This is a genomic window from Streptococcus thalassemiae (assembly GCF_903645285.1).
GTDB classification, from domain to species: Bacteria; Bacillota; Bacilli; order Lactobacillales; family Streptococcaceae; genus Streptococcus; species Streptococcus thalassemiae.
Genome location: NZ_CAHJXN010000003.1, coordinates 432,672 through 490,342, shown reverse-complemented (window position 1 = coordinate 490,342; position 57,671 = coordinate 432,672). Strand labels below are relative to the sequence as shown.

The following is a 57,671-nucleotide window of genomic DNA, read 5'->3' as shown; positions in this document are numbered from 1 at the left end:
AAGGGAATGCCATCGAAGAACGTAAGATTCAGCGCCTCTTCCGTAATGGCAATGTCACTTGTCTTATCAAGAAATCTAATGACTTTGGTGCTGGTGGAGTCTGTGTGGCTATCGGTGAATTAGCAGACGGTCTTGAAATTGATCTTAACAAGGTGCCTCTTAAATACCAGGGCTTGAATGGTACCGAAATTGCCATCTCTGAATCACAAGAACGGATGGCGGTTGTGGTGCGTCTTGAAGACGTAGATGCCTTCGTTGCGGAATGTAACAAAGAAAATATTGATGCTGTTGTAGTTGCAACAGTGACGGAAAAACCAAATCTTGTCATGCACTGGAATGGCGAAACGATTGTAGACTTGGAACGCCGTTTCCTTGATACCAATGGTGTACGAGTGGTTGTCGATGCCAAGGTTGTAGACAAGGATGTCAAACTCCCAGAAGAGCGTACAACAAGCGCTGACACACTTGAAGCAGATACCCTTGCGGTCCTGTCTGATTTGAACCATGCGAGTCAAAAAGGCTTGCAGACCATCTTTGACTGTTCTGTCGGTCGTTCAACGGTTAATCACCCACTTGGTGGTCGCTATCAACTCACACCAACTGAGGCATCTGTACAGAAATTGCCAGTCCAACACGGTGTGACTCATACTGCGTCTGTCATGGCTCAAGGGTTTAATCCTTATATTGCAGAATGGTCTCCATACCACGGTGCTGCTTATGCGGTTATTGAAGCAACTGCTCGTTTGGTGGCTGTGGGTGCCAACTGGTCTAAGGCTCGTTTCTCTTACCAAGAGTATTTCGAGCGTATGGATAAACAAGCTGAGCGTTTTGGTCAGCCAGTAGCAGCTCTCCTAGGCTCTATCGAAGCACAAATTCAGCTTGGTTTGCCATCTATCGGTGGTAAGGACTCCATGTCTGGTACCTTTGAAGAATTGACAGTGCCACCAACCTTGGTAGCCTTTGGTGTGACAACAGCAGATAGCCGTAAGGTGCTTTCTCCTGAGTTCAAAACTGCTGGGGAAAACATCTACTACATCCCAGGTCAAGCCCTTGCTGCAGAGATTGATTTTGACTTAATTAAGAAAAACTTTACTCAGTTTGAAGCCCTTCAAAAGGCTCACAAAGTAACATCTGCATCGGCTGTCAAATACGGCGGTGTGGTTGAAAGTTTGGCTCTTTCTACCTTTGGGAACCATATCGGTGCAGAGGTAACCTTGCCTGAACTTGAGACATCTTTGACAGCTCAATTGGGCGGATTTGTCTTCACATCTCCTGAAGAAATCGCTGGAGTAGAGAAGATTGGACAAACAAGTACAGACTTTACACTCCTTGTCAACGGTGTGAAGCTAGATGGACACAAACTTGACAGTGCCTTCCAAGGAAAATTGGAAGAAGTTTACCCAACAGAATTTGCTCAAGCCAAAGAACTGGCTGAAGTACCATCTGTTGCATCAGATGTTGTGATTAAAGCCAAAGAAAAGGTTGAAAAACCTGTGGTTTATATCCCAGTCTTCCCAGGAACCAACTCGGAATATGACTCAGCCAAGGCATTTGAGAAAGAAGGTGCAGAGGTCAACTTGGTGCCATTTGTGACCTTGAATGAAGAAGCCATTGTCAAGTCAGTTGAAACCATGGTTGACAACATCGGCAAGGCTAACATTCTCTTCTTTGCAGGTGGTTTCTCAGCTGCGGACGAGCCAGATGGTTCAGCTAAGTTTATCGTCAACATCCTTCTCAATGAAAAAGTCCGTGTGGCTATTGATAGCTTTATCGCCCGTGGTGGCTTGATTATTGGTATCTGTAATGGATTCCAGGCTTTGGTCAAATCAGGTCTTCTTCCATACGGGAACTTTGAAGATGCCAAAAGTACTAGCCCAACCCTCTTCTACAATGATGCCAACCAACACGTGGCTAAGATGGTGGAAACTCGGATTGCCAATACCAACTCACCATGGTTAGCTGGAGTGGAAGTTGGTGAGATTCATGCCATTCCTGTTTCGCACGGTGAAGGGAAGTTTGTCGTGACAGCTGAGGAATTCGCAGAGCTCCGTGACAATGGTCAAATCTTTAGCCAATACGTTGACTTTGACGGTAAACCAAGTATGGATTCTAAGTACAATCCGAATGGTTCTATCCATGCCATCGAAGGAATTACCAGCAAGAACGGCCAAATCATTGGTAAAATGGGACACTCAGAACGTTATGAAGACGGTCTTTTCCAAAATATCCCAGGAAATAAAGACCAGCACCTGTTCGCGTCAGCGGTTAAATACTTTACTGGAAAATAAGACTTGCAGATTTTCTAATAGATAGTATCAGTAATGTAAAAGTCATGTAGATTTAGCTCTTGGTGCTACACAAATAAAAATTAGGTATATAAAATGACATACGAAGTAAAATCTCTTAATGAAGAATGTGGTGTTTTCGGTATCTGGGGACATCCAGATGCTGCTAAATTGACCTATTTTGGTCTCCATAGTCTTCAGCACCGTGGTCAGGAGGGGGCAGGAATCCTCTCTAATGACCAAGGGAAACTAAAGCGCCATCGTGACATGGGCCTTTTATCAGAAGTATTCAGAAATCCTGCTAATTTGGATAAATTGACAGGAACTGGTGCGATTGGACATGTACGTTATGCGACTGCTGGCGAAGCTTCTGTAGATAACATCCAGCCCTTCCTCTTCCGTTTTCACGATATGCAGTTTGGTCTGGCTCATAATGGGAATCTGACCAATGCTGCCTCTCTCAAGAAAGAATTGGAGGAAAGAGGTGCGATTTTCAGTGCGACTTCGGACTCGGAAATCTTGGCTCATCTCATTCGTCGCAGTCATAATCCTAGCCTGATGGGCAAAATCAAGGAAGCGCTCAGCCTTGTCAAAGGTGGCTTTGCTTATATCTTGCTGTTTGAAGATAAGCTGATTGCGGCTCTTGACCCCAATGGATTCCGACCGCTTTCAATCGGGAAAATGGCTAATGGAGCAGTAGTCGTTTCCTCTGAAACTTGTGCTTTTGAGGTCATTGGTGCAGAATGGATTCGTGATTTGAAGCCAGGTGAGATTGTCATCATTGATGACAAGGGCATCCAGTATGATAGCTATACAGACGATACTCAGCTAGCAATCTGTTCTATGGAGTATATCTACTTTGCCCGCCCTGATTCTAATATCCACGGTGTCAATGTCCATACGGCACGGAAACGTATGGGTGCCCAATTGGCGCGTGAATTCAAGCATGAGGCGGATATTGTAGTTGGTGTACCCAATTCTTCCCTCAGCGCGGCTATGGGATTTGCAGAAGAATCTGGTTTGCCAAATGAAATGGGTCTTATCAAGAACCAATACACCCAACGTACCTTTATCCAACCGACTCAAGAATTGCGGGAGCAAGGGGTGCGGATGAAACTGTCTGCTGTTTCTGGCGTTGTCAAAGGCAAGCGTGTGGTTATGATTGATGACTCTATTGTACGTGGGACGACCTCTCGTCGTATCGTCCAGCTTTTAAAGGAAGCAGGGGCGACTGAGGTTCACGTTGCTATTGGAAGCCCAGCGCTAGCTTATCCATGCTTCTACGGGATTGATATCCAGACTCGTCAGGAACTGATTGCGGCCAATCATACGGTTGAAGAAACTCGTCAAATCATTGGAGCTGACAGCCTGACCTATCTTTCTGTTGAAGGTTTGATTGATTCGATTGGGATTGAAACAGATGCACCAAATGGTGGTCTCTGTGTCGCTTACTTTGACGGTGACTACCCAACGCCTCTCTACGACTATGAAGAAGACTATCGTAGAAGTTTGGAAGAAAAGACCAGTTTTTACAAATAGACAATAGATCCTCCATTAAAGAAAAGGAAAAATAAAATGACAAATAAAAATGCTTATGCCCAGTCGGGTGTGGATGTTGAAGCGGGTTATGAAGTTGTTGAACGGATTAAAAAGCACGTGGCTCGTACGGAGCGTGCAGGTGTCATGGGAACTCTGGGTGGCTTTGGTGGTATGTTTGACCTTTCAAAGACAGGGGTTAAAGAACCCGTCTTGATTTCAGGGACTGACGGTGTCGGAACCAAGCTCATGCTGGCTATCAAGTACGACAAGCACGATACCATTGGTCAGGACTGTGTGGCCATGTGTGTCAACGACATCATTGCTGCGGGTGCGGAGCCCCTCTATTTTCTCGACTATGTGGCGACAGGCAAGAATGAACCAGCTAAACTAGAACAAGTAGTTGCTGGTGTGGCAGAAGGTTGTGTGCAGGCAGGCGCTGCCCTCATTGGTGGGGAAACGGCTGAAATGCCTGGCATGTACGGCGAAGATGACTATGACTTGGCTGGTTTTGCGGTCGGTGTGGCTGAAAAATCTCAAATCATTGACGGTTCAAAGGTGGCAGAAGGAGATATTCTTCTCGGACTTGCTTCAAGTGGGATTCACTCCAATGGTTACTCTCTTGTTCGTCGTGTCTTTGCGGATTACACAGGTGAGGAAATCTTGCCAGAATTGGAAGGCAAGCAACTCAAGGACGTTCTTCTTGAGCCGACTCGTATCTATGTCAAGGCTGTTTTGCCACTCATCAAGGAAGAGTTGGTCAACGGCATTGCCCACATCACTGGTGGTGGCTTTATCGAAAATGTCCCTCGTATGTTTGCGGATGACCTAGCTGCTGAGATTGATGAAAGCAAAGTTCCAGTGCTTCCAATTTTCAAAGCCCTTGAAAAATACGGTGAAATCAAGCATGAGGAAATGTTTGAAATTTTCAATATGGGTGTGGGACTTATGCTAGCAGTCAGCCCTGAAAATGTAAGTCGTGTCAAGGAATTGTTGAATGAACCAGTCTATGAAATTGGTCGTATCGTCAAGAAAGAAAACGAAAGTGTCATCATCAAATGAAAAAAATAGCGGTTTTTGCCTCAGGTAATGGCTCAAATTTTCAGGTGATTGCCGAAGAGTTTCCAGTGGAGTTTGTCTTTTCAGACCATCGTGACGCCTATGTGCTCGAGCGTGCAGACAAGCTCGGAGTTCTATCCTATGCTTTTGAACTCAAGGAGTTTGAGAGCAAGGCAGACTACGAAGCAGCCCTTGTCGAACTCTTGGAAGAACATCAGATTGACTTGGTTTGTCTAGCAGGCTACATGAAAATCGTAGGGCCGACTTTATTAGCAGCTTATGAGGGCCGAATTATCAACATTCATCCAGCCTACCTGCCAGAATTTCCAGGAGCTCATGGGATTGAGGATGCTTGGAATGCTGACGTGGATCAGTCTGGCGTGACCATTCACTGGGTAGATTCTGGTGTGGATACTGGGAAGATTATCCAACAAGTCCGTGTGCCACGGTTAGCTGATGATACCATAGCCAGCTTTGAAGAACGTATTCATGAAGCGGAGTACAAGTTGTATCCAGAAGTAGTGAAGGCTCTATTTACAGATTGACTTTTTGTTGATTTATATGATATCTTTGATTTTAAATTGGAGTCAGCGATTGTTGAAGACGGCTTCAAACGGAGGTATTTGTAATGTTAGAATCTAAAAAAACAACTCGATATGTATTTTATGTCTATCTGATGTTATTAACTTGGGGAATCTTATTTAAGTTTGAAACTAATCCTGAATTTATAGCATTTTTCTTAGCTCCAAGGTATATCAATTGGATTCCATTTTCAGAACCACTAATAGTAGATGGAAAAATTGTTTTTGCTGAAATGTTATTTAATCTGATTTCCTTTATTCCATTAGGTGTTTGTTTCCCTCTGATAAAAACTAATTTATCTAGTTTAAAAATAGTCGGGACAGGTTTCTTGATTAGTTTATTGTTTGAGTGCTTACAGTATATTTTAGCAATAGGTATAACAGATATAACGGATTTGGCTTTAAATACGCTAGGTGTTTGTGTAGGCTTGCTGATTTATCAAATGTTTATAAGAGTGTTCAAATCACAGACTAGAAAATGGGTCAATATCTTAGGTATGCTTAGCCTTGGTTTTGCTTATTTTGTTTTACTGTTACTGCATTTAATCGGTGTTTAACTAATGATTAAAAAGGAGAATATAATGACTAAACGCGCCTTAATCAGCGTCTCAGACAAAGCGGGCATTGTTGAATTTGCCCAAGAACTTAAAAAACTTGGTTGGGACATCATCTCAACAGGTGGCACCAAAGTTGCCCTTGACAATGCTGGGGTAGAAACTGTTGCGATTGATGATGTGACCGGTTTTCCAGAAATGATGGACGGTCGTGTCAAGACCCTTCATCCAAATATCCACGGGGGACTCCTCGCTCGTCGTGACTTGGATAGTCACCTGGAAGCGGCCAAAGATAATCAAATTGAGCTCATTGACCTTGTAGTGGTCAATCTCTATCCCTTTAAAGAAACGATTCTCAAACCAGACGTAACTTACGCTGATGCTGTGGAGAATATCGATATTGGTGGGCCATCTATGCTTCGTTCAGCAGCGAAGAACCACGCTAGCGTAACGGTTGCGGTAGATCCAGCTGACTACGCTGTGGTTCTTGACGAATTGGTAGCAAATGGAGAAACAAGTTACGAAACGCGTCAACGTTTAGCAGCAAAAGTTTTCCGACACACGGCGGCTTATGATGCCTTGATTGCAGAGTATTTTACAGCTCAGGTCGGCGAAAGCAAGCCTGAAAAGTTGACCTTGACCTATGACCTCAAACAAGCTATGCGCTATGGGGAAAATCCTCAACAGGATGCTGATTTCTACCAAAAAGCCTTGCCGACAGATTACTCCATTGCTTCAGCCAAACAGCTTAACGGTAAGGAATTGTCCTTCAACAATATCCGTGATGCTGACGCTGCCATTCGTATTATCCGTGACTTCAAAGACCGTCCAACCGTTGTGGCTCTCAAACACATGAACCCATGTGGAATCGGTCAGGCTGATGACATCGAGACTGCTTGGGACTACGCTTATGAGTCTGACCCAGTGTCTATCTTTGGTGGTATCGTTGTTCTTAACCGTGAGGTGGATGCTGCGACAGCTGAGAAGATGCACGGTATTTTCCTTGAAATCATCATCGCACCAAGCTATACGGATGAAGCGCTAACCATTTTGACCAACAAAAAGAAAAACTTGCGTATCCTTGCCTTGCCATTTGACGCTCAAGAGGCCAGTGAAGTGGAAGCAGAATACACAGGTGTGGTTGGCGGGCTCCTTGTTCAAAATCAAGATGTGGTCAAAGAAAGCCCAGCTGACTGGCAAGTGGTGACCAAACGCCAACCAACTGAGACAGAAGCAACTGCTCTTGAGTTCGCTTGGAAGGCTATCAAGTACGTCAAATCAAACGGAATCATTGTAACCAACGATCACATGACACTGGGTGTTGGTCCAGGTCAGACTAACCGTGTGGCTTCTGTTCGCATCGCTATTGACCAAGCTAAAGACCGTCTTGACGGCGCTGTGCTTGCTTCGGATGCCTTCTTCCCATTTGCGGATAATGTGGAAGAAATCGCCAAAGCAGGTATCAAGGCTATCATCCAGCCAGGTGGATCGGTCCGTGATCAGGAATCCATCGAAGCTGCTGACAAATACGGCTTGACTATGGTCTTCACAGACGTGAGACATTTTAGACATTGAGAATGTTAAAGGGAAGAAAACAGTTTCTTTCCTTTTTTGCGTAAAAATGCGGAGTGAAATAAGATTAAAACGAACGTTTGTGGTATAATATTAGTAAATAATTCGCAAAAGAGGTTGAGGAATGAAGCTGTTAGTTGTCGGTTCGGGTGGTCGTGAACATGCGATTGCTAAGAAGTTGCTTGAGTCAAAAGAGGTAGAAAAGGTTTTTGTTGCTCCTGGGAATGATGGGATGACTCTGGATGGTTTGGAATTGGTAAATATCTCTATTTCCGAACATTCTAAATTGATTGACTTCGCAAAGGCCAACGATATTGCTTGGACCTTTATCGGTCCAGATGATGCCCTTGCTGCTGGTATCGTGGATGATTTCAATGCGGCAGGACTCAAAGCTTTTGGTCCGACTAAGACTGCGGCTGAACTTGAGTGGTCTAAGGATTTTGCCAAGGAAATCATGGTCAAATATGGCGTTCCGACAGCAACCTATGGCACATTCTCGGACTTTGAGGAAGCCAAGGCCTATATCGAAAAGCAGGGGGCTCCTATCGTTGTCAAGGCGGATGGCTTGGCGCTTGGGAAGGGTGTCGTCGTTGCTGAGACGGTTGAGCAAGCGGTCGAAGCCACTCATGAGATGCTATTGGACAATAAATTCGGTAATTCAGGTGCGCGTGTGGTCATCGAGGAATTCCTCGACGGAGAAGAATTCTCTCTCTTTGCCTTTGTCAATGGGGACAAGTTCTACGTTATGCCAACGGCTCAGGATCACAAACGTGCCTATGATGGCGACAAGGGCCCTAACACGGGCGGTATGGGTGCCTATGCGCCAGTTCCCCACTTACCACAGAGCGTGATTGATACAGCAGTAGAGACTATTGTCAAGCCAGTTCTCGAAGGGATGTTTAAAGAAGGTCGTCCGTATCTTGGTGTCCTTTACGCAGGGCTTATCCTGACAGCAGATGGACCTAAGGTTATCGAGTTTAACGCTCGTTTTGGAGATCCTGAAACTCAGATTATTCTACCTCGATTAACCTCTGATTTTGCCCAAAATATCACCGATATTCTGGATGGCAAGGAGCCAAATATCACTTGGACGGACAAGGGTGTGACTCTGGGTGTGGTTGTCGCATCAAACGGTTACCCACTGGCTTATGAGAAGGGCGTCAAGCTTCCAGCCAAAACCGCTGGCGACATCATCACCTACTATGCAGGGGCTAAGTTTGCGGAAAATAGCAGAGCACTGCTCTCAAACGGTGGCCGTGTCTATATGCTCGTCACCACAGCCGACACCGTCAAAGAAACCCAAGACATTATCTATCAAGAACTCACTCAACAAAAAACAGAAGGCCTCTTTTACCGAACAGATATCGGAAGCAAGGCTATTCGATAAAGATATAAGAAAAAGCGACGAAGTCGCCAAGTACGATAATGGTCGCTGTGGTGAAAGAACGATTGAATGACAATCCAATCGTTCAGGGAAATTGGAAGACCTTGGGCTTCCGATTTAGGCATGAGACACCTTTGGTGGCTGCTGCCGTCCCTCACAACCTAAGGTGATTGTTGAAAAAGAGGAAAAAGGAGAAGAAATGAAACCCGTAATTTCCATTATCATGGGCTCAAAATCCGACTGGGCAACTATGCAAAAAACAGCAGAAGTCCTAGACCGCTTCGGTATAGCATATGAAAAGAAAGTTGTCTCTGCCCACCGTACGCCAGACCTCATGTTCAGACATGCCGAAGAAGCACGTAGTCGTGGCATCAAGGTCATTATCGCAGGTGCTGGAGGCGCAGCTCATTTGCCAGGAATGGTAGCTGCCAAAACAACCCTTCCAGTCATTGGTGTACCAGTCAAATCGCGTGCCCTTAGTGGTGTGGACTCGCTCTATTCTATCGTTCAGATGCCGGGTGGGGTACCTGTTGCGACAATGGCTATCGGTGAAGCCGGTGCGACAAATGCGGCCCTCTTCGCCCTCCGTCTTCTTTCAGTAGAGGATCAAGCTATCGCGACGGCTTTGGCAGATTTTGCAGAAGAACAAGGAAAAATCGCAGAGGAGTCTACAAATGAGCTCATCTAAAACAATTGGAATTATCGGTGGCGGTCAGCTGGGTCAGATGATGGCCATTTCTGCTATCTACATGGGGCACAAGGTTATCGCGCTGGATCCTGCGACGGATTGCCCGGTCTCTCGCGTGGCGGAAATCATTGTGGCTCCTTATAGTGATGTGGATGCCCTCCGTCAGTTGACTGAGCGTTGCGATGTCCTCACCTATGAGTTTGAAAATGTCGATGCTGACGGTTTGGATACTGTTATCAAGGATGGTCAGCTCCCTCAAGGGACAGACCTACTCCGCATTTCGCAAAATCGTATTTTTGAAAAGGACTTCCTTTCAAACAAGGCAAAAGTCACTGTGGCACCTTACAAGGTTGTGACTTCTAGCCAAGACTTAGCAGATATCGATTTATCGAAAAACTATGTCCTCAAGACTGCGACAGGTGGTTACGATGGGCATGGGCAAAAGGTCATTCGCTCAGAAGCAGACTTTGAAGAAGCCTATGCGTTAGCTGACTCAGCAGCCTGCGTTTTAGAGGAATTCGTCAATTTTGACCTTGAGATTTCTGTCATCGTATCAGGAAATGGCAAGGATGTGACAGTCTTCCCAGTTCAGGAAAATATCCACCGCAACAACATTCTTTCAAAGACTATCGTCCCAGCTCGCATTTCAGAAAGTCTAGCAGCCAAAGCAAAAACCATGGCAGTGAGAATCGCTGAGCAACTCAATTTGTCTGGAACCCTTTGCGTGGAAATGTTTGCGACAGCTGATGACATCATTGTCAATGAGATTGCCCCACGACCACATAACTCTGGGCACTACTCGATTGAAGCCTGCGACTTCTCCCAGTTTGACACTCATATTCTGGGAGTTCTGGGAGCACCATTGCCAGCTATCAAACTACATACACCAGCAGTCATGCTCAACGTTCTCGGTCAACACGTTGAGGCTGCTGAAAAATATGTCACAGAAAATCCAAGCGCTCACCTCCACATGTATGGTAAAATAGAAGCGAAGCACAACCGTAAGATGGGACACGTGACTTTGTTTAGTGATGAGCCGGATGAGATTGAGGAGTTTGGGAAAGGGATTGATTTTTAGGACAAGTCTATGATACAAATTATCGTTAATGCATTTATTGAAAAAGATAAGACTGGAGCAGTTGTTGAAGTCTTGTTTGCTAGTGCTGACCAGAATAAGGTACAAGCGAAATATGCAGAGCTAGTTGCACAATACCCTGAAAACTATTTAGCTATCTATGATCTACCGATGGATACGGATTTGAGTACACTAGATCATTACCCATCTGTGTTTATTGGAAAAGAGGAGTTTGAGTAGGAGAACTATATATAAAATTTGGAGGTTTTTGGAGATTCTATGCAAATACTGAGTGCAATAATAAATAACCAGTGGGTAATAACTGTACTAGGTGGTCTATTGATTACACTTATATCAACAATTAGTAGTTATATTTGGACTTCAAGAGTATCACAAAAGAACTTAAAAAAGTGTCAAGAAGAAATATTGTCCATATTAGAAAAAGTTCTTACCAATGATACAGAATTGACAGAAGAATTATTACAATCAATAGTCAATTCACTTATTCGAAAGAATAATATTTCCATTAAAAGATTTTTTTCGAATTCAGAGTTAATTGAGGACGTCTTAGTTAGACTCTACATGATTGATTATATCCCAATAGTAGAAAAAAATGAGCTAATTAGAAAATTACTAACTTTACGCTGTAATTTAAATATCTCTGGAGAAGAAAGTCGAGAATTAGAGAATGTTGATGTAAGTTCGACTAGAAAAAATATGAGGTTAAGAACATTTTTAGTAATGTATTGTATTGTACTTCTTTGGTTAATCATATTATTTTATGCATTCAGAGAAATTAGAGGGATATTGTTTTTTGGTGACAAATTCCTGATGATACAGATGCTAATAGCAGTACTGTTAACGGTTGTAATATTTACATATCTTTTAATTTTAATGAGAACTATGAAGTTTAGGGAAAGAGGAGAGTGATAATTTAGAATAATTTTTTTATAAGAGTTATGAGATAGAAGCAATGAAAAGAGTGTTTGATTGTTTGAATTTGAGCTACAAGCATCTGTTCTCCTGTATAAAACAAAAAGAAAGGAAAAGAAAACATGATTGATAGATATAGCCGCCCTGAGATGGCGAATATTTGGAGTGAAGAAAATAAATACCGTGCTTGGCTTGAGGTGGAAATCTTGGCTGACGAGGCATGGGCTGAGTTGGGGGAAATCCCTAAGGAAGATGTGGCTTTGATTCGCGAGAAGGCGGACTTTGACATCGACCGTATTTTGGAGATTGAGCAGGAAACTCGTCACGATGTGGTGGCTTTCACGCGTGCGGTCTCTGAGACTCTTGGTGAAGAGCGCAAGTGGGTCCACTATGGTTTGACGTCTACCGACGTGGTGGATACGGCCTACGGTTACCTTTACAAGCAGGCCAACGACATCATCCGTCGTGACCTCGAAAACTTCACCAACATCATCGCTGATAAGGCTAAGGAGCACAAGTTCACCATCATGATGGGTCGTACCCACGGTGTGCATGCTGAGCCGACGACTTTTGGTCTTAAATTGGCGACTTGGTACAGCGAAATGAAGCGCAATATCGAGCGTTTCGAGCATGCGGCTGCTGGTGTGGAAGCTGGTAAGATTTCTGGTGCGGTTGGTAACTTTGCCAACATCCCACCATTTGTGGAGCAATACGTCTGCGACAAATTGGGTATCCGTGCTCAAGAAATCTCTACACAGGTCCTTCCTCGTGACCTTCACGCTGAGTACTTTGCAGTCCTTGCTAGCATCGCGACTTCCATCGAGCGTATGGCGACTGAGATTCGTGGTCTACAAAAATCAGAACAACGCGAAGTGGAAGAGTTCTTTGCTAAGGGGCAAAAAGGGTCTTCAGCAATGCCTCACAAACGCAACCCAATCGGTTCTGAAAATATGACTGGGCTTGCGCGTGTTATCCGTGGCCACATGATTACAGCTTATGAAAACGTCGCTCTCTGGCATGAACGCGACATTTCCCACTCATCAGCTGAGCGTATCATCACACCTGATACGACCATCTTGATTGATTACATGCTCAACCGTTTTGGAAATATTGTCAAGAATTTGACAGTCTTCCCAGAAAATATGATCCGCAACATGAACTCTACGTTTGGTCTTATCTTTAGCCAACGTGCCATGTTGACCTTGATTGAAAAAGGGATGACCCGTGAGCAAGCCTATGACTTGGTACAACCAAAAACAGCCTACTCTTGGGATAATCAAGTGGACTTCAAACCACTTCTTGAGGCAGACCCAGAAGTAACTTCACGCCTCACACAAGAAGAAATCGACGAGATCTTCAACCCTCTTTACTACACCAAACGAGTGGATGATATCTTTGAACGTCTTGGATTAGGATAATTAGAATAAAAATCGAAGTTCTATTACTCTATTTACTGGAGTAGCAGAACTTCGATTTTTCTTTTTTATTAAAGTGCTTTTGCAAAAAATAACCAATATTTTATAATATGTTGAATATAGAATAGTATACTGTGACTTCTAAAATATTACTAGAAATTCCTTTAAATTTCCTAATCGATTTGTCCATATTCTATTTCAATCTACTATGTCATATAATAAGCATAGAAAAAGCCCAAGCGATTAGGCTCAGACTTTCTTCTTAGTGATCACGGTCACATGAGATGAATTTAATCTTGTAATAATCAGATCGTTTGTAAGTTTCACTGTATCCTAAAACTTGACCAGTTGATTCGAGTTTGGTGATTTTAGTTTGTAAGACAGTAGGGAATTGTTCATCGACTCCGAGGACTGAAGCCGCATGTTCTGGAGTTGGAAAGACTATTTCATTGATTTCTTCAAAGTGTTCATCATTCATATGAATGTGGTAGTCTAACTTGAAACGGTTATAGATGGAACTATAGTATTCAAGGTTTGGATAATTTGCGTTGATATATTGTTCTGGGATGTAGGATGTATGGTAGATATAAACGACACCGTTTGATTCGCGGACACGTTCAATCTTGTAGTAGAATTGATCGCCGCGTAGACCCAATTTTTCCAAGTAAGCGAGTTTGTTTCCGCGTTCAATTGAAAGAACAGTTACCTTATCATCTTTAGCATTAAAGAGTTCAATATCTGAAAACTCTACAAGCTTGTGTTTGCGTGCACGTGAAACGAAGGTTCCTTTTCCTTGTTGGCGGACAATATATCCATCTTTAGCAAGGTCGTTTAAGGCGCGGACAACTGTGATAGAACTGACATCGTACATTGAAATGAGCTCTGCTTCAGTGTAAAATTTATCTCCACTGCTAAACTGCCCAGAGATGATTTTATTTTTTAATTCGTCTTTTATGTATTGATATTTGGGAATTGCCATATTTTTACCTCTATTTTCCTTCTCCACAGAAAATTTTACCATAAAAGCGAAAAAAATAGTAGTCTTTTGAATAAAAAATTAGAAAAATAGTTTGAAAAATTAAGCTACATAGGCATTGCACGTATTTTATAAATGTATTTTATACAAAATTATTTTAGGTTATCTATTCCGAATTGAAAGAGCGTTTGAAATGGGTCTGAAAATGTTTGAAACTAATTGAACGTGTGTATAATAGTAAAATTCTAGCAAATATTCCGACAATTTCTATTGACAATTCAAACAGATTGGTTTATAATTACTATAACAACAAATGAAAGCGTAAACTTTCGCGGTCAGAAGGTAGTTTTATGACACGATTTGAGATACGAGATGATTTCTATCTTGATGGAAAATCATTTAAGATTTTATCTGGCGCCATTCATTATTTTAGGGTTCCTCCAGAAGATTGGTATCATTCGCTCTATAACTTGAAGGCTCTTGGCTTTAATACGGTAGAGACTTATGTGGCTTGGAATTTACACGAGCCTCGTGAGGGCGAGTTTCACTTTGAAGGGGCTCTGGATTTAGAGCGATTTCTCCAGACGGCACAGGATTTAGGTCTCTACGCTATCGTTCGTCCGTCACCCTTTATCTGTGCGGAATGGGAATTCGGTGGTTTACCAGCTTGGCTTTTAACCAAAGATATGAGGATTCGTTCCTCAGATCCTGCTTATATTGAAGCTGTCGGTCGCTACTATGACCAGCTCTTGTCACGATTGGTTCCACATTTGTTGGACAATGGTGGCAATATCCTTATGATGCAGGTTGAAAATGAGTATGGTTCTTATGGCGAGGATAAGGCTTACCTGAGAGTCATTCGACAGCTGATGGAAGAGCGTGGCGTAACCTGTCCCCTCTTTACATCAGATGGTCCATGGCGAGCTACTTTGAAAGCTGGAACCTTAATCGAAGATGACCTCTTTGTAACAGGAAACTTTGGTTCTAAGGCACCTTACAACTTTTCACAGATGCAGGAATTCTTTGATGAGCATGGTAAGAAATGGCCACTCATGTGTATGGAATTTTGGGATGGTTGGTTCAATCGCTGGAAAGAACCGATTATCACACGGGATCCAAAAGAATTGGCAGATGCAGTTCGAGAAGTTTTGGAACAAGGCTCTATCAATCTTTACATGTTCCACGGTGGTACAAACTTTGGCTTCATGAATGGTTGCTCGGCTCGAGGGACTTTGGACCTGCCACAAGTTACGTCTTATGATTACGATGCCCTTCTGGATGAAGAAGGAAATCCAACTGCTAAATATCTGGCAGTCAAGAAGATGATGGCGACACATTTCCCAGAGTATCCACAGTTGGAACCACTCTACAAAGAGAGTATGGAGTTGGATGCTATTCCACTAGTTGAAAAAGTTTCCTTGTTTGAAACCTTGGATAGCTTGTCAAGTCCGATAGAAAGTCTCTATCCTAAAAAGATGGAGGAGTTGGGACAAAGCTATGGTTACTTACTCTATCGAACAGAAACAAACTGGGATGCAGAAGAAGAAAGACTTCGTATCATTGATGGTCGAGATAGGGCCCAGCTTTATGTCGATGGTCAGTGGGTTAAAACCCAATACCAGACAGAGATTGGGGAAGATATTTTTTATCAAGGTGAAAAGAAAGCGCTATCTATGATAGATATCTTGGTAGAAAATATGGGGCGTGTCAACTATGGTCACAAGTTCTTAGCGGATACGCAACGTAAGGGAATTCGGACAGGGGTTTGTAAGGATTTGCACTTCTTACTAAACTGGAAACACTATCCACTCCCACTAGACAATCCTGAGAAAATTGATTTTTCAAAAGGATGGACTCAAGGACAACCAGCCTTTTACGCTTATGACTTTATAGTCCAAGAGCCAAAAGATACTTACCTAGACTTGTCTGAGTTTGGTAAGGGAGTTGCCTTTGTCAATGGGCAGAATCTAGGACGTTTTTGGAACGTTGGCCCGACCCTCTCGCTTTATATCCCTCATAGCTATCTCAAGGAAGGTGCCAATCGTATCATCATCTTTGAAACAGAGGGCCAATATAAAGAAGAGATTCATTTAACTCGTAAACCTACACTAAAACACATAAAGGGGGAAAACTTATGACAATTGTAGGATGCCGTATCGATGGACGTTTGATCCACGGACAAGTAGCCAATCTTTGGGCTGGAAAACTAAATGTTTCACGTATTATGGTTGTAGATGACGAAGTTGTCAACAACGACGTTGAAAAGAGTGGTTTGAAACTTGCGACACCACCAGGTGTAAAATTGAGTATTTTGCCAATTGAAAAAGCGGCAGCCAATATTCTTGCTGGAAAATACGATAGCCAACGTCTCTTTATCGTGGCTCGTAAACCAGACCGCTTCCTTGGTTTGGTTGAAGCAGGTGTACCACTTGAAACCCTTAATGTTGGGAATATGTCTCAAACACCAGAAACTCGTTCCATCACACGTTCTATCAACGTAGTAGACAAGGATGTGGAAGATTTCCACAAACTGGCAGAAAAAGGTGTTAAACTTACTGCTCAAATGGTTCCAAATGATCCAATTTCAGACTTTTTGAGCTTATTAAAATAGGAAAAAAATTTTTAGGAGGTCATTGTTATGATACAATGGTGGCAAATTTTACTTCTCACTTTGTACTCAGCTTATCAAATCTGTGATGAGTTGACGATCGTTTCATCTGCAGGTTCCCCTGTATTTGCTGGTTTCATTACTGGTTTAATCATGGGAGATGTGACTACTGGTTTGCTTATCGGTGGTAACTTGCAACTGTTCGTTCTTGGGGTTGGTACCTTCGGTGGTGCTTCTCGTATCGACGCAACTTCTGGTGCGGTTCTTGCGACAGCCTTCTCTGTTTCACAAGGAATTGATGCACCGCTTGCAATTACTACAATCGCTGTACCAGTAGCAGCTCTCTTGACTTACTTCGACGTTCTTGGACGTATGACTACTACCTTCTTCGCTCACCGTGTGGATGCTGCCATCGAACGCTTTGACTATAAAGGTATTGAACGCAACTACTTGCTTGGTGCGATTCCTTGGGCTCTATCTCGTGCCCTTCCAGTCTTCTTTGCCCTTGCTTTTGGTGGTGAATTTGTACAAGGCGTAGTAGACTTCGTTACAGAATACCAATGGGTTGCAGATGGTTTGACACTTGCAGGACGTATGCTTCCAGGTCTTGGATTTGCAATCTTGCTTCGTTACCTTCCAGTTAAACGTAACCTTCACTACCTTGCTATGGGATTTGGTTTGACAGCTATGTTGACTGTTCTTTACTCATATGTAACAGGTCTTGGTGGCGCTGTTGCTGGTATCGTAGGTACTCTTCCTGCTGAAGTTGCTGAAAAAATTGGTTTCGTGAACAACTTCAAAGGTTTGTCTATGATTGGTATTTCTATCGTAGGTATTTTCCTTGCAGTGCTTCACTTTAAAAATAGCCAAAAAGTAGCTGTAGCAGCACCTTCTACACCATCAGAAAGTGGGGAAATCGAAGATGACGAATTCTAATTACAAACTTACAAAAGAAGATTTTAATCAAATCAACAAACGTAGCTTGTTTACTTTCCAATTAGGTTGGAACTACGAACGTATGCAAGCTTCTGGTTACCTTTACATGATCTTGCCTCAATTGCGTAAAATGTATGGGGATGGAACTCCTGAATTGAAAGAAATGATGAAAGTTCATACTCAATTCTTCAATACTTCACCATTCTTCCATACCATTATCGCTGGTTTTGACCTTGCCATGGAAGAAAAAGATGGTGTGGGTTCAAAAGACGCCGTTAACGGTATCAAGACAGGTTTGATGGGACCATTTGCTCCTCTTGGAGATACAATCTTTGGTTCACTTGTACCTGCTATCATGGGGTCAGTCGCAGCAACTATGGCTATCGCTGGCCAACCTTGGGGTATCTTCCTTTGGATTGCAGTTGCAGTAGCCTATGACATCTTCCGTTGGAAACAGTTGGAATTTGCCTACAAAGAAGGGGTTAACCTCATCAACAACATGCAAAGTACCTTGACAGCTTTGATTGACGCTGCATCTGTACTTGGTGTCTTCATGATGGGTGCTCTTGTAGCAACAGTAATTAACTTTGAAATTTCTTACAAATGGGCAATCGGTGAGAAGATGATTGACTTCCAAGACATCTTGAACCAAATCTTCCCACGCTTGCTTCCAGCAATCTTTACTGCCTTTATCTTCTGGTTGCTTGGTAAGAAAGGTATGAACTCTACTAAAGCTATCGGTATTATTATCGTACTTGCTTTGGCTCTTTCTGCCTTTGGTAAATTTGTACTTGGAATGTAATTCCTTATGACCAAATCATTAATTTTGGTGAGCCATGGTCGCTTCTGTGAGGAGCTTAAAGGTAGCACAGAAATGATTATGGGCCCACAAGACAACATTTACACAGTAGCTCTTCTTCCAGAAGATGGACCAGAAGAATTTACTGCAAAATTTGAAGCTGCTATTGAAGGATTGGATGATTTCCTAGTCTTTGCGGATCTTCTCGGTGGAACACCATGTAACGTGATAAGCCGTTTGATTATGGAAGGTCGTGACATCGAACTTTATGCAGGGATGAATCTCCCAATGGTGATTGAATTTATCAATGCGAGCTTGACAGGCGCAGATGCGGACTATAAGAACCGTGCTGCAGAAAGCATTGTGAAAGTCAATGACCTGTTAGCTGGCTTCGATGATGACGAAGATGAATAATACTCTTCGAAAATCTCTTTAAACCATACTAGTGTCGCCTTGCCGTAGGTATGGTTACTGACTTCGTCAGTTCTATTCACAACCTCAAAACAGTGTTTTGAGCTGACTTTGTCAGTCTTATCCGGCAACCTCAAAGCAGTGCTTTGAGCAGCCTGCGGCTAGTTTCCTAGTTTGCTCTTTGATTTTCATTGAGTATACGATGTGACAACGTGAAAATCGTCAGAACAACTTATATAGAATATACATGGGAATGGGGCTTACTCCCATTCCCATATTTGATAGAAAAAGAGGAACTCAATGCTACATTATACAAAAGAAGACTTGATTGAATTGGGTGCAGAAATCACGACACGTGAAATCTACCAACAGCCTGATGTATGGAAAGAAGTTTTTGAATCTTATCAAGAAAAACGTGAAGAAATTGCAGCCTTCCTACAAGGGATTGCGGATAAACATGACTATATCAAGGTTATTTTGACAGGTGCTGGGACTTCTGCTTATGTGGGAGATACCTTGGTGCCTTACTTTAAGGAAGTCTATGACGAACGCAAATGGAATTTCAATGCTATTGCGACAACAGATATCGTTGCCAATCCAGAAACTTATTTGAAAAAAGATGTGGCGACTGTCCTTGTATCTTTCGCTCGTAGTGGAAATTCACCTGAAAGTGTGGCAACTGTTGATTTGGCCAAAGCCTTGGTGGATGAGCTTTATCAAGTGACGATTACTTGCGCAGCAGATGGTAAATTGGCTCTTCAAGCTCATGGAGATGACCGCAATCTCTTGCTTTTGCAACCAGCTGCCTCTAATGATGCTGGATTTGCCATGACTTCTAGCTTTACATCTATGATGTTGACAGCACTCTTGGTCTTTGATCCTACAGAATTTGCTGTGAAAGCTGAACGTTTTGAAGTTGTATCTAGTCTTGCTCGTAAAGTTTTAGATAATGCAGAAGATGTCAAAGAGCTTGTTGACCTCGACTTTAATCGTGTCATCTATCTAGGCGCTGGTCCTTTCTTTGGACTTGCTCATGAAGCTCAGTTGAAGATTTTGGAACTAACTGCTGGTCAAGTTGCGACTATGTATGAAAGCCCAGTCGGGTTCCGTCACGGTCCAAAATCTCTTATCAACGAAGATACAGTTGTCTTGGTCTTTGGTACAACGACAGACTACACTCGTAAGTACGACTTGGACTTGGTTCGTGAAGTTGCTGGTGACCAGATTGCTCGCCGTGTTGTGCTTTTGAGTGATCAAGCCTTTGGTCTTGAAAATGTCAAAGAAGTGACCCTTGGTTGTGGCGGTGTCTTGAATGATATTTACCGTGTCTTCCCTTACATCGTGTATGCCCAACTCTTTGCCCTATTGACTTCACTCAAGGTAGAAAATAAACCTGATACACCGTCTCCTACAGGTACCGTAAACCGTGTGGTACAAGGTGTTATCATCCACGAATATCAAAAGTAAGACAGTGTTTATGAATTCTTGACAAGAGGATTTGTAAATCATACAAGTAAACCATAGATTGTCAAGGCGCTTTCTATGGTTTGTTTGCTTGAGAGAAATAGTAAAAGGAGAACAAAATGAAAGCATACACAGAGCGTGTATTTGGAAATGTTGAGGGACAAGATGTCTTGGCCTATCAATTTGAAACTGACGGTGGCTACCAGCTTGAAGTCATGACCTATGGTGCGACCATCTTGCGCTATGTCACGCCTGACAAGGCTGGAAATTTTGCCAATGTTATCTTGGGATTTGATGACTTTGATAGTTATGTAGGCAATAGTCCTAAACATGGGGCTAGCGTAGGTCCTGTGGCAGGTCGTATCGCAGGTGCGACATTTGAACTCAATGGTCAGACTTATAATCTTGAAGTCAACAATGCTAGTAACTGTAACCACAGTGGTTCAACAGGTTGGGATTCAAGCTTGTTTGAACTAGCTGAAGTGAGCGACCATGGCTTGACCCTTTACACAGAGCGTACAGATGGGACAGGAGGATTTCCTGGCAATCTCAAGATTTGGATCAGCTATCACTTGGAAGAAACTGGTGCCTACGAAATCAGCTACAAGGTAACAACTGATCAAGATACCTTGGTCAATCCAACCAACCACAGCTATTTCAACTTGTCTGGTGATTTCACGCAGACAGTTGACCGCCATGTCTTCCAATTAAACACAGAGGGGATTTACCCAATCGCTCCCGACGGTGTTCCTGCAAAAACTCCAGATGCTACTCGTGATGTGGTCAAACACATCTACAATGGTGCCTTGTTGAAAGACATCTTTGCAGAAGAAGATGAGCAAATCCAGTTGGTATCAGGTTTAGATCATCCATTTGCTCTCCCTGTAGGTCATGACAATGCTGGTTTCCTTTATGACCAAAACTCAGGTCGCTTCCTGCTCTTCAAGACAGAGGCTCCTTGCTTTGTAGTCTACACAGCAAATTTTGTGGATGAGAGTGTCATCATAGGAGGTCAGCCAATGGTACAGCACAATGGGATTGCCCTTGAAGCGCAAGCTTTACCAGATGCCATTCACAGTAACCTCAAAGACCAAGTCATCCTTAAAGCTGGTCAAACCTTCACAAGTAAGACACGTTATGAACTTGTTGTGAAATAAAGAATCATTGCGCCTACTTTTGGGATTTAGGAATAGGTAAGCAAAGACAAATAGTAGGAAAATATGATATAATTAAACGTTGAAAGGTATCTGTTAAGATAATATTCAAACTACAATAAGGAGTAAGAAAGAAATGAAGAAAATTGTATTTGCTAGTGCCTTGGCCTTGACCTTGGCAGGAGCAGTTTTGACAAATGATGTTTTTGCGAACGACAGACTGGTTGCAACACAATCTGCTGATGGCAATGTATTGACCTCAGAGGTGCTAAAACCTTCTAGTGGCAATGTTTTGGTTGGAATCAAGGGAGAATTTTTGCCTCCTCATCAACAATCTATTTTAGATGCTATCAATAAAATTCGTAAAGAAGCAGCGGATGAAGGTTTGGTAGATAAGTATGTTCCTGTCAAATGGTCAGTTGACCATGAGAAAACGGCTTTTGTACGCGCTGCTGAGGTATCTGTTGCGCTGAAGGCTGAACGTCTTTCAAGTAAAAACAACTGGACTGCCTTTCCATCTGGTAATAGCCTAAGTGGAGAAGCTTTAGATTTGAATCCTGAGGGATTTCTAAAAGCCATTGAAAATTGGCATGCTGAAAAGGCGAACTATGTGGCGAAAAAGAAAGATAAAACATCAAAAGAATTTTCATCTTATTATGAGAACTTGATTAACCCTAAATTTACCCATGTGGGTCTTGCTGCTTTTAAAAATGCAGCTAATCCTCAGAAAGCAGCAACCGTTGCTTTGGCTCTAGGAACTACGACTTCTTCAGAGGAATTGGCTGGTGGATATGGTTCTGCTGTTCAGTACACAGAAGTGACTGCTTCAAACCTTTCAACAGTTAAAAGTAAAGCTATAGTTGTAGAAACACCGCTGAAAGATTTCAGAAAATCCACATCTGATCAGTCTGGCTGGGTGCAGTCTAATGGCAAGTGGTATTTTTATGAGTCTGGTGATGTGAAGACAGGCTGGTTGAAAACAGGTGGTCAATGGTACTACTTGAATGATCTAGGTGTCATGCAGACTGGATTTGTAGAAGTTGATGGATCGGTGTATTATCTAAGTAACTCAGGTGCTATGTTTACAGGCTGGGGAACAGATGGTAGCAGATGGTTCTACTTTGATGGCTCAGGAGCTATGAAAACAGGCTGGTACAAGGAAAATGGTACTTGGTATTACCTTGATGAAGAAGGGATCATGAAGACGGGTTGGTTTAAAGTAGGTCAACACTGGTACTATGCAAATGGTTCAGGCGCTTTGGCTGTTAACACAACAACACCAGATGGTTACCGTGTCAATGCTAATGGTGAATGGGTAAGCTAGGATGAACATGCCGACTGAGAGGTAAGTTATCCGTCTCACTAGCAACAAGAATGAACGATAAGAAAGAGGTTGATGGCGAACATTGACCTCTTTTTTGGAGTGTCTCGAGTCAGTTGCTACTTACTGAAAATAAGAACGAGTCATCATCCATCGCAAATATGCAAGACTATTCCTAATTCAGAAATCAACCTTTTGATATATGGTAATGTGAGTTTTATCTGCAATCGAAAAGCAAATACACACCTTGTCTTTGAAGTCAAGTGAGTATAAAAGAGAAACTCTAAGGGAGAGAATGTAAAGAAATACAAAAGTTTTCAAAACGATTTTCATAAAAACTTTGATAAAACAAATAAAATTCCGAACGAAAATGTAACACAATTGTAATATAAAACACTTGACAAGTATTTACGGGGGGGGGTATACTTAATATAGTATAGTCTGAAAATGATTATCAGAAAAGAGGTAAATTTAGATGAATAAGAAAAAAATGATTTTAACAAGTCTAGCCAGTGTCGCTATCTTAGGAGCTGGTTTTGTTGCGTCTCAGCCTACTTTTGTAAGAGCAGAAGACGCTCCCGTAGCTAACCAGTCTCAAGCTAAGAAAGACTACGATGCAGCAATGAAAAAATCTGAAGCTGCTAAGAAAGACTACGATGCAGCAATGAAAAAATCTGAAGCTGCTAAGAAAGACTACGATGCAGCAATGAAAAAATCTGAAGCTGCTAAGAAAGAATACGAAGACGCTAAAAAAGTTTTAGCTGAAGCAGAAGCTGATCAGAAAAAATATGAAGACGATCAGAAGAAAACTGAAGAGAAAGCAGAGAAAGCAAAAGCAGCTTCTGAAGAGATAGCTAAGGCAACAGAGGAAGTTCAAAAAGCGGTCCTAGATTATCTAAATGCTATCAGAAATCACGACGAAAATGGGAAAAAATCCGCAGAAGAAGCTGAGAAAAAAGCTAAGGAACACGAAACTGCTGCGAAGGAGAAATTTAATACTATTCAAACAACAATAGTAGTTCCTGAACCAGATAAGTTAGCTGAAACTAAGAAAAAAGCAGAAGAGGCTGAAAAAAATAAACCAGAACTTACTAAGAAAGTAGAAGAAGCTAAAGCAAAAGCAGAAGAAGCTAAAAAAGCAGAAGAAGTAGCTAAGAAAAAATCTGATGAGGCAGCTCAAGAAGAAGAAGTAGCGAAGAAAAAAGTAGAGGCAGAGAAGAAAGAAGCCGAAGCCAAAGAAGAATTAAAAAACTTTTTGAATAAAGTAGAAGAAGCTACTATAGCGGAAATCAATAATAGTGATAAAATCAAGCCTGAAGATAAGCCTAAAGCTATTGAAAAAGCAAAAGAAGCTATCGGGAAAGAATATGTTTTAAAGGCTATTGAGAATGGCGAGTTATCAGCTACTGATCTTCTAGCTGATGTTAATAAAGCTGCTGAAGCGCCTGTATTAACAGAAGAGGACGAAAAGAAAGATAATCTCCCTAATAGCACAAGGCAAGATGGTAAATCTCTAACAGACTTACCTAAAGATATTCAAGATGGAATTAAAAAAGGGGAAGAAAATGATGCTGCACGTCCAGCGTCAGAAAAAGCACAAGATCGTGCTGATGATTTAGGTGATGCTGTAGCTAAACAACAAAAGGAAGTTGATGCTTTAAATAAAGAGACAGCAAGTAAACAACAAATTGCTGTAGCAGTAAAAGCTGCTCTTGAAAAAGCGAAGGAGACTCTGAAAGCTACTGAAGAAGCTAATGCAGATCCCGCTATCATTGAGGGAGCTAAAGCTGCTGTTGAAAAATTATCTCAAGCCGAGATGAAAGCAAATTCTGATTTTCAAGAAGCTGGTAGGAGTTTAGAGCAAGAGGTGTCAATTTTAAATGAATTGATAGACTTGTATAATAAAGCTCTTGAAGAGGTTAAAGAAGAAAAAGCAAAAGAAAAAACAGATGATCAAAGAGCTGAAGAAGACTACGCTCGTAAATCAGAAGAAGCATATAACCGCTTGACTCAACAGCAACCTCCAAAAACTGAAAAACCAGCTGAAACTCCAGCAAAACCAGAGAAACCAGCTGAACCAGCTCCAGCTCCATCCTCAGATCAACCAGCACAACCTTCTGTTCCTGCAAGACCATCTAATCCGACATATGTCCCTTCATACTCATCATATGTTCCATCATCCAGCTCATATTCTGTAGTGGCACCAGCTAAACCAGCCGCTCCAAAAACAGGCTGGAAACAAGAAAATGGTATGTGGTACTTCTACAATACGGATGGTTCAATGGCGACAGGTTGGCTACAAGACAACGGTTCATGGTACTACCTCAATGCTAATGGAGCTATGGTAACAGGTTGGCTCCAAAACAATGGCTCATGGTACTACCTCAACGCTAATGGAGCTATGGTAACAGGTTGGCTACAATACAATGGTTCATGGTACTACCTCAACGCTAATGGCGCTATGGCGACAGGTTGGGCTAAAGTCAACGGCTCATGGTATTACCTAAATGCTAACGGTTCAATGGCAACAGGTTGGCTTAAAGATGGAGATACATGGTACTATCTTGAAGTATCAGGTGCTATGAAAGCAAGCCAATGGTTCAAAGTATCAGACAAATGGTACTATGTTGACGGTTCAGGTGCCCTTGCAGTCAATACAACTGTAGATGGCTATAGAGTCAATGCCAATGGTGAATGGGTAAACTAAACCTAATATAACTAGTTAATACTTACTTCCTATGAGTATCCTTTAAAGTATTCCCTACAAATACCATATCCTTTCAGTAGATACTATACTCTTGTAGGAAGTTTAGATTAAAAAATAACTCTGTAATCTCTAGCCGGATTTATGGCGCTAGAGACTACGGAGTTTTTTGATTGGTAAAGAATGGTGGTACTCAAGAGATTCTTAGTTTGCTATTTGATTTGAAAATTACAAATTCTTTCTCTTCTTGGCATTCTTGGTCAGGGAAACCTGGTAAGTATCTTGTTCTTTAGTGAGGTAATGGATGACTTGAAAATCATCGGTTTGAGCCTTGAAATCCACTTCGTAGACAGTGGTGACTTGTTCTCCATCATTGCTGGTATCAATGGAGATGAGGTCTAACTCGGTACAGAATTGTGCCAGTCCAGATTGGATAGTTTGAAGTTGATTTTCTTGGTTGGCGATTGTGATAGTTAATAGTCTGCGACGTTGGTGGTTGCTCTTGCTTTGTTGTTTCTCTAAAAGAAGCCATACCGCTAAGATAAAGACGGTGAAGAGAACAGCTAAGGCTAGATAGCCTGTCCCTGCCGCCAGCCCGATAATCATGGCAAGAAAGATAGCAATTAGTTCCCGTGAGCCACTCGTTGCTGAACGGAAACGAATGAGGCTAAAGGTTCCTGCAACAGCGATAGAGGTTCCTAAGTTGCCATTTACCAGAAAGATGACCAAGGTCATTAAGCAGGGGAGTAGGGTCAAACTAACAGCAAATTCCCGTGTATAGAGGGTACGGTGTTTGTAAGCCCAGGTCAGCGCCAAACCTAAAATCAGGCTGACCAAGAGAGCTAGAAAGAGCTGGATAGGATTGGCAGTGGCAGTTGTATCGTTGAAGATAGAGTTGAAAAGATTAGACATAAGTAGTACCTACACTTTCTGTGCTTGGTCGTGGGCTATAGTCCAGCCCCTGAGACTTGTGGTAGGCGCAGCTGTATTTTGAAAATTTCTGCTCTACCAGTCCATATTGGTCTAGAATATCTTGTAGCCATTGGGGTTTTCTACCCGGAGCTTTGATTTCCATGATGACAATGTCCTCGTTTAGTAGAGGGAAACCGTCCTTTCCTGAGAATAAACTGACATTCTCATCACGATAGGTTAGATTTTGGTCAATGGTGACACGAATTTTATTGTAGGGAAATCCGCTAATTTCTTTCTTTTCCTTGAGAGAAAAGCGGTCGTAGTAGATATACATACGAGGGATGATGGCTTGCTGATATTCCTCTTGGAGTTGCTGGATTTTTTCAATCATCATTTGGTCCTTGATGCTGCTATCCAGCTGTCCTTTAGTCATAAACTGGGTGATAGACTGGGGAGTCGACAAGAGACGATATTTTCGTCCGACACCAGTTCTGTCCTTGGATTTGATTTCTAAAAATACCTGACTATCAGGCTGGACTTGACTGAGATAGGTTCGCATCCGAATCTTTTCTTTACGCTTAGTACCTTGGCTATCATCCTGAATCATATCAAATTGCTCTGTATCAAAGTAGATATTAGAAATGGTTGATGTTGGATAGTCGTCCTCGACGAGGTATGTTTTTAAGTCTTCTATTAAATCAGCCAAGTCAGTCTTGGCAACGACATATTTGGTTTCAATTCGTTTAAAGCTTGTTTCAATTGGTTTCATAAATCCTGTCTCCTTTATCAAACTGTTTCAGCACTCTATCTTATTAGAAGATATATGTGTCTGGGCAAGTTGAACTTGCTTGTGACTAGTCTATGGAACTTTCCTAAAACTTTTGTTAAAGATACCTTAACTGAAACTGAACTTAAGAAAAACTTTCAGAAAAAGTTCAGATTTTTTTCAGATTTCCCCTGTAAACTAAGCTCAAGCTAAATGAAGGCGAGGAAAAAAGTATGAAATCAAAAAAATGGACTCTAATCTTAACCAGTTTAACAGCTTTGACCTTGATGACAGCTTGTGGGCAGTCAACGACCAAGTCAAGTACAACTGCAGCGGCAGATACTACTGCCATCACAACTTCAACTAAAAACAGTCAATCTTCTTACTTTACAGAAAAGGACTACGACACTTCTTATGATGAAAATACAGCCTCTAAGATTGAATTGTCGGGCTCATCTGCAAGTGTCTCTGGAGACGGTGTGACAGTTTCTGGCTCAACAGTGACTATCTCAAAAGCAGGTACCTATGTCATTTCTGGTCAGTCTGACGGAGTGCAAATTAAAATTGCAGCTGATAAGTCTGATGATGTGAAACTTGTCCTAAAAGGCGCGACCATGACCAATACAGATGCGGCTATTTCGGCTACAAGCGCAGGTCATGTCTACCTCACTCTAGCAGAGGGAACCACCAACAGTCTCTCTGACTCAAGCTCTAACAGTGATGAAAAGGCAAATGCAGCTCTCTTTTCTAAGGTTGATTTGACCATCAATGGCTCAGGAACTCTCAATGTAGATGGCAAGAAAAGCAATGCTATCAAGGCTAACGACACCCTCCACATCACAGGTGGAACCTTTAACATCACATCGGTAGGCGATGCCTTTAATGTCAATGATGAACTTAACATCACTGGTACGACCATGACGATCGATGCCAAGGAAGATGGTGTCAAAGTTGACAATGATGACGATATGACTGTGGGAAATATGTATTTGGCGAACAATACCATAACAGTCACAGCAGGCGATGACGGCATTCACGCTTCTGGCAACCTAGTGATTGATAGTGGTACTTACACAGTCAAGAATGCGACTGAAGGAATTGAAGGGAAAGCCATTACGATCAATGGTGGAGATATCAATGTCTACTCGACAGATGATGGAGTCAATGCAGCCAATAAAAATGCCCAGCAAAGTGACATTTACTTTACTATGACAGGTGGCAATCTAACTGTAGAAGTTGGTCAAGGGGACACAGATCCGATTGACTCAAACGGGAATATCACGGTCACAGGCGGAACCATTAAATTGATAGGACAATCAGGCTTTGACTTTGATGGAACAGCAACCTATACAGGTGGGGATATTTACATCAACGGCGAAAAACAAACAGATATTGTCAATTCTATGCCTGGAGGCGGAGGTCCGAATAGAGGTCCTCAAGGCGGCGGTCCAGCCCCTGGCGGACGAGGATAAAGAAAAACGAGGCTGGGCAAGAAGTCTTTGAAATCAGAAAAACGCATAGTATCAGGTCTTGAGAAACCTTGGTACTATGCGTTTTATTGTGGGGAGATTTACTTCATTTTCTCCTGAAGTCGACTTTTTGCCCAACCTCGTTTTGTCCTGCTATTTGAGTTGTTCTACTTGACTCCAAGTAAAAAAGGAGTATAATGTTGTAATAAATAAAGTTACAATAAAAAAGAACAAAGGAGAAATAGATGACCTACGCATACAATAGTAAGATTTATTTGGCAGAGGCTGTTTTAAATGTTAAGGACTTGGCAAGTCAGACTGCCTTCTATCATCAGATTCTAGGCTTGGAAATCCTTTCTCAGACAGAATCTGAAAGTATTTTAGGAGCTGGTGGAAAGGCTTTGGTTCATTTACTGAAAACAGACAGACTAGAGGAGGGGCAAGATCACTATGGTCTCTATCACCTAGCTATCCTTTTACCAAGTCGTGAGGATTTGGCAAATCTGTTTAAGCATATAGCAGAGCTGCAAATTCAGCTAGTCGGCGGGGCGGATCATGGCTACAGTGAAGCAATCTATCTGGAAGATTTAGAAGGGAATGGGATTGAAATTTATTGGGATAAGCCTGTAGAGGAATGGGATATTAGTGAGGATGGGCGCATTGTCGGAGTGACCGAAGCCTTATCTGCTCAAGAAATATATGAGATGGGACGTAAAGTAGAACCTTTTGAGATAGCCTCTACTACGCGCATGGGGCATATCCATCTTTCTGTCAGGGATAGTCGAAAATCCAGCCAGTTTTATCAAAAAGTGTTAGGACTAGAGGATAAATTTAGTCTACCTAGCGCTAGTTGGATTGCGTCTGGGGATTATCATCATCATTTAGCGGTCAACGAGTGGGGAGGAAAAAGGCTAACCAGACGTGAACAAGGTTTACCCGGCTTGGCCTACTATGTCATTGAAGTCGCAAGCAAAGAAGAACTTCTAGCAATTGCCGAAAGAGGACAGGAAGTTGAGGCGCCTATCAAGTGGCTGACATCAACTCAGTTAGAAGTGACAGACCCAGATGGAATCGTGACGCGTATTCGCTTAGCTAGATAGGATGTGATAAAGACTAGCATCTAATACTCAATGAAAATCAAAGAGCAAACTAGGAAACTAGCCGCAGGTTGCTCAAAACACTGTTTTGAGGTTGTAGATAAGACTGACGAAGTCAGCTCAAAACACCGTTTTGAGGTTGCAGATAGAACTGACGAAGTCAGTAACATATATACGGCAAAGCGACGTTGACGCGGTTTGAAGAGATTTTCGAAGAGTATAAATTGTAGAAAGTGCTCCTTATCCTAGTCAGATATGTAGAAATTTTGATATGATAGTAAGGAATAAGGAGAAGAATGCAATGACCAGTGAATACCAGAAAATGATAGCAGGAGAGGTTTACCGTCCATCAAACCCAGAATTGCGAGCCTTGGCTGAGGCTTCTCGCCAAAAACAAGCTGCCTTTAACAAGGAAGAAGACCCCTTAAAGGGAGCTGAAATCATTAAGGCTTGGTTTGGTTCAACTGGGCAAAATCTATATGTCAATCCACGTCTGGTGGTCGATTATGGAGTCAATATCCATCTAGGGGAAAATTTTTATTCTAACTGGAACTTGACCATGCTGGATGTTTGTCCGATTCGTATTGGAGACAATGCCATGATTGGTCCTAATTGTCAGTTCCTGACTCCACTTCATCCGCTGGATCCACATGAGCGAAATTCAGGTATTGAGTACGGTAAGCCTATCACAATCGGAGATAATTTCTGGGCTGGTGGTGGCGTCATTGTCCTGCCTGGAGTCACACTGGGAAATAACGTCGTTGCAGGAGCAGGGGCAGTAATCACCAAGTCCTTTGGGGACAATGTTGTGTTAGGTGGCAATCCTGCGCGCGTGATTAAGGAGATACCTGTGGAATAGAAGTAAAAAGGAACAGCGGGTGTTGTTTCTTTTCTGTTATTCCCTTGTTCTTCAATAATGGAGAAAAAGGGAGTGGAGATAAAAACTTCTTCTACATTTTTACCCGGTTCACATTCACCTACTCTATATCTTAGCAAGTCTGCTTCATTAAGCAATTGCAAAGCATCTTGTAATTGGGATGTTTTTTGATACAAGAAGTATTAGTGTAGGAGAGAGTTTTTGTGGATGACTAGATGATGTCAATGATTTTTCTATTTATTTTCAGTCAGAGATGGTACAATAGCAAGATTGCAAACACTAGACTGCGCAGGCAGGAGGTGATCTTATGTGCGTTTTCATCGAACTTGTCTTGCTACCTATTCTTGCTGGTACACTAGCGAATGTCTTATCGGAGTGGCTTATCCGATTTGTAGCAAGCAAATGCGACAAGAAAAAGAAATAGCCTGAGCGCCTTGAGCAAGCGAAAAAAACACCACTGGCGACAACCGGTGGTGTTTTCTTATATGCTTATTTCATCGAACTTTTAAGCAAATCCATTGTACCATTAAAAAGAGTCTCTGTCAAAAATATTGTTATTGTATTGTTTTTATTCTCAGTTCATCAGCCCCTCCTTGACACTCCGTCAATTTTTGATACAATAGTACAAAATTAGAGGAGGTGGGCTATGATTCAGAAACATGCGATTCCCATTTTAGAGTTTGATGATAATCCTCAGGCGGTTATCATGCCCAATCACGAGGGGCTGGATTTGCACCTGCCAAAGAAGTGTGTTTATGCTTTTTTAGGTGAGGAGATTGACCGCTATGCGAGGGAAGTAGGGGCCAACTGTGTCGGTGAATTTGTTTCTGCCACCAAGACCTATCCAGTCTATGTCGTGAACTACAAAGGCGAGGAGATCTGTCTGGCTCAGGCACCTGTCGGCTCCGCTCCAGCAGCCCAGTTTATGGATTGGTTGATTGGCTATGGTGTGGAGCAGATTATTTCCACAGGTACCTGTGGTGTCTTAGCCGATATAGAGGAAAATGCCTTTCTAGTCCCTGTTCGCGCTCTGCGAGATGAAGGAGCCAGTTACCACTATGTGGCACCTTCTCGTTATATGGAAATGCAGCCAGAGGCTATTGCTGCTATTGAGCAAGTTTTGGAAACCAGAGAGATTCCTTATGAAGAAGTCATGACCTGGACCACAGACGGTTTTTACCGAGAAACGGCTGAAAAGGTGGCTTATCGTAAGGAAGAAGGCTGTGCTGTTGTAGAGATGGAGTGTGCTGCGCTTGCGGCAGTAGCTCAATTGCGTGGGATTCTCTGGGGTGAATTGTTGTTCACAGCAGATTCCCTAGCTGACTTGGATGAGTACGATAGTCGTGACTGGGGCTCGGAAGCTTTTGATAAGGCGCTAGAACTCTGCCTTGAAATAGCCTTTCAGATCTAACTCCTCTCCTTCTTTTTATGGTACAATGGATGTATGTTATTTAAATTATTTGTGAAAAAACTTGAAAGGGCTTTGGGCGGGCTTTCGCCAGCCCGTCGTATTTTTTTGAGTTTTGCCTTGGTCATTTTACTAGGCTCTCTTCTTTTGAGCTTGCCTTTTGTCCAAGTGCCTAGCTCTCGAGCGACTTATTTTGACCATCTCTTTACAACTGTATCCATGGTCTGTGTGACAGGTCTTTTTACCCAGCCTGTCGCTTCGACCTACAATATTTGGGGTCAGCTCATTTGTATGTTCTTGATTCAGATTGGTGGTCTGGGGCTCATGACCTTTATTGGGGTTTTCTATATCCAGAGCAAGCAAAAGCTTAGTCTTCGTAGCCGTGCAACTATTCAGGATAGTTTTAGTTATGGAGAGACTCGATCTTTGAGAAAGTTTGTCTATTCTATTTTTCTCACGACTTTTTTGGTTGAGGGTTTGGGAGCTCTATTCCTCAGTTTTCGTTTTGTTCCTCAACTTGGCTGGGGGCGCGGTCTCTTTAGTGCTATTTTTCTAGCTATATCCGCCTTCTGTAATGCAGGTTTTGATAATTTTGGAAGTACGAGCTTGATTGCTTTTCAGACTGATCCCTTGGTCAATCTGGTCATCGCAGGCTTGATTATCACAGGTGGTCTTGGATTTATGGTCTGGTTTGACCTTGCTACGCATATAGGGAAAAAGAAAAAAGGGCGCCTGCATTTTCACACCAAACTGGTTTTATTACTGACGGTGGGGCTACTAGCTTTTGGGACGGTGAGCAGTCTCGTTCTTGAATGGAACAATGCAGGGACGATTGGCAATCTCCCTGTTGCAGATAAGGTCTTGGTCAGCTTTTTCCAAACTGTCAGCATGAGAACGGCTGGTTTTGGGACAATTGATTACAGCATGGCTCGTCCTGTTACCTTATTGATTTATATCTTGCAGATGTTTCTAGGTGGGGCTCCAGGAGGAACAGCTGGGGGGCTCAAGATTACCACATTTTTTGTCCTCTTGGTTTTTGCACGAAGTGAGCTTCTAGGCTTACCTCATGCCAATGTCGCTCGACGGACGATTGCGCCACGAACGGTTCAAAAATCCTTTAGTGTCTTTATTATCTTTTTGATGACCTTCTTGCTGGGCTTGATTTTACTAGGGATCACAGCTAAGGGAAATCCTCCCTTTATCCACCTCATATTTGAAACCATTTCTGCTCTTGGGACAGTCGGAGTGACGGCAAATTTAACTCCAGATTTAGGGAAATTAGCTCTAAGTGTGATTATGGTTCTCATGTTTATCGGACGAATTGGTCCCTTAACCCTGCTGGTCAGTCTAGCAGATTACCATCCAGAAAAGAAAGATATGATTCACTATATGAAAGCAGATATTAGTATTGGTTAAGAAAGGAAAGAGCATGTCAGATCGTACGATTGGAATTTTAGGCTTGGGAATTTTTGGGAGCAGTGTCCTAGCTGCCCTAGCCAAGCAGGATATGAATATTATCGCTATTGATGACCACGCAGAGCGCATCAATCAGTTTGAGCCAGTTTTGGCGCGTGGAGTGATTGGCGACATCACAGATGAAGAATTATTGAGATCAGCAGGGATTGATACCTGCGATACCGTTGTAGTCGCAACAGGTGAAAATCTGGAGTCGAGTGTGCTTGCGGTTATGCACTGTAAGAGTTTGGGGGTACCGACTGTTATTGCCAAGGTCAAAAGCCATACAGCTAAGAAAGTGCTGGAAAAGATTGGAGCTGACTCGGTTATCTCGCCAGAGTATGAAATGGGGCAGTCTCTAGCACAGACCATTCTTTTCCATAATAGTGTTGATGTCTTTCAGTTGGATAAAAATGTCTCTATTGTGGAGATGAAAATTCCTCAGTCTTGGGCAGGTCAAAGTTTGAGTGAATTAGACCTCCGTGGCAAATACAATCTGAATATTTTGGGTTTCCGAGAGCAGGAAAATTCCCCATTGGATGTTGAATTTGGACCAGATGACCTTTTGAAGGCAGATACCTATATTTTGGCGGTCATCAATAACCAGTATTTGGATACCCTAGCAGCATTGAATTCGTAAAAGAGGGAGCTTCCCTCTTTTTTGATGCCCAAGATGGCAAATAGAGACAGAAGCCTTATATTCTAGTAAAAGTTCTTCAAAGGCTGGACTTTATGGTAAAATAGAAAGAAGTGACAAGAGAGAGTAATACTCAATGAAAATCAAAGATCAAACTAGGAAACTAGCCGTAGGTTGCTCAAAACAGTGTTTTGAGGTTGCAGATAGGGTTGACGCGGTTTGAAGAGATTTTCGAAGAGTATAAGAAAAAATCAGTCCCCTAAAGGAGCAGATTATGAAGTTATTGTCTATCGCCATTCCTAGCTATAATGCTGCAGCCTATCTTCATTACTGTGTGGAGTCGCTAGTGATTGGTGGTGAGCAAGTTGAGATTTTGATTATCAATGACGGGTCTCAGGACCAGACTCAGGAAATCGCTGAGCGTTTAGCCAGAAAGTATCCTAGCATCGTTAGAGCCATTTATCAGGAAAATAAAGGCCATGGCGGTGCGGTCAATCGTGGCTTGGCAGAGGCTTCTGGGCGTTATTTTAAAGTAGTTGACAGTGATGACTGGGTGGATCCTCGTGCTTACCTAAAGATTCTTGAAACCTTGCAGGAACTAGAGAGCGAGGGTCAAGAGGTAGATGCCTTTGTGACTAATTTTGTCTATGAAAAGGAAGGTCAGTCTCGTAAGAAGAGTATGAGTTATGAGTCAGTCTTGCCTGTTCAGCAGATTTTTGGCTGGGACCAGGTCGGAAATTTCTCAAAAGGCCAGTATATCATGATGCACTCGCTGATTTATCGGACAGATTTGTTGCGTGCTAGCCAGTTCCAATTGCCTGAACATACTTTTTATGTCGATAATCTTTTTGTCTTTACCCCCCTTCAGCAGGTCAAGACCATGTACTATCTGCCTGTCGATTTCTATCGTTATTTGATTGGGCGTGAGGACCAGTCTGTCAATGAGCAAGTGATGATTAAGCGCATTGACCAGCAACTGAAAGTCAATCGACTCTTGGTAGACCAGCTTGATTTATCCCAAGTAAGCCACCCCAAAATGCGAGAATATCTGTTGAATCACATTGAAATCACGACGGTGATTTCCAGTGCCTTGCTCAACCGAGCAGGCACAGCAGAGCATCTTGCCAAAAAACGGGAGCTGTGGACCTATATTCAGCAGGAAAATCCAGAGGTCTTTCAGGCTATTCGCAAAACCATGCTCAGCCGTTTGACCAAACATTCGGTCTTGCCAGCCCGCAAACTTTCCAATGTCGTCTATCAAATCACCAAATCTGTTTATGGATTTAATTGATATAAGTATTTTATAAGAGGGATTTAAGAAAAATTTTAACTTTTTCTTAGTCCTTTTTAATTTTAGGAGATTATACTAGAGTCATCAAATAAAGAAAAACTCTAAGGAGAATCCTATGAAATTCAATCCAAATCAAAGATATACTCGTTGGTCTATTCGCCGTCTTAGTGTCGGTGTTGCCTCAGTTGTTGTGGCTAGTGGCTTCTTTGTCCTAGTTGGTCAGCCAAGTTCTGTACGTGCCGATGGGCTCAATCCAACCCCTGCTCAAGTCTTACCTGAAGGGGAATCAGTAACGAAAGAGGGTGACTTAGCAGAAACTCAGGGAGACACCGTTCTTGCTGAAGCGAAACCTGAGGTCGTTGCTGGAAATACGAATTCACTTCCGACACCTACAGAAGGAACTGAAGTGAGCGAGGAAACAAGCCCTTCTCGTCTGGATACACTTTTTGAAAAAGGTGAAGAAGCTCAAGAAAATCCAGAGCTAACAGATGTCTTAAAAGGAGCTGTAGATACAGCTGATGCGGATGGGAAACAAGCAAGCCCAGAAGATATTAAAAAAGCTGTCGATGAGGATGTTAAAGACAGTATCGATGTCCCAGCTGGCTACCTAGAACAAGCCAAAGCTTCCGGTCCTTTCTTGGCTGGTGTAAACAAACCGCTTAAATATGAACTTTTCGCAGGCGATGGTATGTTGACTCGTCTCTTGCTAAAAGCATCCGACAAGGCTCCATGGTCAGATAACGGTGTAGCTCAAAACGCGAAAATTCCACCAGTGAAAAATTTACCTGATGGCAAGTATTACTATCAAGTATCTTTGAATGGTAACACTACAGGTAAGCAAGATCAGGATTTATTAGATACACTGCGTACGAATGGTACAAATACCTATGAAGCTACCCTGACTGTCTATGAAGCAGTCGGAGATAAACCTGATTTGAATAAGGTTGTCAAGACACGTAATGTTAATATTACCTTGAACGGTCTTGTAACAAGAAGCGATGTTAAATCTGCAGTTGAAAACAACGTTAAAGACAGTATCGATGTTCCTGCAGCCTACTTAGAAAAAGCTGAAGGAAAAGGTCCATTCACAGCCGGTGTAAACCAAGTAATTCCTTATGAACTATTCGCTGGTGATGGTATGTTGACTCGTCTATTACTAAAAGCTTCTGATAAGGCTCCATGGTCTGATAATGGTACAGCTAAAAATCCTGCTTTATCTCCATTAGGAGAAAATGTGAAAACAAAAGGTCAATATTTCTATGAAGTAGACTTAAATGGCAATACTGTTGGTAAACAAGGTCAAGATTTAATTGATCAGCTTCGTGCTAATGGTACTCAAACTTATAAAGCTACTGTTAAAGTTTACGGAAATAAAGACGGTAAAGCTGATTTGACTAATCTAGTTGCTACTAAAAATGTAGACATCAACATCAATGGATTAGTTGCTAAAGAAACTGTCGAAAAAGCTGTTAAAGATAACGTTAAAGACAGTATCGATGTTCCAGCAGCTTATCTTGAAAAAGCTGAAGGAAAAGGTCCATTCACAGCAGGTGTAAACCAAGTAATTCCTTATGAACTATTCGCTGGTGATGGTATGTTGACTCGTCTATTACTAAAAGCTTCTGATAAGGCTCCATGGTCTGATAATGGTGTAGCTAAAAATCCTGCTTTATCTCCATTAGGAGAAAATGTGAAAACAAAAGGTCAATACTTCTATGAAGTAGACTTAAATGGCAATACTGTTGGTAAACAAGGTCAAGCTTTAATCGATCAGCTTCGTGCTAATGGTACTCAAACTTATAAAGCTACTGTTAAAGTTTACGGAAATAAAGACGGTAAAGCAGATTTGACAAACATCGTAGCAACTAAACAAGTTACTATTAAGATAAATGTTAAAGAAACATCAGGCACAGCAAATGGTTCATTCTCACCTTCTAACTCTGGTTCTGGCGTGACTCCGATGAATCATAATCATGCTACAGGTGCGACTCATCAAACAGCTGCTGACCATAAGGACATGATGGCACCAGCCAAAGAGACTGATAAAGCAATGCCAGCAAATGATCAAATGGAAAAATCAGGTATGAAGACTGAGACTCCAGCTCCAAGTACTACAGATAGCATGCCTGCTGACACCATGACAAGCTCTACCAATACGATGGCAGGTGAAAACATGGCTGCTTCTGCTAACAAGATGGCTGATACGATGATGTCAGACAAGATGATGTCAGATGATAAAGCTATGCTACCAAATACTGGTGAAGCTCAAACCTCAATGGCAAGTATTGGTTTCCTTGGGCTTGCGCTTGCAGGTTTACTCGGTGGTCTAGGTTTGAAAAACAAAAAAGAAGAAAACTAATCAGCTAAGGAAATAAATGATGGATAGTGGGCTGACTAAGGCTAGTTTACCAACTCAATCAGCAATCAGGACTTTCTTTCAATAGCAGATTAAAATCATCGTAAAACAATAAAAATAGTGTTATACTTAAAGCAGTATAGCACTGTTTTTATCAAAGGAGAGACAGATGGGAAAGACAATTTTACTCGTCGATGACGAGGTAGAAATCACAGATATTCATCAGAGATACTTAATTCAGGCAGGTTATCAGGTCTTGGTAGCCCATGATGGACTGGAAGCGCTAGAGCTGTTCAAGAAAAAACCGATTGATTTGATTATCACAGATGTCATGATGCCTCGGATGGATGGTTATGATTTAATCGGTGAGGTTCAATACTTATCACCAGAGCAGCCTTTCCTATTTATTACTGCTAAGACCAGTGAACAGGACAAGATTTACGGTCTGAGCTTGGGAGCAGATGATTTTATTGCTAAGCCCTTTAGCCCTCGTGAGCTGGTTTTGCGGGTCCATAATATTTTGCGTCGCCTTCATCGTGGGGGCGAAACAGAGCTGATTTCCCTTGGCAATCTAAAAATGAATCATAGTAGTCATGAAGTTCAAATAGGAGAAGAAATGCTGGATTTGACTGTTAAATCATTTGAATTGCTGTGGATTTTAGCTAGCAATCCAGAGCGAGTTTTCTCCAAGACAGACCTCTATGAAAAGGTCTGGCAAGAAGACTATGTGGATGATACCAATACCTTGAATGTGCATATCCATGCTCTTCGACAGGAGTTGGCAAAATATAGTAGTGACCAAACGCCCACTATTAAGACAGTTTGGGGGTTGGGATATAAGATAGAGAAACCGAGAGGACAAACATGAAACTAAAAAGTTATATTTTGGTTGGATATATTATTTCAACCATCTTAACCATTTTGGTTGTTTTTTGGGCTGTTCAAAAAATGCTGATTGAGAAAAGTGAGATTTACTTTTTGCTTGGGATGACCATCGTTGCCAGCCTTGTCGGTGCTGGTATTAGTCTCTTTCTCCTATCGCCGGTATTTACGTCGTTGGGCAAACTCAAGGAACATGCCAACCGGGTAGCGGACAAGGATTTTCCTTCAAATTTGGAGGTTCAAGGCCCTTTAGAATTTCAACAATTAGGCCAAGCTTTTAATGAAATGTCCCATGATTTGCAGGCAAGCTTTGATTCCTTGGAAGAAAGCGAACGAGAAAAGGGCTTGATGATTGCTCAACTTTCGCATGATATTAAGACTCCTATCACTTCAATCCAAGCGACGGTAGAAGGGATTTTAGATGGGGTTATCAAGGAGTCGGAGCAAGCTCATTATCTAGCAACCATTGGACGCCAGACGGAGAGGCTCAATAAACTGGTTGAGGAGTTGAATTTTTTGACTCTAAACACAGCCAGAAATCAGGCGGATATGACCAGTAAAGATAGTATTTTTCTGGATCAGCTCTTGATTGAGTGCATGAGTGAATTTCAGTTCTTGATTGAGCAGGAGAGAAGAGATGTCCACTTGCAGGTAATCCCAGAGTCTGCCCGGATTGAGGGAGATTATGCCAAGCTTTCTCGTATCTTGGTGAATCTGGTCAATAACGCTTTTAAATACTCTGCTCCAGGAACCAAGCTGGAAGTGGTGGCTAAGCTGGAGAAGCACCAGCTTTCAATCAGTGTGACCGATGAGGGACAGGGGATTGCCTCAGAGGATTTGGAGAATATTTTCAAACGCCTTTATCGTGTAGAAACTTCGCGTAACATGAAAACAGGTGGTCATGGTCTTGGTCTTGCGATTGCGCGTGAATTGGCCCACCAATTGGGTGGGGAAATCACAGTCAGCAGTCAGTACGGCCTAGGAAGCACCTTTACCCTTGCTCTCAATCTCTCTGGTAATGAAAATAAAGCTTAAACCCCCTTTACAAATCTAGCTATTCATGGTAGAATGGATTTTGTGCGAAATATCAGCAGGAAAGCATGAAGCTCGTCAACAGGTGTCTTATGATAAGTAACCTTGGCTGTTTAGGCGAAGGGCATCTGCACGAATCAGGGCTTTCTAAGTGACTATTTCCACCGAAATATTATTTATATCAGGAGGACATTCACATGTCACGTTATACAGGACCATCTTGGAAACAAGCTCGTCGCCTTGGCCTTTCACTTACAGGTACAGGTAAAGAATTGGCACGTCGTAACTACGTACCAGGACAACACGGACCAAACAACCGTTCTAAATTGTCAGAATACGGTTTGCAATTGGCTGAAAAACAAAAACTTCGTTTCACTTACGGTGTAGGTGAAAAACAATTCCGTAACTTGTTCGTACAAGCTACAAAAATCAAAGGCGGAATCCTAGGTTTCAATTTCATGCTTCTTTTGGAACGTCGTTTGGATAACGTTGTTTACCGTCTTGGTCTTGCGACTACTCGTCGTCAAGCTCGTCAATTCGTAAACCACGGTCACATCCTTGTTGACGGAAAACGCGTTGATATCCCATCATACCGCGTAACTCCAGGTCAAGTGATCTCAGTTCGTGAAAAATCATTGAAAGTTCCAGCTATCCTTGAAGCAGTAGAAGCTACTCTTGGACGTCCAGCATTCGTATCATTCGATGCTGAAAAATTGGAAGGTTCATTGACTCGCTTGCCAGAACGCGACGAAATCAACCCAGAAATCAACGAAGCACTTGTCGTTGAATTCTACAACAAAATGCTTTAAGATAAGACTTTATATTGTAAGAAGCCTACAACAGTGGGCTTTTTTCTTTGTCTTAAAAGCTTGATTTCTGAGTTTGTCATCATTTTTGTCATCACTTATAACGAACTTACAGCTTTCTCATAAAATGAGACGGCTGTTTTTGCTTTTTCTTTGGAAAGATGACTGTAAGTGTCCATAGTCATAGCTAGTGTAGAATGACCTAGACGGTGTTGTAATTCTTTATAGGGTATTCCAGAGTTTAGCAAAAGACTAGCGTGTGTGTGTCTAAAACCGTGGAATCCAATATTAGGTACACCAGCATGTTTGAAACGTGTGTTTAAACGAGTTGATAGTGTTTTATTGTTTGGGTATTGAGGGAATGAGAGAAGTTTAAAAGTCTGTTCTTTTGGTTTTGTTGCTTACAAAATGATAAGCAGATAAGCAAAGTAATAACTTGCCTTAGTTGCTCGCAGAATGACAAGGAGATAGGAGAGATAAAAATGTCTCTTAATTCCTTACCAAATAGTATGGAGAATGGACTTGAACCAAGAGCGAACGCCGAGAAAACGCAAAAAACGCCTAGAACAATCTAAGCGCCAAAGAGTAGTGGACGGTGTGCCTGTCCCGTCATCTCATACTATGAAGTTGCGTAGCGACACTATCATTTCTACCTCACTTCTCTTTAGACTAATTATACCACAAAGGAGCGAACTAATGGAGCTGGATAAGTTTAAAACGATGATGAACGTCAGAGAGCGGATGACTTACTTTATAAGATTTCAGAGGATGCAGGCTACAGCAAGCTGAAGCGCAGAGCAAGGAATCCAGTGACAGGCAAGACCGAGCTAGTCCCTGTTGATATGACGTGTAAAGAGTGGTATGGCAAGTATGTTGTGGAACCACGAGAACGAGAGTTAAGCGGTAGGCAATTTGGAGCGAATCTTGATTATGTACGAAGTGATGAATTTGTTGATAAATTAAAAAATCATCCAAAGACTTCACATATATCCGAACCTATCGAAATAGTATTGAAAAGTATCTCAGAAAAGGGTACAATAGTGTTACAGCACAAGAGCTAGCTCTCATGGATTGGAGTGAAAAATATGGCTTTGACTTTGGAAAAATTTAATGAAGTTTATAAACAACTCGAAGCTATCGATAGTAGTGAATTCGGTAATAGCGAGGATGATTCGATTCAAGAAAAAATGTCAACTGTGTTTGCACAACTATCTTTGGATGAATTGGATGAATTTGAGGAAATGTTAAAAGAAAGGAGCACCTAGAAAAATCTAAGTGCTTTTTGATACGGATTATTTTTGCCTTTTATATGCTATGTGATATAATGAATCTATCAGCAACTAGTAACAAAAAAAGCACGTTTGACCGTGCTAGTTTCTTGCCTGCTGAACTCGTCATTTTAAGTTCCTGATATTAAGCACTTTGGGGCGTTTAATAGCTTTTTAAGCATACAGCTAAAAGTATCTATACGTAACTAGACCTGTATAGTTGAAAGTGATATAATAGTCTAAAAGGAGGTACCACTATGAATGTTTTAGAAAAAAACACACAGGTGAACTTTAAGACTAATAGAGACTTGTTAGAGAAGGCCAAAGCTATTATTACAGCGCAAAATCTTGATATGACAGCTAGTTTTAACTTGTTTTTAGAACACATTGTAGAAAATAAAGCCTTGCCATTTGAAACTCAAGTAGACAAAGAAAGAGAAGAACTTCTGTCAAGGTTGCGTGCTGAAATTGCTCGTAGCTTTGAGGATTTAGAACATGGAAGAACTTACAGCCTTGATGAAGTGAGGGCTAACCTTGGAATTTAACGAGAACGCATATAGCCTTATTGTCTCTGAAACGGTACAAGAACAGCTAAGAGGTATTAAAGATTATATCTCAGCTAACTACTTTTCAGAACAGGCAGGAGCAAACACAGTTAAGAATATTCTTTATGGTTTGGAGCGTCTTGAAGTCTTCCCAGAAGTAGGATTTGATGCTGATGAAAGAGTAGGAGGTATTATATACCCACCCCACAAAACCAGATGCATCATTTTAGGCGACTACCTAGCCTTCTATCATATTTTAGAGGACAGAAAAGCTGTCTTTGTATCAGATATTATTCATTGTAAACAGGACTACATCCGCTTGTTCAAGAAAAAATAGCGCCTAAAGGCGTTTTTGTTTGGGAATTCCACGATGTTGATGATATAAATCTGGTGTGATATAATGTTTTAGCCCCCTCAATTTAATGAAGGGAGGTGTTGCCGATGTTAGAAATTATCATCACAATTTTTCTAGCACCCTTAGTAGTCAATATTTTGACAACCTTGTTTGAGAAATGGCTTAACTCACGCAAGAAATAACCTTTAAGGGGCAATAAGCCAAAAAAACCTCAACGCGGGAACGTTGGGGCTTTTTGTTGCCTTGTTAGACAATTATCATCACTATAATCCAATTCTAACACAACCCCTCCGATATTTCAAGCTTTTGTTTTGATATTTCCTTAGAGTGTATTTGTGTTTTGAGTCCGCTCCACTGAAATTAGCCCACGCGCTACTAGCCTCCATTCTACAGCAAAGAAATCAACTCTTTTCTAGGGGATTTCCGCCCTCATTTTGCTCTTTTGTGCTAAAATAGACTTATAAATTGAAAATAAGGAATGTTTATGAAATCAGGTAATGGTTTTTGGAAAGGCTGTCTCTATTTTTGGGGCTTCTTGTTCTTACTGGGCCTTTTGGTTCAATATGCTCTCCCACTTGCGGCTTGTGTCCTGCTAGGCTATGGTGGTTATCGTCTCTATAAACGTTGGCGCTATCCTCTTGTACAGGATCGCTCTCTCGACGATCGGATTGAGCTTTTAAAAGCTCGGATTCGTCAGGCGGACAAGGATATTCAGCAATTGGAGGGAACTTTAGTAGAAAAAGGCTCAGAGTCCTATAAGAGTCTGGCTAATCAAGTATTGATCGAACTGAGGGAAATCCATCAGGAGGCGGATCGTCTCAAGTCCTATATCGATGCTGATGTCTACAACCGTATTGACAAAAAGGTTCGTACAGTGCGGGCAAATATCGATGTTCAGCTAGAACGTTTGGATAGAAAAAGTCAGGTAGATCTTGAAAATACGGAGCCAGAGGAATTAGCTCCAGAATTGTCCCAGACCTTGGCCAATATTGCCATTGACCATCAGGCCATTTTAGACAAGATTGCTACCTCGGCTGAGGGAGATAAGGAAGAATTGACTGCCATTCATAGTTTGAAGATGGAGAAATTCAAAACGATTCTGGAAGGCTATTTAAAGATTAAGGCCAATCCGAAGAACTATAATCGAGCAGAAGAACGTTTGCAACAAGCTAAAGCAGCCATCGAACAATTTGACCTTGAGCTGGACCAAGTTTTGAGAGAACTCAATGAAACAGATATGCGTGATTTTGATATCAGTCTGCGTATCCTAGAAAAAGATCGTAAAGAATAGGTTAGAAACAAAGGAGTAACCATGACAGAATTTAATTTTGATATTGACCAGATTGCCAATAATACGGTAGCTAAGGTGGATAAGACAACCCAAATCATCGAGACCAATACTGGCTCAGACAAGACCTTGACCTTCCTTGAGAAGCTGAGCCCTGAGCAACAAGAAGGGATCAAGGCGCATGTGCCCCAGTTAGTAGACCAGTTTGTCACAAATCAAAATGCTCTTTTAGATTTTGGACAATCTGCTGTAGAAGGTGTGAACAATACAGTCAATCGTATCTTGTCAGAACAAAAGAAACTTGAGATACCTCAAGTTGACGAATTGCTCAAAAATACCAACCGTGAGTTGCAAGGCTTTGTAGTCAAATACAAGAACGCTGAAATTGCTGAGTTAGAAGAGAAGCCAAACTTTTTGCAACGATTGTTTAACAAGAGCAAGAATACCCTACAAGAATTTTACTTTGATTCAAAAACAGTGGAGCAAAAGCTCGATGGCATGGCTGCCGCAGTGGTCAAACAAGAAGATGTCTTAGCTCGAAATATCGTCTCAGCTGAGATGTTGATTGAGGACAATACCAAATCCATTGAAAATCTAGTGGGAGTGATTTCCTTTATCGAAGCCAGCCAGACAGAAGCTGGCAAACGCGCTGCCGAACTGAAAGCTCAAGCTGACCAACTCGATACAAGTACGGTAGAATACCAAACTAAATCACAAGAATTGGCTCGTATGGCAGAAGTGGTCAATACACTCGAACAACAGCACACTGAGTATGTCAGCCGTCTCTATGTTGCCTGGGCAACAACACCTCAGATGCGCAATCTTGTGAAGGTGTCATCTGATATGCGCCAAAAATTGGGCATGCTTCGTCGCAATACGATTCCAACAATGAAGCTTTCGATTGCCCAACTGGGTATTTTGCAACAATCCATGAAATCAGGTGTCGTGGCAGATGCCATTGTCAATGCCAATAATGCTGCCCTTCAGATGCTAGCTGAAACCAGCAAGGAAGTGATTCCGCAGATGGAGAGAATTGCCCAAAGCCCGACAGTCGCTGTCGAATCGGTTACCAAACTGGCTGAAAGTCTGGTCGCTCAAAACCAAGGTATCGTTGCAGCAATTGAATTGGGACGCCAGAAACGTGCCCAACTAGAAACAACCATCGTCAAGTCCGCAGAAATGATCAACGATTCTGTCAAACTACGCGATGAGAAAATCGTCCAAGCCCTTCTCGACCAAGGAAAGGCCGCCCAGAAAGAAGTACAAGAATAATACACAAGTCCCCTGTAATGTAGATTTGCAGGGGATTTTGCTTGGTCTAGGAGTTTTTACCAACCATCGTCAGTGGCCAGCAAGCAAGTTTACTCTGAAATAGAGATAAAACTATAGGAAATCTTTTCCCAAGGAGTCTTTTATGATACAATAGAAGGAAATAAAGGCGCTGTTTTTTCGATGCTGCAACGCCTTGGATGAATGAAAAGGAAGAGTCCCTATGGTTTTCAGATTTAAGCAAATAACTAGCTTGCACACACACACACACACACATATATATATATATATATATATATAAACTCGCGTTTTCATACCCATTTTCAAAACCTGCCAATCTTTTTGGTAGGCTTTTTGCGTTGTAGAAATGGGGTATGAACATGGCTTACACCTTATCAAAAGAATTAGAGCAAGAGCTCATCGTTTTAGCACCTGAGTTGCAGGCTAGTTATGCTGCCATCGTAGAATACCTAGAAGCTATCAACCAGAAAGAAGCATCTGGAAGTAACTCTCAGGAACTCCAGAACCAGCTTACTATTCAGCTGGGACGTTTAGAAGATTTGGTGCAGGGCTATATCCAAATAAAGAAGAAACCGCATCACTACCTAGATGCAGATAAAGACTTGACGGCAGCCTATCAAGCCATTAAAGGGACGGAGCAAGATCTTCTCAAAAAATTGCAACATCTCAATCAAGCAGCTTTGCAGGATTTCCATATCAGCCAGAGACTCTCTCCTAAAGACGAGACTGCTATCCCTGTAGCAGGAAAAGCCAAAACCAAACAGGAATTGTCTATCGAGCGGGATTTGATTAACCAGCTGACAAAGGGAGAAAGTCAATGGGTGTATCGACCTGAGTTAAATACTGAAGACCTCCTATGGGGAAACTTTTTTGCCAAGCTGGAAGCCAATAATGTCCGCATTTTGCAAGACCATCCCCTTACAAATTCAGAGAAAAATCAAATCAAAAACCAGCTCAATTTTGTCAACTTCTACGAAGCAGCCAAGTGGATAGCAGGGGAAAATGGCATTGCCAAGGTGCAGGTTCAACGTGAAGACGCCAGTCTAGGCACCATTCGCTTGGAAGTCTTGTGGAGAAACAATGTCGCTGGTGGCAAATCCAGCTATGAGGTTGTCAACCAAGTCATCACAGGCGGAGAAGGGATTCGCCAGCGCCGTGGGGATGTGACTTTGTTAATCAATGGTCTGCCCATGATTCAGATTGAACTGAAAAGCCGTTCTCATCCTTATATGGATGCCTTCCGTCAGATTAAGAAATACGACCAAGAAGGACAGTTCAGAGGCATTTTTTCAAGTCTTCAGATGTTTGTCGTCTCTAATGTCACAGACACTCGCTACATCGCTGCTACCAAAGCCAACAAGCTAAATGAACGCTTCTTGACCAAGTGGGTGGATAGTGAAAATAGACCTCAACCTCAACTATTTGACTTTGCAGAGTCTGTCTTGTCCATACCGAGAGCCCACGAGATGGTCATGCAGTATTCTGTCATCGATGATGACAAGAAGGCCTTGATTTTATTGCGTCCCTATCAGGTACATGCCATTGAGGCTATCCGTGAAGCCAGTCGCAAGCGCCAGTCGGGCTATATCTGGCATACGACTGGTTCAGGAAAAACCCTGACCTCTTATAAGGTTTCGCGCAATCTGCTTCAGATACCATCCATCGAAAAGACAATCTTTGTGATTGATAGGACAGACCTTGACCAACAGACGACCAGTTCGTTTCAGTCTTACGCAGAGAACGATATGATTGACATCGACGAGACCGATGATACACAGGAATTGGTTAAAAATCTGGCTTCTGATGACCGCCGTGTCGTTGTGACGACCATCCAGAAAATCAATGCTATGATTCGGCAGTTTGATGAAGGGCGTCACCAAAAGGTTTACAATCGTATCAAGCAACTCAAACTAGCCTTTGTCGTCGATGAATGCCATCGCGCAGTGACTCCTGAACGCCAACGCCACCTAGAGCACTTCTTTACAAATTCTCTCTGGTATGGTTTTACAGGAACGCCTATCTTTACAGAAAATAAACGTGAACAAAAAGGAGACCTTGCTCAGACGACCGAAGAGCAGTACGGTGACTGCCTCCACCAATATACCGTCAAAGAAGCCATCCATGACAAGGCGGTTCTTGGCTTTAATGTGGAGTATCAGACAACCATGCCTGGTTGGGCAGAAGATGAGATTGACGAGGAGCGTTATGATGACGAAGGCCATATGCTTGCCGTTTTAGATGCCATTCTCAATCGCTCAAGACGCAAACTCGGCTTCCAAAATGGAGTAGGAAAAACCTATGAAGCCATTTTGACCGTCAAAAGCATTGCCCGTGCGCAGGCCTATTATAACCTGATTAAGCAAGTCAAAAATGGAGAAAAGTCTCTAAGCATCTCGGAAAATGTTAAAAAGGTCTTACCAGACTTTCCTAAGGTTGCTATTACTTACTCAGTGACAGAAAATGAAGCAGACTCCTATGTCAACCAAGCCTATATGGAGGAGAGTTTAGAAGACTACAATGCCATGTTTGGTACTCATTTTAGCCTAGCAACCATTGCATCCTACAATAGTGACCTCAACGACCGTCTGGCCCGTAAGAAAGAACGCTTTGCCTTCCGTGAAGAGCAATTGGACCTGGTTATCGTGGTGGATCGCTTGTTGACAGGCTTTGATGCCCCTTGCCTATCGACCCTATTCATGGACCGTCAGCCCATGAAACCCCAGCACATCATTCAGGCCTTTTCACGAACCAATCGCCTCTTTGATGAAGGCAAGAAATTCGGTCAAATCGTCACCTTCCAAACTCCTGACCGTTTTAAAGAAAAGGTGGATGAAGCTCTGAGCCTCTACTCAAATGGTGGCGAAACCAGTGTCTTAGCCCCAGAATGGCAGGAGGAGAAGGCCAAGTTTCTTGAGAAGGTTCATCAACTACTAGCCATCGCTCCAAGTCCAGAGCAGGTGCCAGATTTGGATACAGCGACAGATGCAGAATTAAAACGCTTTGCCAAGGCCTTCCAAGAATTTGACAAGCTCCTATCCTCTATACAGGTCTATTCTGACTATGATGAGAAAGTCATCCTCAGAGAGATTGGACTCAGCCTAGAAGACATCGAGAACTTTGCCGGCCAATATCAAAATGTCATCGAAGAGCTCCGCAGACGCAGAAAAGAAGACCAAGAAGATGAAGGTGTGTTACTGGATATCGAGTATGAGCTCGAATCCATCCGAACCGATGAGATAAACTATCACTATATCCTCTCTCTCATCCAAGCCTTGATCGAAAATCGGGAAAACCTCATTGGTAAAAAGGAAAAGAGTCTGGTAGATAACTATATCGAAGATTTGAACAAATCCAATCCTAAGTTATCCAGCATCATTTCTAAACTCTGGCAGGATGTCCAAGCTGATGCCAAGAGCTATCAGGGTCAGTCTATCATCCATAAGTTGGATGAGATGATTGAGTTAACAACCCAGAAAAAGATTCGCGAAACGGCAGATTATTGGCAGATAGGAGAGGATGAACTCCAGTTCGTAGTGGACAACTACCGCATCGGACGCGACAAGCAAAATGGCGAAAAAGCCATCACCGAGTCTCAGGACTATCTGGCCTATAAGGAAGCCCACGGAGACAAGGCACTGCCAAAACTCAAATACAAAAAAGCCCTCAAAGAGGACTATATGCGCATGATTTCAGAGGATATCTTACCGCTAAGGGGGAGATAGGTTTATACTCTTCGAAAATCTCTTCAAACCACGTCAACGTTGCCTTGCCGTATATATGTGACTGACTTCGTCAGTCTTATCTGCAACCTCAAAACAGTGTTTTGAGCAACCTGCGGCTAGTTTCCTAGTTTGCTCTTTGATTTTCATTGAGTATTAAAAATGGTCAGAAAGATAATGTTGGGAAGGTTTTCTACCAATTAGGGTCAAAATTCCCCTCTCTTCAAGATGCAAGAAAGCATCCTTAACCTTTTTCTTAGAGTAATGATGGTTGGACTGATTGGCCAGTTGGATGATGCTTCTATCTTCTATACCATCTCTCTTATCATCGACAAAGAGCTTGGACTGAGCGAGGAGAAACAAGATGTATTTCTCGACTTCCTCCAGACCTTCTGTTTGCTCTATCTTAACTTTATAGCGATGCAGTTGCTCTTGTTTTTCAAGGAGGGTTTGGATAATGTTTTCCTGTCCTTCCTTGATAAAAGTCAACAAGGTTTCAACGAAGAAGGTAGCATCGGCACGGTTGAGATGATCGCCAGTATTCCTAAAAGCCTTATAATAGTCTTGCTTATGGTGATTGATTTGTTGGGACAAAACTAACCCTGAAAATTTATCGAGTTTTCTAGACAAGTACTTGGCAAGGATATAGCGTCCTGTCCGACCGTTACCGTCATAGAAGGGATGAATATTTTCAAAAAAATAGTGTCCAGCACAAGCCTTGATAAGGTTTGGGATAGAATGGTCGTTTATAAAACGAATCCACTCTGTCAGCATGACCTGAATCTGTTCCTCCTTTTGAGGTGGGATATAGAGGACTTTGCCAGTCTTGTCGTCTTGGATAAAGACCGATTTCTGTCTAAAAAACTCTCCATCTAGTTCATCCTCTGGCGAGATTTCTCCTTGTGTTAATTGGTCATAAATCCCTCTGATATCTTCAAGAGATTGGATTTGGAGAAATTCATCCTTAAGGATTTGTTGGTACATTCGCAAGGTGGAAAGATGTTTGATTTGTTCGGTCTTATAGGGGTCTTCCTCTAGGAGTTTCTCCACATCGACTAACTCTTTACGAGTTGTATGGATACCTTCGATTTCATTTGTGGAAATAATCGATTGGTAGAGTTGTTCTTTATAAAACTGATCGTGGGCAATCTTGGGGAGGGTATCAACCATTTCGCTAATTCGTTGAGACTGCTGTGAGATAGTTTCCATCAGTTGGGAAAGCCCAAGATGCAGGGTAACAAATAGAGGGTATTGGCTTGTTTTGACAGTATCGCGTTGCATTAAATGAGGATAAAGAGATGTTCTAATAGAGCTGTATCCCTGTAAGCGTAATTGATACTCTTCCTCATATTGGTCACGATGACTGTAGTAGATTTTTCTAAGTTCTCTATAGTTCATATGTAGTCATCCTCGCATTTCAACGTTTTTTAACATTATATCACAAAATCAGCTCTTCTATTATTTTAAAATAGGTAAAATTGAAGAATAGGATAGCGTAATTGTCGTTCTAAAGTGCAAAAATGGCCAAAATTTAACAATAGAAATGACAGATGGCAATCCTAAAGTGCAAAAATAGGCAAAATTGAATAATAGACATCAAAAAAGAAAACCTAAAGTGTAGAAATAAGAAAATGGAGTAATAGAAAGGGGGGATATAGTGGAGAAATTATTTATTATCGGAAATGGTTTTGATATAGCACATGACTTAAAGACAGATTATCTATATTTCAAGAAGTTTGTTTATCAGCAGGCTTATGGGAAGGATGAGTTGTTAGAGTCGTTGCAAACAGTAAAAGGAATTTGTGACTTTTTTAGGGAAAAGGATATTGAAATTCAAGAACAACATCTATGTGCCAAGGAAGATGAGTTGAGAGATATATATGGATATTCTCTTTCTAAAATTAGAAATGGTCAGTTAGATAAACATGAACGGTATCAATTTATTTATCGACATATGATGCAGTTAATGGGATTAGAAAATTTTTGGTCTCAGTTTGAGCATGATTTAGGTTGGATAAATGAGGTGAAAATTATACTGTCGTCTTGTGGTCTAGAAGAAGCTGAGGAGCTGGCAACGATTCTTGAAAAATTTCTAAGAGCAGACATTGAAAACTTATTTAGGGAATGGGTTCAATGTTTTATTCTTGACTGGGATAATATGCCTTCTAATCTGAAAAAACTAAAACGAAAGAAATCTATTGAACACAATAAAAACGCCTACTTTTTAACTTTTAATTATAGTATGTTGTTAGAGGATTTCTACGGTATAAATTCTGAACAAATATGTCATATACATGGAAGTATTTCTGAAAATAAGCTAATATTTGGACATAATCGTGAAATGGATTCTTATGATAAATCCAGACAAAACAATCCAACTGAGGTACGTGACTTTCTTCATAATTTAGTTTATTTGACTAGAAAACCAGTCAATCAGCAACTTAGAAAGCACGAATCCTTTTTCAAAAGTTTAAGCTCTATCAAAGAAATTTACTTCATTGGTTTTGGTATTCGGGATGAGAATGGAGTGGATGCTCCTTACTTTAAAGAAATTTTTAAACAGGCACCGGATGTGAGCATTTATATAGACCAGTTTGATAAGGAGAATGAATATACTATTAAGAAAATACTTAAGGCATGGGGAGCTCGTAAAGCTTATCAATTGCAATTTATAGATATAGATAAAGACGAATTAGTTGGAGGAGTAATATGACAAAACAACCAAGTTATCGCTTTGTGAGATATACTGAAGCTTGGGAACAGCGTAAGTTGGGAGAAGTAGCTCAATATCGTAACGGAAAGGCTCACGAAAACTGCATTGATGAGAACGGAAAGTATATTGTAGTAAATTCAAAATTCATTTCCACAGATGGTGAAGTAAAGAAATTTTCTAATAAGAAAAATGAAGCATTGTTTGAAAATGAGATTGCCTTTGTGCTGAGTGATGTTCCAAATGGTCGTGCTATTGCGAGAACATTTTGGGTCGAAAAAAATGATAAATACACGCTAAATCAGCGAATCGCAGGGATAACTCCAATAGGCGAAACATTCCCTTATTTTCTTTACATTTTAATGAATAGGCATCCATATTTCTTAGCATTTGATGATGGAGCAAAGCAAACAAATTTATCAGTTTCTGATGTAATGGGATTTGAAGCATATTATCCAAAATACAGCGAACAACAGAAAATTGGAGCATATTTTCGCAATCTCGACCACCTTATCACCCTCCAACAACGTAAGTTAGAGGTGCTCAAGGAGCAGAAGAAAACCTACCTCAAACTTCTCTTCCCAGCCAAAGGACAAACCAAACCAGCCCTTCGCTTCGCAGGATTTGAAGATGAGTGGAAGGAAGTGAAGTTGGGGGAGGCTTATTCGTTTTCACAAGGTCAACAGGTTCCAGTTGAAGAACAGTTTGAACAAATCAATGAGAATAGAATTCGATTTATCCGTATTGTTGATCTTACAAACAAAGGTGAGGAGATGAGATATATTGAGTTTAAATCAAGTACAGGTAGAGTTTACGAGAAGGATATCTTTTTTGTTAGATATGGTGCTGTAGGGGTAGTCGGAATTGGTTATGATGGCATTATTGCAAATAATTTATTTAGACTAAATCCGCAAATGAGTGTTGACAATAAATTTATGTATGTGCAATTTAATCGTGAAAAATTTAAGAAAACATTACAGGGATTTAGTGCTTCAACTACGATGCCCGCCATTAGTTTTACAGATATTCGAACAATCGATATCTATCTCCCCTCCCTCCCCGAACAAACTGCTATCGGTTCTTTCTTCCAAGAACTAGACAAGGTCATTGCCAAGCAAGAGGAAAAAGTCAACCAACTCAAAGAAAGCAAACAAACCCTACTCAGAAAAATGTTTATCTAAGATACAAAGACCGTCAAAAGCCCAGTAAAAATAGGAAACTGGGACAGTATTCGATGAAGACCAGACAGTTTATCTTTTTTACCCAGCTTTTAGGTCGTGTTCGATTATCTAAGATACAAAGACCTCAGAAAGCTACACTAAACGAATGAAAGTAGAAATTGATAGGAGACCCTATGTCACAAACAGATTTATCAAGAGAACTCTACCAATCCCTCTGGAATGCGGCAGATATCCTGCGTGGCCAGATGGAAGCCAATGAATACAAGTCCTACCTCTTGGGCTTGATTTTCTACAAGTATCTATCCGACAACATCCTCCAAGCCGTCTGTGATAACTTGGACGAGACCTTTGAGTCCTTCCAGCAAGCGCAGCTTCTCTATGAGGAAAACTTTGCGGATGCAGATGTCCGTGAAGACCTCATCGAGGTCTTAAATGACGAGTTGGGCTATGTGATTGAGCCTTATCTGACCTTCACCAAGCTGGTTCAGTCTATCCATGAAGGAACCTTCCAGCTAGAGTCTCTAGCCCAAAGTTTCCGTGATATCGAGCAGGCCAATGAAAAATTTGAAAATCTTTTCGAAGATATTGACCTCTATGCGAAAAAGCTAGGCAACACCCCACAAAAGCAAAACAAGACCATCTCTGAGGTTATGAAACAGCTCAACGACCTCAATGTCTCTGGTCATGCTGGTGATATCTTAGGTGATGCTTATGAGTACCTGATTGGCCAGTTTGCCAGTGATTCTGGGAAAAAGGCTGGAGAGTTCTATACACCTCAAGCAGTCTCTCACCTCATGACTCAGATTGTCTTTGCAGGGCGGGAGCATCAAAAGGGGATGTCGGTTTATGACCCGACTATGGGTTCTGGTTCTCTCTTGCTCAATGCCAAGCGCTATAGTAAGGAAGCTTCGACGATTTCTTACTACGGTCAAGAGTTGATTACTTCGACCTTTAACCTTGCGCGCATGAATATGATGCTTCATGGGGTCGCGATTGAGAATTATCACCTCAGCAACCACGATACTTTAGACGAAGATTGGCCGACTACCGAGCCGACAGACTTTGATGGGGTTTTGATGAACCCACCTTATTCACTGAAGTGGTCAGCAGATAGTGGCTTCCTGCAAGATCCTCGCTTTTCAAGTTATGGAGTTCTTGCACCTAAGTCTAAAGCAGATTTTGCCTTCCTTCTTCACGGTTTTTACCACCTCAAGCATAATGGGGTCATGGCCATTGTCCTTCCCCACGGAGTCCTCTTCCGAGGAGCAGCCGAGCAAAAGATTCGCCAACACCTGCTAGAAGAAGGCGCTATTGATACAGTTATCGGCTTGCCAGCAAATATCTTCTACAATACCTCTATTCCGACAACTATTATCATCCTTAAAAAGAATCGCACCAATAAGGATGTCTTCTTTATCGATGCCTCAAAAGAGTTTGAAAAAGGGAAAAATCAAAACAATATGACCGAAGACCATATTGCCAAGATTTTGGAGACCTATCAAAAACGCGAGAATGTCGAGAAATTTGCCCATCTAGCCAGCTTTGAAGAGATTGTTGAAAATGACTATAACCTCAACATTCCACGCTATGTCGATACCTTTGAGGAAGAACCCGTAGTTCCCCTAGCCGACATCGCAGACCAACTCGCAGAGATTGATAAAGAGATTGGTCAAGTAGAAGCCAGACTCGCACACATGCGCAGCCAACTAGTAGGCACAACACCAGAAGCCCAAGCAGAATTAACCGCCTATCTCGAAAAATTGAATGAGATTTAGAGAGTAGGGGAAGAATGAAAAGACGCAGGCCGATTTGAGCCTGCGTTTTGGTTTCCGAAAATTTGGGAAAAGACAATATTATTTCAAAAATTTTTAGGAATGAAAATAAAATATTTAATATTTAGTCATGAAATCTCCAAGATTTTTGATTTGTTGTTTAATGATGTGGTATTGTTCAGTTGAGCTTTTAGGGAGAACATATCTTGTAGATCGTCCCTTACCTTCTATCTCAATATACTTTTTATTTTGTAGAGATTTCAAATTTTCTCTAAATTTATACTCAGTCATGAGAGAATTTTCGAGGACATCATTTTTAGTAATGCTACCATTTTTAATGATATATTCAAGTATTATCTTTTCATTATCTGATGTATCCGCATAAGAAGACAATAAGTCTACTTTCCAGATTGTAACAACAGTACTATCAAAGGTAGTGCTTACCTCAGGGATTTTTAGTTTATACTTTTCGGAAATATCAAAAATTTTTGGTCCACCTGATCCAGCTTTTTCGGACATCCCAATTCTACGGAATAATGAAGAGATTGTACTATTTCGCGTTTTGGAAGTTCCGCCATGTATAAATTCGGGAATAGAAATTTTCATCTTACCTGGATTTTTAAATTCATAGAAGTCTTGATAAGCTGTAATAACTATAGGAGAATCAAAGTCATAGTAAGCATGCATTAAGCAGTTTACTAAAGCTTCACGTATAGATTCAGATAGGTCTTTCTTGAATGGTAAACGGTGGGCAGATTCGTTATTAAACTCAAATCTATCATTTGTTGTAGTAGTTAATTTCTTATATGCTAAATTGAAAAAATCAAACATGTTTAAATCAGGGTACATCATATCCCCTGTTGAAATTCTATCGTTCCACCTAGTTGAAAGGGAGGTATCTTTTTCAAAATAGTCTAATTGAAATTTGGGATAACGAGAAATGATAGAATTGTACTTTCCAAAAAATATTAGTCCTCCTGCGGTTAATTTATATGTATTATCAATCCTGTCTTTTTTAAATACACCAATTTCGATTAGAAAATTTCTCAACGAAATGCTATTATATTTTGTATTACCAGTAAGTTCAATTAATAATTGCTTGTAATGTTTTATTGTATCTAAATTTAAATCATTTTCGTCAAAATTATTAAGTAACTCACTATCAATATCATCATGAGAACTAGTCATCAGATATTTAAGTTCTTCTTTATCAAGTCGAACATCGCCTTCACCTAATCTTTTATATGACTCACGATAATCATTTTTTAGATGGACGGGTTTTTGGTGAGGATTCGCTTCTCTTACAGTGATTACCATGAGTTGTTTATTTTTGCCTGGAATATCAATGTATTCAATATCATTATCTGTAAGTAAGTTACAACTAACTTTTTGTTTGTTTGCGACTAAAGCGAATAAATTGTCTCGTATTTTTTGAGGATTATTGACTCCTTGGTAGGGGTCAATATTTTTTTCGTCTATCCCGAGAATTATTTTCCCGCCATTTGTATTTGCAAATGCTGAGTAGGTTTCCCAGAAAGATTCTGGAAGATCGTTTTTAGCTTTTTTGTATTCTAAATCAACCCCTTCAAATTTTAAGTCCATATTTTCCCTTCCTAAAATATAATGTTGCTTAAATTTATTTTTTTAAATGATTGTCACGCGAAAAAGTAAATTTGATAGATAATTAAAATCTTTGATTTCATCGTATTTCTAAGATATATTTTAAAATATTCACGCGAAAATCACGCGAAAATCGCGCGAATATTTGTAATCAAAATTCAATTGAAAAATGTAGAATTTTCAATAATAAAATAGATGGATTTAAAATCTATTTTATTATAACACAGAGATAAGAAAAAATAGATAGTGAGACGAGTTTAAATAGGATTACTCGTTATGAAATGTTAATTACTTTTGATGGCTTAACAAATATTATCAATAATGTAGTCATTCGAATGATTCTCATTGCAATGTACTGAAATTAACAAAAAGAAAAAACGCTTGAATCAGCGTTTTTCTTCTGTATTGATTCGTATTGAATGCTTACTTAACTTCGGTAAACACAACGTGTTTGCGAAGTTTTGGTGAGTATTTCTTCAATTGAAGACGGTCTGGAGTGTTACGTTTGTTTTTAGAAGTAAGGTACAAGCGTTCACCAGATTCTTTGTGTTCAAGTGTAATATTTACGCGCATGGTATCTCCCTTCTATTATTCAGCTGATGCAGCTTTAGCGATTTTACGTCCTTTGTAGTATCCTTTAAGTGATACACGGTGAGAACGTGAGTAATCTCCAGTAGTTTCGTCAAAGTTTACAGATGGAGCTGTTACTTTGTAGTGTGTACGACGTTTGTTTTTCTTCGCTTTTGAAGTGCGACGTGCAGGTACTGCCATTTTGATTTCTCCTTTAGGTATTTATATTCGATTCAATCTACTGATTTTCATCAACCATACTAGGATAACACATTTTTTGTGTAAAGTAAAGTTACTTGACAAAAAAAGATGAAAAAATTAAAAGGTCATCAACCAAATTGATCGAAATTTTCTGAAAATTCAAGAATTTTCTTCTGTTCATTGCCTTTAAAATGTGCTATAATAGTAAAAACTGAAATGGGAGGGAACAAATGACTGAATTAGATAAACGTCACCGCAGTAGCATTTATGACAGCATGGTAAAATCGCCAAACCGTGCCATGCTTCGTGCGACTGGTATGACAGATAAGGACTTTGAAACACCGATTGTTGGGGTTATTTCGACTTGGGCGGAAAATACACCATGTAACATTCACTTGCATGATTTTGGGAAATTGGCTAAAGAAGGTGTCAAATCTGCAGGTGCTTGGCCTGTGCAGTTTGGGACTATCACTGTAGCGGATGGGATTGCCATGGGAACGCCTGGTATGCGTTTCTCTTTGACATCTCGTGATATCATCGCGGATTCCATCGAGGCGGCTATGGGAGGTCACAACGTGGATGCCTTTGTTGCTATCGGTGGCTGTGACAAGAACATGCCTGGTTCTATGATTGCTATTGCTAATATGGATATTCCAGCTATTTTCGCTTATGGTGGAACTATTGCACCCGGAAATCTTGATGGCAAAGA

At 41.4% G+C, this 57,671-nt stretch carries 50 protein-coding genes and 3 pseudogenes (2 of these 53 cut by a window edge); 45 read left to right on the top strand and 8 right to left on the bottom strand.

The features are described 5' to 3' along the window. From HWX15_RS07505 to purB, 13 genes are all read left to right on the top strand, one after another. Positions 1-2,288: the 3' portion of a phosphoribosylformylglycinamidine synthase gene (locus tag HWX15_RS07505; protein ID WP_175880717.1), read on the top strand. 1,438 nt of this gene lie to the left of the window's left edge; the window shows 2,288 of its 3,726 coding nt (coding positions 1,439-3,726); its start codon lies beyond the left edge, outside the window; it ends in the stop codon at positions 2,286-2,288. 93 nt (positions 2,289-2,381) lie between these two features. Further along, positions 2,382-3,824, top strand: coding sequence for an amidophosphoribosyltransferase (purF, locus tag HWX15_RS07500; protein WP_175880716.1), 1,443 nt, complete (start codon positions 2,382-2,384; stop codon positions 3,822-3,824). 36 nt (positions 3,825-3,860) lie between these two features. Beyond that, positions 3,861-4,883, top strand: a complete 1,023-nt coding sequence (gene purM / locus HWX15_RS07495) for a phosphoribosylformylglycinamidine cyclo-ligase (RefSeq protein WP_175880715.1) — start codon at positions 3,861-3,863, stop codon at positions 4,881-4,883. Next, entirely contained in the window at positions 4,880-5,425 is a 546-nt protein-coding gene (gene purN, locus HWX15_RS07490) for a phosphoribosylglycinamide formyltransferase (RefSeq protein WP_175880714.1), read from the top strand. Before purM ends, purN begins: the two co-directional genes overlap by 4 nt. An 83-nt stretch (positions 5,426-5,508) precedes the next feature. Further along, on the top strand, positions 5,509-6,018 hold the full coding sequence (locus HWX15_RS07485) for a VanZ family protein (protein WP_175880713.1): 510 nt from the start codon (positions 5,509-5,511) through the stop codon (positions 6,016-6,018). A gap of 24 nt (positions 6,019-6,042) precedes the next feature. Then, the gene (gene purH, locus HWX15_RS07480) at positions 6,043-7,590 is read left to right on the top strand and encodes a bifunctional phosphoribosylaminoimidazolecarboxamide formyltransferase/IMP cyclohydrolase (protein ID WP_175880712.1); all 1,548 of its coding nucleotides are present in this window, start codon (positions 6,043-6,045) and stop codon (positions 7,588-7,590) included. 121 nt (positions 7,591-7,711) lie between these two features. Then, positions 7,712-8,974, top strand: coding sequence for a phosphoribosylamine--glycine ligase (purD, locus tag HWX15_RS07475; protein ID WP_175880711.1), 1,263 nt, complete (start codon positions 7,712-7,714; stop codon positions 8,972-8,974). Positions 8,975-9,024: 50 nt separating this feature from the next. Beyond that, entirely contained in the window at positions 9,025-9,141 is a 117-nt protein-coding gene (locus tag HWX15_RS10005; RefSeq protein WP_078156178.1) for a phosphoribosylaminoimidazole carboxylase, read from the top strand. A 29-nt stretch (positions 9,142-9,170) separates the two neighbouring features. Then, complete coding sequence (gene purE, locus HWX15_RS07470) at positions 9,171-9,659, top strand: 5-(carboxyamino)imidazole ribonucleotide mutase (protein ID WP_000805595.1); 489 nt, start codon at positions 9,171-9,173, stop codon at positions 9,657-9,659. Then, positions 9,646-10,737 (top strand): 5-(carboxyamino)imidazole ribonucleotide synthase, encoded by a 1,092-nt coding sequence (gene purK, locus HWX15_RS07465; protein ID WP_175880710.1) that lies wholly within the window; start codon positions 9,646-9,648, stop codon positions 10,735-10,737. The genes purE and purK overlap by 14 nt, the downstream gene beginning before the upstream one ends. 9 nt (positions 10,738-10,746) lie before the next feature. Next, on the top strand, positions 10,747-10,974 hold the full coding sequence (locus HWX15_RS07460; RefSeq protein ID WP_175880709.1) for a phosphoribosylaminoimidazole carboxylase: 228 nt from the start codon (positions 10,747-10,749) through the stop codon (positions 10,972-10,974). Positions 10,975-10,992: 18 nt separating this feature from the next. Continuing rightward, complete coding sequence (locus HWX15_RS07455; RefSeq protein WP_175880708.1) at positions 10,993-11,664, top strand: hypothetical protein; 672 nt, start codon at positions 10,993-10,995, stop codon at positions 11,662-11,664. Between the two features lie 125 nt (positions 11,665-11,789). Continuing rightward, positions 11,790-13,085, top strand: coding sequence for an adenylosuccinate lyase (purB, locus tag HWX15_RS07450; RefSeq protein WP_033688008.1), 1,296 nt, complete (start codon positions 11,790-11,792; stop codon positions 13,083-13,085). Between the two features lie 259 nt (positions 13,086-13,344). Here purB and HWX15_RS07445 read toward each other — a convergent pair whose 3' ends face one another. Then, complete coding sequence (locus HWX15_RS07445) at positions 13,345-14,061, bottom strand: GntR family transcriptional regulator (protein WP_173277324.1); 717 nt, start codon at positions 14,059-14,061, stop codon at positions 13,345-13,347. Positions 14,062-14,408: 347 nt separating this feature from the next. On the opposite strand from HWX15_RS07445, the gene HWX15_RS07440 reads away from it, so the two are divergent. From HWX15_RS07440 to HWX15_RS10335, 9 genes and pseudogenes are all read left to right on the top strand, one after another. Further along, a complete protein-coding gene (locus tag HWX15_RS07440) occupies positions 14,409-16,196 on the top strand; it encodes a glycoside hydrolase family 35 protein (RefSeq protein ID WP_175880707.1) in 1,788 nt (595 codons plus the stop codon). Then, positions 16,193-16,669: a PTS sugar transporter subunit IIB gene (locus HWX15_RS07435; protein WP_000156973.1), complete on the top strand. Its 477-nt coding sequence runs from the start codon at positions 16,193-16,195 to the stop codon at positions 16,667-16,669. The genes HWX15_RS07440 and HWX15_RS07435 overlap by 4 nt, the downstream gene beginning before the upstream one ends. A 27-nt stretch (positions 16,670-16,696) precedes the next feature. Continuing rightward, entirely contained in the window at positions 16,697-17,602 is a 906-nt protein-coding gene (locus HWX15_RS07430; protein WP_000617003.1) for a PTS mannose/fructose/sorbose/N-acetylgalactosamine transporter subunit IIC, read from the top strand. Beyond that, the gene (locus HWX15_RS07425) at positions 17,589-18,404 is read left to right on the top strand and encodes a PTS system mannose/fructose/sorbose family transporter subunit IID (RefSeq protein WP_172928728.1); all 816 of its coding nucleotides are present in this window, start codon (positions 17,589-17,591) and stop codon (positions 18,402-18,404) included. The genes HWX15_RS07430 and HWX15_RS07425 overlap by 14 nt, the downstream gene beginning before the upstream one ends. A gap of 6 nt (positions 18,405-18,410) precedes the next feature. After that, positions 18,411-18,815 carry a PTS sugar transporter subunit IIA gene (locus tag HWX15_RS07420; RefSeq protein WP_175880706.1) on the top strand — a complete coding sequence of 135 codons (405 nt, stop codon included), beginning with the start codon at positions 18,411-18,413 and terminating at the stop codon, positions 18,813-18,815. 297 nt (positions 18,816-19,112) lie between these two features. Beyond that, positions 19,113-20,279, top strand: a complete 1,167-nt coding sequence (locus tag HWX15_RS07415) for an SIS domain-containing protein (protein WP_175880705.1) — start codon at positions 19,113-19,115, stop codon at positions 20,277-20,279. Positions 20,280-20,395: 116 nt separating this feature from the next. Further along, positions 20,396-21,433 carry an aldose epimerase family protein gene (locus tag HWX15_RS07410; protein WP_175880704.1) on the top strand — a complete coding sequence of 346 codons (1,038 nt, stop codon included), beginning with the start codon at positions 20,396-20,398 and terminating at the stop codon, positions 21,431-21,433. A gap of 133 nt (positions 21,434-21,566) precedes the next feature. Continuing rightward, positions 21,567-22,754 (top strand): CAP domain-containing protein, encoded by a 1,188-nt coding sequence (locus HWX15_RS07405; protein WP_175880703.1) that lies wholly within the window; start codon positions 21,567-21,569, stop codon positions 22,752-22,754. A 2,029-nt stretch (positions 22,755-24,783) separates the two neighbouring features. Continuing rightward, a pseudogene (locus tag HWX15_RS10335) lies at positions 24,784-25,458 on the top strand (RICH domain-containing protein); the annotation flags it as partial. A gap of 225 nt (positions 25,459-25,683) precedes the next feature. Here HWX15_RS10335 and HWX15_RS07395 read toward each other — a convergent pair. Both HWX15_RS07395 and HWX15_RS07390 read right to left on the bottom strand, forming a co-directional pair. After that, the gene (locus HWX15_RS07395; protein WP_175880701.1) at positions 25,684-26,367 is read right to left on the bottom strand and encodes a DUF4956 domain-containing protein; all 684 of its coding nucleotides are present in this window, start codon (positions 26,365-26,367) and stop codon (positions 25,684-25,686) included. Next, complete coding sequence (locus tag HWX15_RS07390) at positions 26,360-27,136, bottom strand: polyphosphate polymerase domain-containing protein (protein WP_000802442.1); 777 nt, start codon at positions 27,134-27,136, stop codon at positions 26,360-26,362. Before HWX15_RS07390 ends, HWX15_RS07395 begins: the two co-directional genes overlap by 8 nt. Positions 27,137-27,366: 230 nt before the next feature. Between HWX15_RS07390 and HWX15_RS07385 the strand changes: the two genes are divergently transcribed. The 12 genes from HWX15_RS07385 to rpsD all read left to right on the top strand — a co-directional run bounded on the left by HWX15_RS07385 (position 27,367) and on the right by rpsD (position 40,446). Beyond that, positions 27,367-28,605, top strand: coding sequence for a carbohydrate-binding domain-containing protein (locus HWX15_RS07385; protein WP_175880700.1), 1,239 nt, complete (start codon positions 27,367-27,369; stop codon positions 28,603-28,605). Positions 28,606-28,847: 242 nt separating this feature from the next. After that, a complete protein-coding gene (locus HWX15_RS07380) occupies positions 28,848-29,702 on the top strand; it encodes a VOC family protein (protein ID WP_175880699.1) in 855 nt (284 codons plus the stop codon). A 30-nt stretch (positions 29,703-29,732) separates the two neighbouring features. Continuing rightward, positions 29,733-29,891 carry a hypothetical protein gene (locus HWX15_RS10000; protein ID WP_254867358.1) on the top strand — a complete coding sequence of 53 codons (159 nt, stop codon included), beginning with the start codon at positions 29,733-29,735 and terminating at the stop codon, positions 29,889-29,891. 109 nt (positions 29,892-30,000) lie between these two features. Further along, positions 30,001-30,558, top strand: a complete 558-nt coding sequence (locus HWX15_RS07370; RefSeq protein ID WP_175880698.1) for a sugar O-acetyltransferase — start codon at positions 30,001-30,003, stop codon at positions 30,556-30,558. Positions 30,559-31,222: 664 nt separating this feature from the next. Next, positions 31,223-31,987 carry a nucleoside phosphorylase gene (locus HWX15_RS07365; protein ID WP_175880697.1) on the top strand — a complete coding sequence of 255 codons (765 nt, stop codon included), beginning with the start codon at positions 31,223-31,225 and terminating at the stop codon, positions 31,985-31,987. Positions 31,988-32,020: 33 nt separating this feature from the next. Next, on the top strand, positions 32,021-33,400 hold the full coding sequence (locus HWX15_RS07360; RefSeq protein ID WP_175880696.1) for a potassium transporter TrkG: 1,380 nt from the start codon (positions 32,021-32,023) through the stop codon (positions 33,398-33,400). 13 nt (positions 33,401-33,413) lie between these two features. Further along, positions 33,414-34,079 (top strand): potassium channel family protein, encoded by a 666-nt coding sequence (locus HWX15_RS07355; protein WP_050226157.1) that lies wholly within the window; start codon positions 33,414-33,416, stop codon positions 34,077-34,079. Positions 34,080-34,350: 271 nt separating this feature from the next. Continuing rightward, positions 34,351-35,367, top strand: a complete 1,017-nt coding sequence (locus HWX15_RS07350) for a glycosyltransferase family 2 protein (RefSeq protein WP_057488074.1) — start codon at positions 34,351-34,353, stop codon at positions 35,365-35,367. Positions 35,368-35,482: 115 nt separating this feature from the next. Then, positions 35,483-37,726, top strand: coding sequence for a PavB family fibronectin-binding SSURE repeat adhesin (locus HWX15_RS07345; protein WP_175880695.1), 2,244 nt, complete (start codon positions 35,483-35,485; stop codon positions 37,724-37,726). A 166-nt stretch (positions 37,727-37,892) separates the two neighbouring features. Then, on the top strand, positions 37,893-38,591 hold the full coding sequence (locus tag HWX15_RS07340; RefSeq protein ID WP_000520637.1) for a response regulator transcription factor: 699 nt from the start codon (positions 37,893-37,895) through the stop codon (positions 38,589-38,591). Continuing rightward, positions 38,588-39,640 carry a HAMP domain-containing sensor histidine kinase gene (locus HWX15_RS07335; protein ID WP_175880694.1) on the top strand — a complete coding sequence of 351 codons (1,053 nt, stop codon included), beginning with the start codon at positions 38,588-38,590 and terminating at the stop codon, positions 39,638-39,640. Before HWX15_RS07340 ends, HWX15_RS07335 begins: the two co-directional genes overlap by 4 nt. 194 nt (positions 39,641-39,834) lie before the next feature. Further along, entirely contained in the window at positions 39,835-40,446 is a 612-nt protein-coding gene (rpsD, locus tag HWX15_RS07330; protein WP_000092756.1) for a 30S ribosomal protein S4, read from the top strand. A 95-nt stretch (positions 40,447-40,541) separates the two neighbouring features. Here the strand turns inward: rpsD and HWX15_RS07325 are convergent. Then, positions 40,542-40,799: pseudogene (locus HWX15_RS07325) on the bottom strand (tyrosine-type recombinase/integrase); the annotation flags it as partial. A 340-nt stretch (positions 40,800-41,139) separates the two neighbouring features. Here HWX15_RS07325 and HWX15_RS10255 point away from each other — a divergent pair. From HWX15_RS10255 to HWX15_RS07295, 7 genes and pseudogenes are all read left to right on the top strand, one after another. Further along, positions 41,140-41,214 (top strand): annotated as a pseudogene (locus tag HWX15_RS10255) (transcriptional regulator); the annotation flags it as partial. Positions 41,215-41,528: 314 nt separating this feature from the next. Beyond that, positions 41,529-41,708, top strand: coding sequence for a hypothetical protein (locus HWX15_RS07320; protein ID WP_175880693.1), 180 nt, complete (start codon positions 41,529-41,531; stop codon positions 41,706-41,708). Between the two features lie 260 nt (positions 41,709-41,968). After that, on the top strand, positions 41,969-42,256 hold the full coding sequence (relB, locus tag HWX15_RS07315) for a type II toxin-antitoxin system RelB/ParD family antitoxin (protein ID WP_001101480.1): 288 nt from the start codon (positions 41,969-41,971) through the stop codon (positions 42,254-42,256). Then, the gene (locus tag HWX15_RS07310) at positions 42,246-42,593 is read left to right on the top strand and encodes a type II toxin-antitoxin system RelE/ParE family toxin (protein WP_175880692.1); all 348 of its coding nucleotides are present in this window, start codon (positions 42,246-42,248) and stop codon (positions 42,591-42,593) included. Before relB ends, HWX15_RS07310 begins: the two co-directional genes overlap by 11 nt. 502 nt (positions 42,594-43,095) lie before the next feature. Then, positions 43,096-43,902, top strand: a complete 807-nt coding sequence (locus tag HWX15_RS07305; RefSeq protein WP_175880691.1) for a coiled-coil domain-containing protein — start codon at positions 43,096-43,098, stop codon at positions 43,900-43,902. 21 nt (positions 43,903-43,923) lie between these two features. Continuing rightward, complete coding sequence (locus tag HWX15_RS07300) at positions 43,924-45,171, top strand: toxic anion resistance protein (RefSeq protein WP_175880690.1); 1,248 nt, start codon at positions 43,924-43,926, stop codon at positions 45,169-45,171. Between the two features lie 371 nt (positions 45,172-45,542). Further along, positions 45,543-48,911, top strand: coding sequence for a type I restriction endonuclease subunit R (locus HWX15_RS07295; RefSeq protein ID WP_254867357.1), 3,369 nt, complete (start codon positions 45,543-45,545; stop codon positions 48,909-48,911). A gap of 153 nt (positions 48,912-49,064) precedes the next feature. Here the strand turns inward: HWX15_RS07295 and HWX15_RS07290 are convergent, their stop codons facing one another. Continuing rightward, complete coding sequence (locus HWX15_RS07290; protein ID WP_175880689.1) at positions 49,065-50,306, bottom strand: Fic family protein; 1,242 nt, start codon at positions 50,304-50,306, stop codon at positions 49,065-49,067. A 259-nt stretch (positions 50,307-50,565) separates the two neighbouring features. Between HWX15_RS07290 and HWX15_RS07285 the strand changes: the two genes are divergently transcribed. The 3 genes from HWX15_RS07285 to HWX15_RS07275 all read left to right on the top strand — a co-directional run bounded on the left by HWX15_RS07285 (position 50,566) and on the right by HWX15_RS07275 (position 54,574). Beyond that, positions 50,566-51,621, top strand: coding sequence for an AbiH family protein (locus tag HWX15_RS07285; protein ID WP_175880688.1), 1,056 nt, complete (start codon positions 50,566-50,568; stop codon positions 51,619-51,621). Then, entirely contained in the window at positions 51,618-52,799 is a 1,182-nt protein-coding gene (locus tag HWX15_RS07280) for a restriction endonuclease subunit S (protein ID WP_175880687.1), read from the top strand. Before HWX15_RS07285 ends, HWX15_RS07280 begins: the two co-directional genes overlap by 4 nt. A gap of 173 nt (positions 52,800-52,972) precedes the next feature. Continuing rightward, positions 52,973-54,574 (top strand): type I restriction-modification system subunit M, encoded by a 1,602-nt coding sequence (locus HWX15_RS07275; protein ID WP_175880686.1) that lies wholly within the window; start codon positions 52,973-52,975, stop codon positions 54,572-54,574. Positions 54,575-54,688: 114 nt separating this feature from the next. Here HWX15_RS07275 and HWX15_RS07270 read toward each other — a convergent pair whose 3' ends face one another. The 3 genes from HWX15_RS07270 to rpmF all read right to left on the bottom strand — a co-directional run bounded on the left by HWX15_RS07270 (position 54,689) and on the right by rpmF (position 56,962). Next, the gene (locus HWX15_RS07270) at positions 54,689-56,173 is read right to left on the bottom strand and encodes an RNA-binding domain-containing protein (RefSeq protein WP_050243046.1); all 1,485 of its coding nucleotides are present in this window, start codon (positions 56,171-56,173) and stop codon (positions 54,689-54,691) included. A gap of 441 nt (positions 56,174-56,614) precedes the next feature. After that, positions 56,615-56,764 carry a 50S ribosomal protein L33 gene (gene rpmG / locus HWX15_RS07265; RefSeq protein WP_001265622.1) on the bottom strand — a complete coding sequence of 50 codons (150 nt, stop codon included), beginning with the start codon at positions 56,762-56,764 and terminating at the stop codon, positions 56,615-56,617. Positions 56,765-56,779: 15 nt separating this feature from the next. Further along, on the bottom strand, positions 56,780-56,962 hold the full coding sequence (gene rpmF / locus HWX15_RS07260) for a 50S ribosomal protein L32 (protein ID WP_000290417.1): 183 nt from the start codon (positions 56,960-56,962) through the stop codon (positions 56,780-56,782). Between the two features lie 230 nt (positions 56,963-57,192). Here rpmF and ilvD point away from each other — a divergent pair, with 230 nt between their 5' ends. Next, positions 57,193-57,671, top strand: partial view of a dihydroxy-acid dehydratase gene (gene ilvD, locus HWX15_RS07255; protein ID WP_000137346.1) — the 5' portion only. 1,225 nt of this gene lie beyond the right edge of the window; only the first 479 of its 1,704 coding nucleotides appear in the window; it begins with the start codon at positions 57,193-57,195; its stop codon lies beyond the right edge, outside the window.

Coding starts and splice junctions, on each gene's coding strand:
- HWX15_RS07295 (WP_254867357.1), top strand. CDS start 45,543: ATGAACATGGCTTACACCTTATCAAAAGAATTAGAGCAAGAGCTCATC.
- HWX15_RS07280 (WP_175880687.1), top strand. CDS start 51,618: ATGACAAAACAACCAAGTTATCGCTTTGTGAGATATACTGAAGCTTGG.
- HWX15_RS07430 (WP_000617003.1), top strand. CDS start 16,697: ATGATACAATGGTGGCAAATTTTACTTCTCACTTTGTACTCAGCTTAT.
- HWX15_RS07390 (WP_000802442.1), bottom strand. CDS start 27,136: ATGAAACCAATTGAAACAAGCTTTAAACGAATTGAAACCAAATATGTC.
- HWX15_RS07435 (WP_000156973.1), top strand. CDS start 16,193: ATGACAATTGTAGGATGCCGTATCGATGGACGTTTGATCCACGGACAA.
- relB (WP_001101480.1), top strand. CDS start 41,969: ATGAATGTTTTAGAAAAAAACACACAGGTGAACTTTAAGACTAATAGA.
- purF (WP_175880716.1), top strand. CDS start 2,382: ATGACATACGAAGTAAAATCTCTTAATGAAGAATGTGGTGTTTTCGGT.
- HWX15_RS07410 (WP_175880704.1), top strand. CDS start 20,396: ATGAAAGCATACACAGAGCGTGTATTTGGAAATGTTGAGGGACAAGAT.
- HWX15_RS07370 (WP_175880698.1), top strand. CDS start 30,001: ATGACCAGTGAATACCAGAAAATGATAGCAGGAGAGGTTTACCGTCCA.
- HWX15_RS07290 (WP_175880689.1), bottom strand. CDS start 50,306: ATGAACTATAGAGAACTTAGAAAAATCTACTACAGTCATCGTGACCAA.
- HWX15_RS07275 (WP_175880686.1), top strand. CDS start 52,973: ATGTCACAAACAGATTTATCAAGAGAACTCTACCAATCCCTCTGGAAT.
- HWX15_RS07360 (WP_175880696.1), top strand. CDS start 32,021: ATGTTATTTAAATTATTTGTGAAAAAACTTGAAAGGGCTTTGGGCGGG.
- HWX15_RS07305 (WP_175880691.1), top strand. CDS start 43,096: ATGAAATCAGGTAATGGTTTTTGGAAAGGCTGTCTCTATTTTTGGGGC.
- HWX15_RS07415 (WP_175880705.1), top strand. CDS start 19,113: ATGCTACATTATACAAAAGAAGACTTGATTGAATTGGGTGCAGAAATC.
- HWX15_RS07485 (WP_175880713.1), top strand. CDS start 5,509: ATGTTAGAATCTAAAAAAACAACTCGATATGTATTTTATGTCTATCTG.
- HWX15_RS07365 (WP_175880697.1), top strand. CDS start 31,223: ATGATTCAGAAACATGCGATTCCCATTTTAGAGTTTGATGATAATCCT.
- HWX15_RS07320 (WP_175880693.1), top strand. CDS start 41,529: ATGGCTTTGACTTTGGAAAAATTTAATGAAGTTTATAAACAACTCGAA.
- rpmG (WP_001265622.1), bottom strand. CDS start 56,764: ATGCGCGTAAATATTACACTTGAACACAAAGAATCTGGTGAACGCTTG.
- purM (WP_175880715.1), top strand. CDS start 3,861: ATGACAAATAAAAATGCTTATGCCCAGTCGGGTGTGGATGTTGAAGCG.
- rpsD (WP_000092756.1), top strand. CDS start 39,835: ATGTCACGTTATACAGGACCATCTTGGAAACAAGCTCGTCGCCTTGGC.
- HWX15_RS07395 (WP_175880701.1), bottom strand. CDS start 26,367: ATGTCTAATCTTTTCAACTCTATCTTCAACGATACAACTGCCACTGCC.
- HWX15_RS07270 (WP_050243046.1), bottom strand. CDS start 56,173: ATGGACTTAAAATTTGAAGGGGTTGATTTAGAATACAAAAAAGCTAAA.
- HWX15_RS07355 (WP_050226157.1), top strand. CDS start 33,414: ATGTCAGATCGTACGATTGGAATTTTAGGCTTGGGAATTTTTGGGAGC.
- purH (WP_175880712.1), top strand. CDS start 6,043: ATGACTAAACGCGCCTTAATCAGCGTCTCAGACAAAGCGGGCATTGTT.
- HWX15_RS10000 (WP_254867358.1), top strand. CDS start 29,733: ATGAAAATCAAAGAGCAAACTAGGAAACTAGCCGCAGGTTGCTCAAAA.
- rpmF (WP_000290417.1), bottom strand. CDS start 56,962: ATGGCAGTACCTGCACGTCGCACTTCAAAAGCGAAGAAAAACAAACGT.
- HWX15_RS07350 (WP_057488074.1), top strand. CDS start 34,351: ATGAAGTTATTGTCTATCGCCATTCCTAGCTATAATGCTGCAGCCTAT.
- purD (WP_175880711.1), top strand. CDS start 7,712: ATGAAGCTGTTAGTTGTCGGTTCGGGTGGTCGTGAACATGCGATTGCT.
- HWX15_RS07385 (WP_175880700.1), top strand. CDS start 27,367: ATGAAATCAAAAAAATGGACTCTAATCTTAACCAGTTTAACAGCTTTG.
- HWX15_RS07420 (WP_175880706.1), top strand. CDS start 18,411: ATGACCAAATCATTAATTTTGGTGAGCCATGGTCGCTTCTGTGAGGAG.
- purK (WP_175880710.1), top strand. CDS start 9,646: ATGAGCTCATCTAAAACAATTGGAATTATCGGTGGCGGTCAGCTGGGT.
- HWX15_RS07460 (WP_175880709.1), top strand. CDS start 10,747: ATGATACAAATTATCGTTAATGCATTTATTGAAAAAGATAAGACTGGA.
- HWX15_RS07425 (WP_172928728.1), top strand. CDS start 17,589: ATGACGAATTCTAATTACAAACTTACAAAAGAAGATTTTAATCAAATC.
- purN (WP_175880714.1), top strand. CDS start 4,880: ATGAAAAAAATAGCGGTTTTTGCCTCAGGTAATGGCTCAAATTTTCAG.
- HWX15_RS07440 (WP_175880707.1), top strand. CDS start 14,409: ATGACACGATTTGAGATACGAGATGATTTCTATCTTGATGGAAAATCA.
- HWX15_RS07340 (WP_000520637.1), top strand. CDS start 37,893: ATGGGAAAGACAATTTTACTCGTCGATGACGAGGTAGAAATCACAGAT.
- purE (WP_000805595.1), top strand. CDS start 9,171: ATGAAACCCGTAATTTCCATTATCATGGGCTCAAAATCCGACTGGGCA.
- HWX15_RS07445 (WP_173277324.1), bottom strand. CDS start 14,061: ATGGCAATTCCCAAATATCAATACATAAAAGACGAATTAAAAAATAAA.
- HWX15_RS07300 (WP_175880690.1), top strand. CDS start 43,924: ATGACAGAATTTAATTTTGATATTGACCAGATTGCCAATAATACGGTA.
- HWX15_RS07335 (WP_175880694.1), top strand. CDS start 38,588: ATGAAACTAAAAAGTTATATTTTGGTTGGATATATTATTTCAACCATC.
- HWX15_RS07380 (WP_175880699.1), top strand. CDS start 28,848: ATGACCTACGCATACAATAGTAAGATTTATTTGGCAGAGGCTGTTTTA.
- HWX15_RS07405 (WP_175880703.1), top strand. CDS start 21,567: ATGAAGAAAATTGTATTTGCTAGTGCCTTGGCCTTGACCTTGGCAGGA.
- purB (WP_033688008.1), top strand. CDS start 11,790: ATGATTGATAGATATAGCCGCCCTGAGATGGCGAATATTTGGAGTGAA.
- HWX15_RS07345 (WP_175880695.1), top strand. CDS start 35,483: ATGAAATTCAATCCAAATCAAAGATATACTCGTTGGTCTATTCGCCGT.